56 protein-coding genes and 1 pseudogene (1 of these 57 running past the window's edge) are annotated in these 54,392 nt (G+C 68.8%); 25 read left to right on the forward strand and 32 right to left on the reverse strand.

From position 1 onward, the window contains the following. Positions 1–92 precede the first annotated feature (92 nt). From B0W80_RS02050 to B0W80_RS02070, 5 genes are all read left to right on the forward strand, one after another. Entirely contained in the window at positions 93–1,121 is a 1,029-nt protein-coding gene (locus B0W80_RS02050; protein ID WP_076997440.1) for an amidohydrolase family protein, read from the forward strand. Positions 1,122–1,126: 5 nt separating this feature from the next. Next, positions 1,127–1,825: a 4-carboxy-4-hydroxy-2-oxoadipate aldolase/oxaloacetate decarboxylase gene (gene ligK / locus B0W80_RS02055; protein WP_076997441.1), complete on the forward strand. Its 699-nt coding sequence runs from the start codon at positions 1,127–1,129 to the stop codon at positions 1,823–1,825. A gap of 69 nt (positions 1,826–1,894) precedes the next feature. After that, positions 1,895–3,217 (forward strand): gallate dioxygenase, encoded by a 1,323-nt coding sequence (locus B0W80_RS02060; protein WP_076997442.1) that lies wholly within the window; start codon positions 1,895–1,897, stop codon positions 3,215–3,217. Continuing rightward, on the forward strand, positions 3,214–4,200 hold the full coding sequence (locus tag B0W80_RS02065; RefSeq protein WP_076997443.1) for a tripartite tricarboxylate transporter substrate binding protein: 987 nt from the start codon (positions 3,214–3,216) through the stop codon (positions 4,198–4,200). Before B0W80_RS02060 ends, B0W80_RS02065 begins: the two co-directional genes overlap by 4 nt. Positions 4,201–4,217: 17 nt before the next feature. Next, positions 4,218–4,910, forward strand: a complete 693-nt coding sequence (locus tag B0W80_RS02070) for a substrate-binding domain-containing protein (RefSeq protein ID WP_143684441.1) — start codon at positions 4,218–4,220, stop codon at positions 4,908–4,910. 10 nt (positions 4,911–4,920) lie between these two features. On the opposite strand, the gene B0W80_RS02075 is transcribed toward B0W80_RS02070, so the two are convergent. After that, positions 4,921–5,394: a bacterioferritin gene (locus B0W80_RS02075; RefSeq protein ID WP_076997601.1), complete on the reverse strand. Its 474-nt coding sequence runs from the start codon at positions 5,392–5,394 to the stop codon at positions 4,921–4,923. A gap of 143 nt (positions 5,395–5,537) precedes the next feature. Here B0W80_RS02075 and B0W80_RS02080 point away from each other — a divergent pair, with 143 nt between their 5' ends. Continuing rightward, entirely contained in the window at positions 5,538–5,855 is a 318-nt protein-coding gene (locus tag B0W80_RS02080) for a hypothetical protein (RefSeq protein WP_076997445.1), read from the forward strand. 30 nt (positions 5,856–5,885) lie between these two features. Here B0W80_RS02080 and B0W80_RS02085 read toward each other — a convergent pair whose 3' ends face one another. From B0W80_RS02085 to B0W80_RS02110, 6 genes are all read right to left on the reverse strand, one after another. Then, positions 5,886–7,400, reverse strand: coding sequence for a caspase family protein (locus B0W80_RS02085; RefSeq protein ID WP_076997446.1), 1,515 nt, complete (start codon positions 7,398–7,400; stop codon positions 5,886–5,888). A gap of 93 nt (positions 7,401–7,493) precedes the next feature. Continuing rightward, positions 7,494–8,051 (reverse strand): hypothetical protein, encoded by a 558-nt coding sequence (locus tag B0W80_RS02090; RefSeq protein WP_076997447.1) that lies wholly within the window; start codon positions 8,049–8,051, stop codon positions 7,494–7,496. A gap of 157 nt (positions 8,052–8,208) precedes the next feature. After that, on the reverse strand, positions 8,209–9,429 hold the full coding sequence (locus B0W80_RS02095; RefSeq protein WP_076997448.1) for an ABC transporter substrate-binding protein: 1,221 nt from the start codon (positions 9,427–9,429) through the stop codon (positions 8,209–8,211). A gap of 49 nt (positions 9,430–9,478) precedes the next feature. Continuing rightward, positions 9,479–10,255, reverse strand: a complete 777-nt coding sequence (locus B0W80_RS02100) for an SDR family oxidoreductase (protein ID WP_076997449.1) — start codon at positions 10,253–10,255, stop codon at positions 9,479–9,481. Positions 10,256–10,277: 22 nt separating this feature from the next. Next, positions 10,278–11,105, reverse strand: coding sequence for an enoyl-CoA hydratase/isomerase family protein (locus B0W80_RS02105; RefSeq protein ID WP_076997450.1), 828 nt, complete (start codon positions 11,103–11,105; stop codon positions 10,278–10,280). Positions 11,106–11,139: 34 nt separating this feature from the next. Continuing rightward, on the reverse strand, positions 11,140–12,696 hold the full coding sequence (locus B0W80_RS02110) for an AMP-binding protein (protein WP_076997451.1): 1,557 nt from the start codon (positions 12,694–12,696) through the stop codon (positions 11,140–11,142). A 173-nt stretch (positions 12,697–12,869) separates the two neighbouring features. On the opposite strand from B0W80_RS02110, the gene B0W80_RS02115 reads away from it, so the two are divergent. After that, entirely contained in the window at positions 12,870–13,646 is a 777-nt protein-coding gene (locus B0W80_RS02115) for an IclR family transcriptional regulator (protein ID WP_076997452.1), read from the forward strand. 11 nt (positions 13,647–13,657) lie between these two features. On the opposite strand, the gene B0W80_RS02120 is transcribed toward B0W80_RS02115, so the two are convergent. Then, on the reverse strand, positions 13,658–14,758 hold the full coding sequence (locus B0W80_RS02120) for a response regulator (protein WP_076997453.1): 1,101 nt from the start codon (positions 14,756–14,758) through the stop codon (positions 13,658–13,660). Between the two features lie 192 nt (positions 14,759–14,950). Between B0W80_RS02120 and B0W80_RS02125 the strand changes: the two genes are divergently transcribed. Further along, positions 14,951–15,361, forward strand: coding sequence for a hypothetical protein (locus B0W80_RS02125; protein WP_143684443.1), 411 nt, complete (start codon positions 14,951–14,953; stop codon positions 15,359–15,361). Positions 15,362–15,434: 73 nt separating this feature from the next. Continuing rightward, entirely contained in the window at positions 15,435–16,307 is an 873-nt protein-coding gene (locus tag B0W80_RS02130; protein WP_076997455.1) for a plasmid replication/partition related protein, read from the forward strand. A 27-nt stretch (positions 16,308–16,334) separates the two neighbouring features. Here the strand turns inward: B0W80_RS02130 and B0W80_RS02135 are convergent, their stop codons facing one another. Beyond that, the gene (locus B0W80_RS02135) at positions 16,335–17,339 is read right to left on the reverse strand and encodes a tripartite tricarboxylate transporter substrate binding protein (RefSeq protein WP_076997456.1); all 1,005 of its coding nucleotides are present in this window, start codon (positions 17,337–17,339) and stop codon (positions 16,335–16,337) included. A gap of 55 nt (positions 17,340–17,394) precedes the next feature. Further along, the gene (locus tag B0W80_RS02140) at positions 17,395–18,399 is read right to left on the reverse strand and encodes an isopenicillin N synthase family oxygenase (protein WP_179106811.1); all 1,005 of its coding nucleotides are present in this window, start codon (positions 18,397–18,399) and stop codon (positions 17,395–17,397) included. A gap of 117 nt (positions 18,400–18,516) precedes the next feature. Here B0W80_RS02140 and B0W80_RS34625 point away from each other — a divergent pair, with 117 nt between their 5' ends. Further along, entirely contained in the window at positions 18,517–19,512 is a 996-nt protein-coding gene (locus B0W80_RS34625) for a LysR family transcriptional regulator (RefSeq protein ID WP_076997457.1), read from the forward strand. On the opposite strand, the gene B0W80_RS02150 is transcribed toward B0W80_RS34625, so the two are convergent. Beyond that, positions 19,509–19,847, reverse strand: coding sequence for a hypothetical protein (locus B0W80_RS02150; protein WP_076997458.1), 339 nt, complete (start codon positions 19,845–19,847; stop codon positions 19,509–19,511). The two genes, B0W80_RS34625 and B0W80_RS02150, sit on opposite strands and share 4 nt — an antisense overlap. Positions 19,848–20,058: 211 nt before the next feature. Here B0W80_RS02150 and B0W80_RS02155 point away from each other — a divergent pair, with 211 nt between their 5' ends. Continuing rightward, positions 20,059–21,390 (forward strand): NAD(P)/FAD-dependent oxidoreductase, encoded by a 1,332-nt coding sequence (locus tag B0W80_RS02155; protein ID WP_076997459.1) that lies wholly within the window; start codon positions 20,059–20,061, stop codon positions 21,388–21,390. Positions 21,391–21,436: 46 nt separating this feature from the next. On the opposite strand, the gene B0W80_RS02160 is transcribed toward B0W80_RS02155, so the two are convergent. From B0W80_RS02160 to B0W80_RS02180, 5 genes and pseudogenes are all read right to left on the reverse strand, one after another. Further along, entirely contained in the window at positions 21,437–22,207 is a 771-nt protein-coding gene (locus B0W80_RS02160) for a class I SAM-dependent methyltransferase (protein ID WP_076997460.1), read from the reverse strand. A 39-nt stretch (positions 22,208–22,246) separates the two neighbouring features. After that, positions 22,247–22,846 carry an ATP-dependent Clp protease proteolytic subunit gene (locus tag B0W80_RS02165; protein WP_076997461.1) on the reverse strand — a complete coding sequence of 200 codons (600 nt, stop codon included), beginning with the start codon at positions 22,844–22,846 and terminating at the stop codon, positions 22,247–22,249. Positions 22,847–23,039: 193 nt separating this feature from the next. Next, positions 23,040–23,949 (reverse strand): annotated as a pseudogene (locus B0W80_RS02170) (alpha/beta fold hydrolase). A gap of 5 nt (positions 23,950–23,954) precedes the next feature. Then, entirely contained in the window at positions 23,955–24,386 is a 432-nt protein-coding gene (gene arsC / locus B0W80_RS02175; protein ID WP_076997603.1) for an arsenate reductase (glutaredoxin), read from the reverse strand. Positions 24,387–24,468: 82 nt separating this feature from the next. Further along, positions 24,469–24,975: a hypothetical protein gene (locus B0W80_RS02180; protein WP_076997462.1), complete on the reverse strand. Its 507-nt coding sequence runs from the start codon at positions 24,973–24,975 to the stop codon at positions 24,469–24,471. Positions 24,976–25,175: 200 nt separating this feature from the next. Here B0W80_RS02180 and B0W80_RS02185 point away from each other — a divergent pair, with 200 nt between their 5' ends. Next, entirely contained in the window at positions 25,176–26,576 is a 1,401-nt protein-coding gene (locus B0W80_RS02185; protein WP_076997463.1) for a HEAT repeat domain-containing protein, read from the forward strand. 49 nt (positions 26,577–26,625) lie between these two features. On the opposite strand, the gene B0W80_RS02190 is transcribed toward B0W80_RS02185, so the two are convergent. The 8 genes from B0W80_RS02190 to B0W80_RS02225 all read right to left on the reverse strand — a co-directional run bounded on the left by B0W80_RS02190 (position 26,626) and on the right by B0W80_RS02225 (position 34,599). Further along, positions 26,626–27,603, reverse strand: coding sequence for a tripartite tricarboxylate transporter substrate binding protein (locus B0W80_RS02190; RefSeq protein WP_076997464.1), 978 nt, complete (start codon positions 27,601–27,603; stop codon positions 26,626–26,628). Between the two features lie 89 nt (positions 27,604–27,692). After that, positions 27,693–28,085, reverse strand: a complete 393-nt coding sequence (locus B0W80_RS02195) for a GFA family protein (protein ID WP_076997465.1) — start codon at positions 28,083–28,085, stop codon at positions 27,693–27,695. 37 nt (positions 28,086–28,122) lie between these two features. Beyond that, positions 28,123–28,560, reverse strand: coding sequence for a CBS domain-containing protein (locus B0W80_RS02200; protein ID WP_076997466.1), 438 nt, complete (start codon positions 28,558–28,560; stop codon positions 28,123–28,125). Between the two features lie 44 nt (positions 28,561–28,604). After that, positions 28,605–29,660 (reverse strand): 2-oxoacid:ferredoxin oxidoreductase subunit beta, encoded by a 1,056-nt coding sequence (locus B0W80_RS02205; protein ID WP_076997467.1) that lies wholly within the window; start codon positions 29,658–29,660, stop codon positions 28,605–28,607. Next, positions 29,657–31,534 carry a 2-oxoacid:acceptor oxidoreductase subunit alpha gene (locus B0W80_RS02210; RefSeq protein ID WP_076997468.1) on the reverse strand — a complete coding sequence of 626 codons (1,878 nt, stop codon included), beginning with the start codon at positions 31,532–31,534 and terminating at the stop codon, positions 29,657–29,659. Before B0W80_RS02210 ends, B0W80_RS02205 begins: the two co-directional genes overlap by 4 nt. Then, positions 31,531–33,363 carry an FAD-dependent oxidoreductase gene (locus B0W80_RS02215; protein WP_076997469.1) on the reverse strand — a complete coding sequence of 611 codons (1,833 nt, stop codon included), beginning with the start codon at positions 33,361–33,363 and terminating at the stop codon, positions 31,531–31,533. The genes B0W80_RS02210 and B0W80_RS02215 overlap by 4 nt, the downstream gene beginning before the upstream one ends. Before the next feature lie 157 nt (positions 33,364–33,520). After that, on the reverse strand, positions 33,521–34,216 hold the full coding sequence (locus B0W80_RS02220; protein ID WP_076997470.1) for an RES family NAD+ phosphorylase: 696 nt from the start codon (positions 34,214–34,216) through the stop codon (positions 33,521–33,523). Then, complete coding sequence (locus tag B0W80_RS02225) at positions 34,216–34,599, reverse strand: antitoxin Xre/MbcA/ParS toxin-binding domain-containing protein (protein WP_076997471.1); 384 nt, start codon at positions 34,597–34,599, stop codon at positions 34,216–34,218. Before B0W80_RS02225 ends, B0W80_RS02220 begins: the two co-directional genes overlap by 1 nt. A gap of 113 nt (positions 34,600–34,712) precedes the next feature. On the opposite strand from B0W80_RS02225, the gene trkA reads away from it, so the two are divergent. Both trkA and B0W80_RS02235 read left to right on the forward strand, forming a co-directional pair. After that, positions 34,713–36,185, forward strand: coding sequence for a Trk system potassium transporter TrkA (gene trkA, locus B0W80_RS02230; RefSeq protein WP_076997472.1), 1,473 nt, complete (start codon positions 34,713–34,715; stop codon positions 36,183–36,185). Positions 36,186–36,201: 16 nt separating this feature from the next. Beyond that, complete coding sequence (locus B0W80_RS02235; protein WP_076997473.1) at positions 36,202–37,668, forward strand: TrkH family potassium uptake protein; 1,467 nt, start codon at positions 36,202–36,204, stop codon at positions 37,666–37,668. Positions 37,669–37,698: 30 nt separating this feature from the next. Here the strand turns inward: B0W80_RS02235 and B0W80_RS02240 are convergent, their stop codons facing one another. From B0W80_RS02240 to B0W80_RS02255, 4 genes are all read right to left on the reverse strand, one after another. Continuing rightward, the gene (locus B0W80_RS02240; RefSeq protein WP_076997474.1) at positions 37,699–37,968 is read right to left on the reverse strand and encodes a hypothetical protein; all 270 of its coding nucleotides are present in this window, start codon (positions 37,966–37,968) and stop codon (positions 37,699–37,701) included. Positions 37,969–38,101: 133 nt separating this feature from the next. After that, positions 38,102–38,437, reverse strand: coding sequence for a hypothetical protein (locus tag B0W80_RS02245; protein WP_076997475.1), 336 nt, complete (start codon positions 38,435–38,437; stop codon positions 38,102–38,104). A gap of 44 nt (positions 38,438–38,481) precedes the next feature. Beyond that, on the reverse strand, positions 38,482–38,679 hold the full coding sequence (locus B0W80_RS02250) for a hypothetical protein (RefSeq protein ID WP_076997476.1): 198 nt from the start codon (positions 38,677–38,679) through the stop codon (positions 38,482–38,484). 152 nt (positions 38,680–38,831) lie between these two features. Then, positions 38,832–39,056, reverse strand: a complete 225-nt coding sequence (locus tag B0W80_RS02255) for a hypothetical protein (RefSeq protein ID WP_076997477.1) — start codon at positions 39,054–39,056, stop codon at positions 38,832–38,834. A gap of 163 nt (positions 39,057–39,219) precedes the next feature. Here B0W80_RS02255 and B0W80_RS02260 point away from each other — a divergent pair, with 163 nt between their 5' ends. The 6 genes from B0W80_RS02260 (at position 39,220) to B0W80_RS02285 (ending at position 45,512) form a co-directional block, all read left to right on the forward strand. Then, complete coding sequence (locus tag B0W80_RS02260; RefSeq protein ID WP_076997478.1) at positions 39,220–40,218, forward strand: alpha/beta fold hydrolase; 999 nt, start codon at positions 39,220–39,222, stop codon at positions 40,216–40,218. Positions 40,219–40,342: 124 nt separating this feature from the next. Next, entirely contained in the window at positions 40,343–42,502 is a 2,160-nt protein-coding gene (locus B0W80_RS02265) for a TonB-dependent siderophore receptor (RefSeq protein ID WP_076997479.1), read from the forward strand. Between the two features lie 31 nt (positions 42,503–42,533). Continuing rightward, positions 42,534–43,277 carry a DUF4198 domain-containing protein gene (locus tag B0W80_RS02270; RefSeq protein ID WP_076997480.1) on the forward strand — a complete coding sequence of 248 codons (744 nt, stop codon included), beginning with the start codon at positions 42,534–42,536 and terminating at the stop codon, positions 43,275–43,277. A gap of 5 nt (positions 43,278–43,282) precedes the next feature. Further along, positions 43,283–43,573: a DUF3649 domain-containing protein gene (locus B0W80_RS02275; RefSeq protein ID WP_373038120.1), complete on the forward strand. Its 291-nt coding sequence runs from the start codon at positions 43,283–43,285 to the stop codon at positions 43,571–43,573. Positions 43,574–43,605: 32 nt separating this feature from the next. Beyond that, entirely contained in the window at positions 43,606–45,231 is a 1,626-nt protein-coding gene (locus B0W80_RS02280) for a PepSY domain-containing protein (RefSeq protein WP_083745136.1), read from the forward strand. Beyond that, positions 45,228–45,512, forward strand: a complete 285-nt coding sequence (locus B0W80_RS02285; protein ID WP_076997482.1) for a DUF3325 domain-containing protein — start codon at positions 45,228–45,230, stop codon at positions 45,510–45,512. Before B0W80_RS02280 ends, B0W80_RS02285 begins: the two co-directional genes overlap by 4 nt. Before the next feature lie 40 nt (positions 45,513–45,552). Here the strand turns inward: B0W80_RS02285 and B0W80_RS02290 are convergent, their stop codons facing one another. Then, positions 45,553–46,299: a FadR/GntR family transcriptional regulator gene (locus tag B0W80_RS02290; RefSeq protein ID WP_076997483.1), complete on the reverse strand. Its 747-nt coding sequence runs from the start codon at positions 46,297–46,299 to the stop codon at positions 45,553–45,555. Between the two features lie 134 nt (positions 46,300–46,433). Between B0W80_RS02290 and B0W80_RS02295 the strand changes: the two genes are divergently transcribed. From B0W80_RS02295 to B0W80_RS02305, 3 genes are all read left to right on the forward strand, one after another. After that, positions 46,434–47,630 (forward strand): mandelate racemase/muconate lactonizing enzyme family protein, encoded by a 1,197-nt coding sequence (locus B0W80_RS02295; protein WP_076997484.1) that lies wholly within the window; start codon positions 46,434–46,436, stop codon positions 47,628–47,630. A gap of 37 nt (positions 47,631–47,667) precedes the next feature. Next, a complete protein-coding gene (locus B0W80_RS02300; RefSeq protein WP_076997485.1) occupies positions 47,668–48,627 on the forward strand; it encodes a 2-hydroxyacid dehydrogenase in 960 nt (319 codons plus the stop codon). A gap of 76 nt (positions 48,628–48,703) precedes the next feature. Continuing rightward, positions 48,704–49,720 (forward strand): tripartite tricarboxylate transporter substrate binding protein, encoded by a 1,017-nt coding sequence (locus B0W80_RS02305; RefSeq protein WP_076997486.1) that lies wholly within the window; start codon positions 48,704–48,706, stop codon positions 49,718–49,720. A gap of 18 nt (positions 49,721–49,738) precedes the next feature. On the opposite strand, the gene B0W80_RS02310 is transcribed toward B0W80_RS02305, so the two are convergent. From B0W80_RS02310 to B0W80_RS02320, 3 genes are read right to left on the reverse strand one after another with little or no spacing between them, the layout of a single operon-like run. Further along, on the reverse strand, positions 49,739–51,646 hold the full coding sequence (locus B0W80_RS02310) for an FAD-binding monooxygenase (protein ID WP_076997487.1): 1,908 nt from the start codon (positions 51,644–51,646) through the stop codon (positions 49,739–49,741). 32 nt (positions 51,647–51,678) lie between these two features. Beyond that, the gene (locus tag B0W80_RS02315) at positions 51,679–52,452 is read right to left on the reverse strand and encodes an SDR family oxidoreductase (RefSeq protein ID WP_076997488.1); all 774 of its coding nucleotides are present in this window, start codon (positions 52,450–52,452) and stop codon (positions 51,679–51,681) included. Beyond that, positions 52,449–52,898 (reverse strand): thioesterase family protein, encoded by a 450-nt coding sequence (locus B0W80_RS02320; RefSeq protein WP_076997489.1) that lies wholly within the window; start codon positions 52,896–52,898, stop codon positions 52,449–52,451. Before B0W80_RS02320 ends, B0W80_RS02315 begins: the two co-directional genes overlap by 4 nt. A gap of 121 nt (positions 52,899–53,019) precedes the next feature. On the opposite strand from B0W80_RS02320, the gene B0W80_RS02325 reads away from it, so the two are divergent. Both B0W80_RS02325 and B0W80_RS02330 read left to right on the forward strand, forming a co-directional pair. Further along, positions 53,020–53,724, forward strand: coding sequence for a Crp/Fnr family transcriptional regulator (locus B0W80_RS02325; protein ID WP_076997490.1), 705 nt, complete (start codon positions 53,020–53,022; stop codon positions 53,722–53,724). A 165-nt stretch (positions 53,725–53,889) separates the two neighbouring features. Continuing rightward, positions 53,890–54,392, forward strand: partial view of a 3-keto-5-aminohexanoate cleavage protein gene (locus B0W80_RS02330; protein WP_076997491.1) — the 5' portion only. Its footprint extends 388 nt past the window's final position; only the first 503 of its 891 coding nucleotides appear in the window; it begins with the start codon at positions 53,890–53,892; its stop codon lies beyond the right edge, outside the window.

The raw sequence follows: 54,392 nt of genomic DNA on the forward strand, positions 1-54,392 counted from the left end.
GTGGGTGGGTGGCACCAGCATATAAAAAAGTGTGACGGCAAAGCAAGCCGAACTCACCCCACGCGGCGCCGGCCAGGATCACACTTGGCGCCATGATCATCGACTGCCACGGCCACTACACGACCGCGCCCAAGGCGCTTGAAAGCTGGCGCAGCCAGCAGATCGCGGGCATCGCCGATGCGGCGCTCATGCCCCGCGCCGCCGACCTGAAGATCGGCGACGACGAGCTGCGCGAATCCATCGAGGCCAACCAGTTGCGCCTGATGAAGGCGCGCGGCAGCGACCTGACCATCTTCAGCCCGCGCGCCAGCTTCATGGCGCACCACGTCGGGGACTTCGCGGTGTCGTCCACCTGGGCCGCGATCTGCAACGAGCTGTGCTTTCGCGTGAGCCAGCTGTTCCCCGAGCATTTCATCGGCGCGGCCATGCTGCCGCAATCGCCGGGCGTCGATCCACGCACTTGCATCCCCGAACTGGAGCGCTGCGTCAAGGAGTACGGCTTCGTCGCGATCAACCTCAACCCCGACCCCTCGGGCGGCCACTGGACCAGCCCGCCGTTGTCGGACCGGCACTGGTATCCGCTCTACGAGAAGATGGTCGAGCACGAAATTCCGGCGATGGTGCACGTCAGCACCAGCTGCAACGCCTGCTTCCACACCACCGGCGCGCATTACCTGAACGCCGACACCACGGCCTTCATGCAGTGCCTGACCTCGGACCTGTTCAAGGACTTCCCGACACTGCGCTTCGTCATCCCCCACGGCGGCGGCGCGGTGCCCTACCACTGGGGCCGCTTCCGCGGCCTGGCGCAGGAGCTCAAGAAGCCGCTGCTGCAGGACCACCTGCTCAACAACATCTTCTTCGACACCTGCGTGTACCACCAACCCGGCATCGACCTGCTGACTCAGGTGATCCCGGTCGACAACATCCTGTTCGCCAGCGAGATGATCGGCGCGGTGCGCGGCATCGACCCGGAGACGGGCTTCCACTACGACGACACGCGGCGCTTCGTCGACGCGACGCCGCACCTCGACGCCGACACGCGCCACAAGGTGTTCGAAGGCAACGCACGCCGTGTCTATCCGCGTCTCGACCGCGCACTGAAGAGCAGGGGGCTTTGACCGCCATGAGCAGCAACCACTTTCAGCAACTCGGCGTCGTGCATCGCCGCATCGCGCGGGCCGATGCAGCGGCCGTCGAGCAGCTGTCGCGCTTCGGTGTTTCCACCGTGCACGAGGCCATGGGCCGCCTGGGCCTGATGCAGCCGCGCATCCGGCCCATCTACCCGCAGGCGCACTGCTGCGGCACCGCAGTCACCGTGCTGCTGCAGCCCGGCGACAACTGGATGATGCACGTCGCGGCCGAGCAGATCCGCCCGGGCGACGTGGTGGTGGCCGCCTGCACCAGCGACAGCACCGACGGCTTCTTCGGCGACCTGCTGGCCACCTCCTTCCAGGCGCGCGGCTGCCGCGGCCTGGTCATCGACGGCGGCGTGCGCGACGTGCAGACGCTGACCGAGATGGACTTCCCCGTGTTCAGCCGTGCCGTTCATGCCAAGGGCACCATCAAGGCCACGCTGGGCTCGGTCAACGTGCCGGTGGTCTGCGCCGGTGCGCTGGTGAACCCGGGCGACGTGATCGTGGCCGACGTCGACGGCGTGGTGGTCGTGCCCGCGCAGATGGCGCAACAGGTGGCCGACGCGGCCCGCAGCCGCGAGGCCAACGAAACCGGCAAGCGCGAGCGCTTCAAGGCCGGCGAGCTGGGGCTCGACATGTACGCGATGCGCGAGCCGCTGGCCAAGGCGGGCCTGCGCTACATCGATTGACGTGATGCCGGGCGCACCCGCCGCGCCCCTGCATGAACAGCAAACACAGCAATAAGGAACGGAGACACCATGGCACGCATCATCGGCGCCGTCGCCTGCTCGCACACGCCCACCATCGGCTTCGCCTTCGACAAGAGCAAGCAGCAAGACCCCGTGTGGGCGCCCATCTTCCAGGCCTTCGCGCCGCTCGCGCGCTGGCTCGACGAGCGCCAGCCCGACGTGCTGTTCGTGATCTACAACGACCACGTCAGCTCCTTCTTCTTCGACCACTACTCGGCCTTCTCGCTCGGCGTGGGCGAGCGCCACGAGGTGGCCGACGAGGGTGGTGGCGCGAGAGATTTGCCGGGCCTTGCGGGCCATCCGGCGCTGGCGCGCCACATCGGCCGATCGCTGGTGGCCGACGAGTTCGACATGTCCTTCTTCCAGGACCGCGCGCTCGACCACGGCGTGTTCTCACCGCTGTCGCTGCTGTGCCCCCACGAGCCGCAATGGCCGGTGCCGGTGGTGCCGCTGCAGGTCGGCGTGCTGCAGTCGCCCGTGCCCTCCGCGCGGCGCTGCTGGCGGCTCGGGCAGGCGTTGCGGCGCGCGATCGAGAGCTACCCGGAAGATCTCAAGGTCGCGATCGTCGCCACCGGCGGCCTGTCGCACCAGGTGCACGGCGAGCGCGCCGGCTTCAACAACACGGGCTGGGACGCGCAGTTCCTCGACCTGATCGAGAACGACCCGGTACGGCTCACCGAGATGACGCAGGCCGAGCTGGCCACGCTGGGCGGCATGGAAGGCGCCGAGGTCATCATGTGGCTGGTGATGCGCGGCGCGCTGTCGTCGAACGTGCGCAAGCTGAACCAGGACTATTACCTGCCCTCGATGACCGGCATCGCGACCGCGATCTACGAGAACCTCGCGAGCGCCCCGATCGCCGGCGAAGCGCAGCGCCATCGCCGCCACGTCGACGAACAGCTTGCCGGCATCGAAGCGCTCGAAGGCACCTACCCGTTCACGCTCGAGACCAGCGTGCGCGCCTACCGGCTCAACAAGTTCCTGCACGGCATGACGCGGCCCGAGCATCGCGCCCGCTTCCTGGCCGAGCCGGAGGCGGCGTTCGAGGACGCGGGCCTCACGCCCGAAGAGCGCGCGCTGGTGCGCGAGCGCGACTGGCGCGGCCTGATCCGCTACGGCGTCATCTTCTTCATGCTCGAGAAGCTGGGCGCCGTGGTCGGCGTCTCCAACCTGCACATCTATGCCGCCATGCGCGGCCAGACGCTGGAGGCCTTCCAGCAGACCCGCAACGCGCCCGGCGCGCTCTATTCCGTGGCCGGCAAGGACGCGGCGGCGCAAGCCTGGGACACCTCGGCGCCTTCTTCTTCGACATCTGCTCTTAAGCCTTCATGACCACACCCGTTCGCCGCCACTTCCTTCGTCTCGCCGCGCTGCTCGCACTCGGCAGCGCCATCCACGGCGCGGCCTTCGCCGCCGATGCCTATCCCTCGAAGCCCATCAAGATCGTCGTCGGCTACAGCGCCGGCGGCGCGGTCGACGCCGTCGCGCGCAGCGTCGGCCAGCGCATGGCCGCGATCCTGGGCCAGCCCGTGGTGGTCGAGAACAAGCCGGGCGCCGGCACCAACATCGCCGTCAAGTCGGTGACCGGCAGCGCGCCCGATGGCTACACGCTGCTGCTGGCGGCCAATGCGCTGGCCGTGAACCCCTCGCTCTTCGCGCCCGCGCCCTACGATCTGGAGCGCGACATCACCCCGATCGCGACCGTCGGCCGCGTGCCGGTCGTCTTCACCGTGCGCGAAGGCGCCGCGACCAAGACCCTGCCCGAACTCGTGGCCGCGGCCAAGGCCAAGCCCGGCAGCGTGACGGTGGCGACGCCGGGCAACGGCTCGACCCCGCACCTCGCCACCGAGCTGTTCCAGCACACGGCCAAGTTGTCGCTGCGGCACGTGCCGTACAAGGGCGGCGCACAAGCCATCACCGACGTGCTGGGCGGGCACGTGGACGTGGTCGCGGTTAATGCACTCGAAGTGCTGCCCCTGGTCAAGTCGGGCAAGCTCAAGGTGCTGGCAGTGATGAGCCCCGAGCGTTCTGCCGTGCTGCCCGGTGTGCCTACGGTGGCCGAGCAGGGCTTTCCGGGCTTCGAGGCCAGCGTCTGGTACGGCTTCGTCGGGCCGGCCGGGCTGCCGAAGCCGATCCAGGCGAAGCTGCACGAGGCGGTGCAGAAGGCGATCGAATCGCCCGAGGTGCGTGAACAGCTCGCGGCGGCCGGCGGCGTCGCGCTGCCGGGGCCGACCGCGCAGTTCGAAAAGCTGCTCAAGAGCGATGCGGCGCGCTACGGCCAGCTGATTCGCGAGGCCGGCATCAAGCCCGACTGAGCAGAAGTGAGCAGAGCATGGCCGTGCCCGTCCGCGTTCTTTCTTCCATGGCCACGCGTGGCTTGCTCGAGGAACTCACACAAGTTCATGCCGAGCACCGTGGAGTGCCTGTGGCCTTCGAAGCTGTCGGCGGCGTCGAGGCCGCGCGCCGCGTGTCGGCCGGTGAATCGTTCGACATCGTCGTGCTGGCCGCCGATGCGATCGATCGCCTGGCGCAGGCCGGGCACCTCGATGCGTCGAGCACGCGCGACATCGTGCGCTCGGAGGTGGGCGTCGCGGTGCGTGCCGATGCGCCCCGGCCCGACATCGGCAGCGAGGACGCGCTGCGCCGCGCGGTGCTCGCGGCAGACCGCATCGGCTACTCCACGGGCCCCAGCGGCACCGCGCTGATGGCCTTGTTCGCGCGCTGGGGCATTGCCGGCGAGGTCGAGTCCCGCCTGGTGCAGGCGCCCCCTGGCGTGCCGGTCGCGTCGCTGGTGGCGCGTGGCGACGTGACCCTGGGCTTTCAACAGATGAGCGAGCTTCTGGGCATGCCGCACATCGCGATCGTCGGCCAGATGCCCGCGCCGGTGCGGATCACGACCGTGTTCAGCGCCGCCCTCTGCACCGGCGCGCCCGCTCGCGAAGCCGCGCTCGCGCTGCTGGATTTCCTGGATTCGCCGCAGACGGACGAGGCCAAGCGCCGCCACGGCATGTCGCCCGCGCGGTGAGCGACTGAAGTCAGCCCGTGCGCTCTGCGAAAGCGCGCACCTCGCCGGGCTTGCGCAGCATCTTGTCGACGTCGGCCGCGTGCAGCTCTTCGGCGTGGATCATCTGACGCGCGAACTCCTCCAGCGCCACCGAACGGCCTTCGACCAATGCCAGCAGTTGCCGATACAAATCGAGTGCGCGGCCCTCGGTCGCCAGCGATTCCTGGAGCATGGCCGCCATGTCGTGCTTGTGCGAGTCGAGCAGCGGGCCGATGCCCAGCGACGGATAGGCGCCGAGCGTGGTGATCCACTCGCCCACCTGCTGCGCATGCAGCAGCGATTCGTCGGCCTGCGCGCGCAGCCACGACACGATGGGAATGCGCGAGAAGCCGAACACGAGGAAGGAGTAGTGGGTGTAGCGCACCACCCCCGCGAGTTCGGCCTCCAGCAGGCGGTTGAGAACGTCGACCACCTGGTCCTTATCGAGCTGGGGCTGCTGGGGCATGGCGCGCACCTCCTGGCGTTGGGCGCCGGCGGTGCGGCGCGGGTGCAAGCCTTGCACGATCCGCCCGCTTGCGCAAGCCCGGTGGTTGCGCCGCGGGTCCGTCGGTGCTTCAATGACCGGCTCCCCGTCCGAAGGAGCGTGCCATGGCCTACGAAGCGCGTTATGTCTTCAGCCTGAACCCCGGCGCCGACCTCGCCGCCGTCGTCGAGGCGATGACGCAGGGGGCGGCCTTGTGGCGCAAGCACGGCGCCGGCGAGCCGCGCCTGTGGGCCATCACGGCCGGCGAACTGGGCAACTACGTGCTCAGCGTGCCCTTTGACAGCGCGGCCGCCTTCGCGAAGGTCGTCGACCCCTTGTCGGCCGATCCGGACTTTCTGGCCTGGCAGGCGAGCAATGCGAAGGCGGGGCACATCAAATGGGTGCGGAGCAATCATGCGAGGGAAGTCGGCCTCGGCGGTTGACGACCGCGTCGGCCGGCCCGGATCGCCGCTTCAACGCACGTCGACGATCAAGGCATTGACCGGCGTGGTGGGGTCAGGCGAATTGGTGCGTACCACCTTGCCGGACTCGCTGAAGTAATAGGTGCAGCTCGGATCGTTGGCGCGGGCGGTCGCCCACTGAATGCAGACCGCACCGTTGTCGTTCACCTTCCAGGCGCCATAGCCCACGTTGCCCTTGGTCTGGTTCTTGAAGAAGACGTTGCCGTCTCCGCGGAAGTACCACCTGAAGGTATCGCCTGTACCCAACACGACGAACGTGACGTTCTTGCCCAGGAACATCTGTTCGAGTTCGGCCCTGCGCAGCAGGCTCCTGTCGCGGACGGGCGGTCTCTCGACGCGATTGGCGAGTGCTTCCCGGGCCGCGTCCTGGATCGACGCCGCCGACGGTGCGTTCAGCGTGGCCAGGTCTTGCCGGGTCGATTCCAGCTCGGCCTGCAACTGGCCGATGCGAGCCGCGTCGGTCGGGCGGTTCGTGCCCGGTGCTTCGGCGCGGGGTGCGGCCGGTGGATCGGGGGAAGCAGTCGTCACCGCCACGTTCGCCGGTGGCTGCAACTGCAACGGCGGCTGCAACGGTGGCTGCGCCTGCACAGGCGCCTGTCCGCCCGCGCTCGCGAGCACCTGCCGCTCCTTCGCGAGCTGCGACTCGAGCACGCGCACCCGCTCCTGCAAGGCCAGCTCCGCCGCGCTCGGACCCGCCATCGCGGGGTTGAAACTGAAGTTCGACGTGAGCGAGGTGTTGATCCACGGCGTCTGCCGGTCGCGCGTGTCGCGCAGTACCTTGACGCGGACGTTCTTGAACATCTGCTCCACCTCGAGCCCCGGCGTCATCATCTCGTCGGCCAGGTGCCGCGTGTAGACGCTGTTTCGCCCGCTCGGGCCGTCCTCGGCCGGCGCGCCGGGTGCCGAGGCGAATGCGATCAGCGTGCCGCGAGCCGCCATTTCGGCCAGGCCCCCGGCCGAGCGGATGTTGCGCGTGCGGCCGGCGAAGGGGTTGTCGCGGCAGGCGTCGAGGATCACGATGCGCGCCCCGCCCCGGATGCGGTCGACCCGGCTCAGGAACAGGTCCTCGATGTCGACGGCGTCGTCCTTCACCTCTTCCTGGTCGCGCAGGTTGATGTCCACCGGCAGCAGATAGTTGCGCCCGTCGATCTGCACGCCGTGGCCGGCGTAGTACAGCACCGACACGACATTGGCCTCCTGCAGCTTGCGCGCGAAGTCACGCAGCACGCGGCGCATATCGCGCATGTCGAGGTTGAGCTGTTCGTTCACCTCGAAGCCCAGGCGCTTGAGGTTGCTGGCCATCAAGCGCGCATCGTTCTCCGGGTTGTCGAGCGGGATGGACGGATAGCGGGCATTGCCGATGACGAGCGCGATGCGGCGTTCCTTGGCCGTACCCGGCTGCTGTGCCCACGCGCCGGCGCCGGCCAGCAAGACCAGGAGCCACAGCGCAACCTGCGCGAGCGCGAATGCTCGTATGCGGGGGGAGACGGCTGCGGCGGCGATCACGACGGCGGTGTGGGGGCAACCCTGCCGTGATGGTGCGGTAAGGGTCCTGTGTTTGCAAGCTCGATGCCGCCGCAGCCCCGAAGCGCGCGCCGCTCATTCGCCTGCGCAATGCGGCTCGACCAGCATCGCGGGCCGCAGCCGGATGCAGCGCGCGCCCTGCACGGTTTCGAGCACGAAAAGCGCCGAGCCGTTGTCGGCATTGACGAATTGCACGTCGTGCAGCCAAAGCGGCTGGGACTTCGTGCCTTCCAGGTTGTCGGCCGTGATCCGCAGGTCCGCGGCGGAGAAATGGTGCTGCCCCTGCGCGTGATAGATGCTCACCAACTGGCCGCTGTCGCGGTACCAGCTGCTCGCCTCGGCGAAGTAGAGGCCGTCGTCGGACAGGTCGCCGCCCGGGTGGCCGTTGTAGAGAAAATCACGCTCCCACTGCACGGACTGGTCGCGGGCCGAGATGACCTGGATGCGGTAGCGCCATTGCCAGGGCTGTTCGGCGCCCTGCTTGTCGGCGACGAACACGCGCGCAGTGAACTGCTTGTTGGCCGACTTGACGTCGAATGGGCGGTAGGTGGGTCGGGTGCCGCTGGTGGCCGTGAGGCAGGCGAGCGAAAGGGCGATGGGGAGGAAGAAGCGAGGCAGCAGACGGGAAGCCATGGGTACGCAGCAGGTATGCAGTTGAAGGGCTGCATATCTCAGCGGATCACCCCGCCTTGCAGGGTGCCCCGGCAACATTGGCGAGATTGCCGTGCGAATTGGTTCTCTTCTGCCCCTTCTCCTTCCGCTTCTTCTGCCTGTCTCTCGCCCTCTCGCCCTATCCCTTCTTCACCAATGGGCAGCTCGACTTCTCGAGCGGCTGAAATGCCTCCGCCGCCGGAACGGTCGCGAGCCGCTTGTAGTAGTCCCACGGGTACTTCGACTCGCCCGGGCTCTTGACCTGCATCAGGTACATGTCGTGCACCATGCGGCCGTCGTCGCGGATGCGGCCGTTCTTCGCGAAGAAGTCGTTCACCGGCGTGGCCTTCATCTTGGCCATGACCGGGCCGGTCGCGTCGGTGCCGGCGTCGCGCACCGCGCGCAGGTAGTGCAGCGTCGACGAGTAGTTGGCCGCGTGGATCGCGGTCGGCATCTTCTTCATGCGCTCGAAGAAGCGGCGCGACCACTGGCGCGTCTCTTCATTGGTGTCCCAGTAGAAGGCCTCGGTCAGCATCACGCCTTGCGCCGCGCGCAGGCCCACGCCGTGGATGTCGGTGATGAAGACGGCCAGGCCGGCCAGGTTCTGCTTGGCCGGGTCGATGCCGAATTCCTGCGCCGACTTGATCGCGTTGATGGTGTCGCTGCCGCCGTTGGCCAGCCCGATGATCTTCGCGCCCGAGCTCTTGGCCGCCACCATGAAGGACGAGAAATCGCTGGCGTTGAAGGGATGCCGCGACGTGCCCACCACCTTGGCGCCCGAGCTGGTGACCACCTCGGTCACGTCGCGCTCGATCTGGTGGCCGAAGGCGTAGTCCGCGGTCAGGAAGTACCAGCTGTCGCCGCCCTTCTTGACGATCGCGCGTGCGGTGCCGTTGGCCATGGCGTAGGTGTCCCAGGCGTAGTGGATGCTGGTGGGTGTGCAGCTTTCGTTGGTCAGGCGCAGGGCGCCGGCGCCGTTGACGATCGCGATGCGGTTCTTCTGCTTCGCCATGTCCACCGCGGCGAGCGCCACCGCGGAGTTGGGGAGGTCGGTGATCATGTCCACCTTCTGCACGTCGAACCATTCGCGCGCCTTGTTGGCGGCGATGTCGGCCTTGTTCTGGTGGTCGACCTCCAGCACCTCGATGGGCTTGCCCAGCACCTGGCCGCCGAAGTCCTCCACGGCCATCTTCACCGCCATGGCCGAGCCGCGGCCCGAGAGTTCGGACAGCACGCCGCCCATGTCGGTGATGACGCCGATGCGCACCGCGCCGTCGGAGATGCCTTCCGCACCCTGGCCCTGCGCCAGCGTTGCGATGCCGAGGGCGGCGGCGGCGCCTAGCCATGCGAGTCGGTTCATGTCCTTGTCTCCTTCGTTGTGGGGGCGCCTCGCGCCGCCCGGGGGCTTGTCAGATCACGTTGCGGGTCAGCCCGCCGTCCACGCAGATGTTCTGGCCGGTGATGTAGCCCGCGTGCACGGAGGCCAGGAAGGCGCACAGCCCGCCGAAGTCGTCGGCCGTGCCCAGGCGCTGCATCGGAATGCTGCGGGCCATGTCCTCGCGCACCGCGGCTTCGTCGAGCCTCATGCGCGTCTGGCGGTCGGCGATCACGCGTTGCAATGCGCCCGTGTCCATCAGCCCCGGCAGCAGGCCGTTGACGGTGATGCCGTGCGGCGCGACCTCGCGCGCGAGCGAGCCCATGGCGCCGGTCAGGCCCACGCGCAGGCTGTTGGACAGCGCCATGTTGGGATACAGCTCCTTCACCACAAACGAGGTGATGTTGAGGATGCGGCCGAAGCGCGCCGCACGCATCGCGGGCAGGAAGGCGCGCACCACTTCGAGCGGGCCGATCACGCTGGTTTCGTGGCTGGTGCGCCAGGCGTCCAGTCTGGTTTCCTCGAAGGGCGCGGCCGGCGGGCCACCGGCGTTGGTGACGACGATCGACGGCGAGCCCACGCGCTGCACGGCCTCCACCAGCCTTGCGCGCTCGTCCTCGATGCCGATGTCGCCCGGCACGAACACCGCGAGCGGCGACAGCGCGCGTGCCGCGGCCGCGCCGTGCGCCGCGTCGCGGCCGTTGAGGATCACGCGCACGCCGGCATCGGCCAGCGCGCGTGCGCAGGCGTGGCCCAGGCCGCGCGTGCCGCCGAGCACCAGGGCGGTCTGTCCTGCGATGCCGAGGTCCATGGTGGCGCGTCCTCGGGCGGTGTCAGAAGGGGCAGGACGGATCGAACTTCGGATCGCGCTTCTCGCGCAGCGAGGCGATGCCCTCGTGCACGTCCGGACCCGAGAAGCCGATGAATTCCAGAGCCAGCGAACTGTCGAAGCTCGGGCCGGCCAGGCGCAGCCAGTTGTTGAGGGCGTACTTGGTCCAGCGGATGGCCGTCTGCGAGCCGTTGGCCAGCTTCTTCGCCACCTCGAAGGCCTTGGGCACCAGCTGGTCTTCGGGCACGGCCAGCGACACCAGCCCGATGCGCTCGGCCTCTTCGCCCGACACGGCTTCGCACAGCATCAGGTAGTACTTGGCCTTCGCCATGCCGCACAGGAGCGGCCAGACGATGGCCGCATGGTCGCCTGCGGCCACGCCCAGGCGCGTGTGGCCGTCGATGATGCGCGCGTTGCTGCTCGCGATCGAGATGTCGGCCAGCAGCCCCGCCACGAGGCCCGCGCCCACGGCCGGGCCGTGCATGGCCGACACCACCGGCTTGCTGCAGTTGATCACGTTGTAGACCAGGTCGCGTGCCTCGCGCCACACCCGGGCGCGCACGTTGAAGTCGTTGGCCATGTCTTCCACCAGGCCCAGGTCGCCGCCGGCCGAGAAGCCCTTGCCTTCGCCGCGGATGATGGCCACGCGCGTTTCGGGGTCGCGGTCGATGTCGGTCCAGATGGAGGCCAGCTCGCGGTGCAGGTTGTGATCGGCGGTCGACAGCTTCTTGTTGGCGCTCTGCGATGCACCCATGACGATCTCGAGGATGCCGTCGGGGTGGCGCCGCAGGCTCAGCGCCTGGTAGTGGGCGTAAGGGGCTTCGTTGGCCATGGTGTCGTTCCTTGGGGGCGGTGGTGGCTGGAAGTCAGATCTTCTTTCTTCCAGCCCAGTAGGGTTCCTTCAGCAGGTTCTTCTGGATCTTGCCGATGGGCGTCTTGGGAAAGTCGTCGACGAAGCGCACGAGGCGCGGCCGCTTGTGGCGCGCCAGCTTGTCTTCGCACTGCGCGACGACGCGCGCTTCATCCAGCGTGCAGCCGGGCTTGAGCTGGATGTACGCTGCCGGCAGCTCGCCCCATTTGTCGTCGGGAATGCCGAACACGGCGCACTCCGCCACCTCGGGCAGCTCGTAGAGCACCTGCTCGATCTCCTTGGGGTAGACGTTCTCGCCGCCGGAAATCAGCATGTCCTTGGCGCGGTCGATCAGCGTGACGTAGCCATCTTCGTCCATCACGCCGATGTCGCCCGACAGGCCCCAGCCGTTGCCGTGCCGGAAGAACTCGGCCGTCTGCTGCGGCTCGCCGTAGTAGCCGATCATGAGGTTGTCGCCGCGCGAGGCCACTTCGCCCAGCTCGCGCGGCTCGCATGGGCTGCCGTCGGGGCGCAGCACGGCCACGTCGACGTTGTAGGGCTGGCGGCCCACGCTGCCGAGCTTGTCGCGTGCGCGCTGCCAGGGCAGGGCGGCGATCACGCCCATCTCCGACTGGCCGTAGATCTGCGTCAGCCGCAGCTGCGGCAGGCGGCGCATCAGCTCGACCTGCACCCAGTCGGGCATCGGCGCGCCTGCGAACGAGAGCTTGGTCCAGCTTGCCAGGTCGCGCGCTTGCAGCTCGGGCAGCATGGCCAGCGCATTGGCCTGCGTCGGCACCATGAAGGTGGCGGTGATGCGCTCGGCCTCCACCGCATCGACGAAGGCAGCGGGCGACCAGGGCGTCACGAAGACGGCGGTGGCGCCGACCAGGATGGCCGGCTGGAACATGATGTTGAGCGCCGCCACGTGGAACAGCGGCGTGACGATCGCGACCACGTCGTCGGCCTCCAGGTGCTCTTCGACCGCCACCGTGTGGGCCGTGATGGCACGGGCGCGGTGGTGCATCAGCACGCCCTTGGGGTGGCCGGTGGTGCCGCCCGTGTACGTCATGCAGAAGGCGTCGCGCTCGTCGATGGCGACCTCGGGCGGCGTGGCGGGCTGGCCGGCGACGAAGCGGTCGAAGGTGATCGCGCCGGGCACCGCGCCGGTGCTCGCACCGATCGCGACGAAGTGCCGGATGCCCGGGCAGGCGGCGCGCACCTCGGCCACCTTGTCGGCGAACTGCAGGTCGTAGATCAGCACCTGCGTTTCGGATTTGGCGAGCACGTAGCCCAGCTCCTCCGCGGCGTAGAGCACCGAGATGTTGTTGACCACGCAGCCCGAGCGCGCCACGCCGAAGAACACTGCGCCGTAGGCCGGCAGGTTGCGGCACAGCATCGACACCACGGCGCCCTTGGGCAGGCCCAGTGCCAGCACGGCGTGGGCGACCTGGTCGGCCAGTGCGTCGAGCTCGCGGTAGAGCACGCGCTCGCGGCCCGCCGCACCGCGGAACACGATGGCCGCCTTGTCGGGAAAGCGGTGCGCCGATCGGCGCAGCATGTCTCCTGTCAGCATTCGCGCACCCTTCCGAAGCCTTTCCAAAACTTTCCAAATCGTTTACGAAATGCGAAACTTGTTTTCGATTAGCGTAAATGCGTCCGTGTGCCGGTGTCAATCCGAAGACACCCGCACCGCGCGCCTCGACCCCTGCCCGGTTACCGTGGAGCCCCGATGAACAGGACCGTGCGATGAACAACAAGGCACCCAAGGCCGGCGTGCAGTCGGTCGAGAACGGCCTCGACCTGATGCTGATCGTGGCGCACCACCGGCGCCCGATGAAGATCACCGACATCGCCGAGCAGGCCGGCATCGCGCCGAGCAAGGCGCACCGCTACCTGGTGAGCTTCCTGCGCACCGGCTTCCTCGCGCAAGACCCGGAGACCGGCCTGTACGGCATGGGCCCGGTGGCGCTGGAGTTCAGCCTGTCGTGCCTGGCGACCATCGAGCCGATCTCCCTGGCCACCCGCGCGGCCGAGCAGTTGTGCCATGCGCTGGGCCACACGGTGGCGGTGTCGGTCTGGGGCAGCTTCGGCCCGACGGTGGTGCGCTGGGAGCAGCCCGAGCGGCCGGTGATGGTCAACGTCGGGCTCGGCTCGGTGTTCCCGCTCGATCGCTCGGCCACCGGCCGGGTGTTCGCAGCCTTCCTGCCGGCCGAGCAGCTCAAGGCGCACGTGGCGTCCTCGCGTGCCGCGAACGGGCCGCCGGCCGAAGGCGCCGAAACCGCCGAGCAGGTGCGCGAGCGCGGCATGGCGCGCGCCATGGGCGACTTCATGGACGGCATGAGCGCCTTCGCAGCGCCGGTGTTCGACGATCGCGGCCGCCTGGTGCTCGCGATCACCGTGCTGGGCTACAAGTCGGGCTTCGATCACCGATGGAGCGGCCCCGTGGCGGGCGCCTTGCGCGAGGCGGCGCAGACCCTGTCGCGCACGCTGGGCCACCAGCACGAGCGGCTGGCATTGGCCTGAGCCGGCGAAGATCAGGACGCGGCGTCGTCCCGCGGCGGCACGAGCGCGGCGGCGCCGCGCAGCGCGTCTTCGAGTTGCTCGACGGTGTAGGGCTTGCGCAGCCAGAAGGTGTCGCGCGCGGGCTCGGCCGGCGGCGGCTGGCCGGTCGCGAAGATCACCGGGAAGCCGGCGCGCCGCTGCAGCGTCTGCGCCAGTTCGCGGCCCGACAGCGCAGGCAGGCCGATGTCGGTCATCAGCACGTCGAAGGCGCCTTCGAGAAAGCGGCTCTTCGCGCCCTCCGCGCTCTTGACGCCGGTCGCCCAGTGGCCGAGGGCCTGCAGCAGGTGGAGGGTGGCAGTGAGCGTGTCCGGATCGTCCTCGACGACCAGGATGCGCAGGCGCGGTGGCGGCGCATGCGGCGACGCCGATGCGGCGGCGCGCTCGACCTTCCATGCGGCCTGCCGCTGCCCGAGCCAGTCGAAGAGGATGCGGCGGTAGGCCTCGTACCAATCGGCATGCGAAAGCGCATGGTCCGCGCCGTCGAGCATGCGCAGCTCGAACGAGCGCGCCGCTGCGAAGGCTCCGGCGTAGTTCTCGATCACGGGGCGGGGAATGATGTCGTCGTGCCCCGACCCGATCAGCAGGGCATCGCCGCGGAAGGCCGCGCAGGCGCCGAGCGCGCGGTTTTCCTCAGGCGCCAGGCGCAGGAGCCGGTAGACCGAAAGATCTTCCTTGTCGAGCTTCTCCTTGGGTTGCGACCAGGCCTCGTCGCGGTACAGCGCCGGGGCCCTGAGCGCCAGCCATCGCAGTGGCCGCACGCGGCTGGCCAGCGCGGCCAGGTAGGCGCCGTAGCTCACGCCGACGATGCCGATCGCGTCGCCGGCCACGCCCGGCTCGGCGGCGAGCGCGTCGAAGGCGGCCAGCACATCGCGCAAATTGTCTTCGCGCGTGACCGCTGCTCGCTCCGCAGTGCTCCACTCGGCGTTCGGCACGTCGACCAGCCGACACGCGAAGCCGGCGGCACACAGTGCCTGCTCCAGCGCGCGGTAGCGGTCTCGGTGGTTGTCGTCCCACCCGGGCACCAGCAGCAGCCCGGGCCGGAGCGATGCGTCGGCGGGTATGGACGGAGTCAAGTCTTCGAGGTCTTTTTTGATTGAATCTCTTACCACGGGTGGAGCATCCACCAGCGCAGCGTTCGAGCGCGTCAGCCTTCGCCGTCATCGGCTGCCCGCCGAAAGCCTCCGCGGCCGTCACGCGGCAGGTCGGCGATGGCCGGGTCGCCAGAGCATGCCGGAATTCGGCGGGGCCTGCATCGCATGACGAAGATGGCATTTCGACACCGTGCTTCCGAACGCCGCCACGTCTGGCGGCGAGCCCTGGCCTTGCAGTTGCTGCTCGTCGTCGTGGCGACGCTGCTGGTGCATGTGTCGTGGAGTGGCTGCCGGCAATACGGCTTCAGCCTGCTGTGGATGGCACCCCTGGGCTGGGCGATGTTCGGCGTCGTGCTGGTCGGCGGCTTGCTGACGGCGCTCACGACGGCCGGCCCGAACGCGGCCACCGAACCCGAATGGATGTCGTTGTGGTCCGTGGGATGGGCGTCGGGACTCGTCGGGGCGGTCGGATGGGTCTGGGGCATCACGTCCGCGCGCCGTTGGCTCGTGCGGGCCGGCATGCTGGGCGCCGCCGCGTATGGCGGCCTGGCCTATGGCTTTCTCTGCGTGTCGATGAGCGCGTAGGTGCGGGGAAGAGAGCGCTGTCGCGCTTTTCTACAATGCGGGCCCTTTTCCTCGCTTCCCGCACCGCGCACCCATGGACATCGTCGTCAACGAAGAACTCAAGGCCTACATCGACCCCATGGCGCCCGAGGAATACGAGGCGCTGGAACGCAGCATCCTCGACGAGGGCTGCCGCGATGCGCTGATCCTCTGGGGCGACGTGCTGGTGGACGGGCACAACCGTTACGGCATCTGTAGAAAGCATGGCCTGCCTTTCAAGACCGTGCAGAACCCGCGCTTCCGCTCCATCGAGGACGTGCAGCTGTGGATGATCGACCAGCACCTGGGGCGCCGCAGCCTGTCCGACTACCAGCGCGGCGTGCTGGCGCTGCGCAAGAAGGAGATCGTGGGCGAGCGCAGGAGCCGCGCGGCCGCGGCGCCCGCGCCCGATGCAGCAGATCCATCGGACGGATCGGATGCATCGAATGCATCGGCGTCCGAAGCGCTTGCCGCGATCGGCGCCGATGCAGCCCCGCTCGACAGCCGCGAGGCCGTGGCCCGCGCTGCCCGCCTGAGCAGCAGCCAGGTCGTGATGATCGAGAAGATCCAGAAGCAGGCGGCGCCCGAACTGGTGCAGGCGGTGCGCGACGGCACCATCTCGATCAACGCCGCGGCTGCGGTGTCCAGCCTGCCGGCCGACGAGCAGGTGGCCGCGGTGGCCAAGGGCAAGGACGAACTGAAGCAGGCTGCCAAGCGGGTGCGTGAATCGAAGCGCAAGCCGCGCGACGAAGCCGAAGGCGCGAAGGCCGCCGAGGCAGCGCACGATGACGCGGCACCGGGCGGCGATGAACTGCAGACGCTGCGCCGCCGCGTGGCCGAGCTCACGGCCGAGAACGAGTCGCTGCGGCGTCAGCTCGCCGCGCTGCAGGCCGGCAGCGCCGAGTCCGAGCTTCCCGCGCCGTTCTGAGCGCGCGCGGCGCGGCCGGGCGGCGGCTCACTCCAGCCGCATCTGCAAGGCATCGATCGCGCGCTTCCACACGGCGCGGTCCTCGCGAATCAGCGCACCGAAAGCCGGCGGCGTCATGGCCATCGGCTCGGTGCCGTCCGCGCGCATGAAGCCGGCGACCTCGGGTTGCGCCAGCACCTGGTTGAACGCGCCGTTGAGCCGCTGAATCACCGCTTCCGGCGTGCCCGCCGGCGCGACCAGGCCGTACCAGATCGACAGCCCCAGTTCCGGGAAGCCCGCCTCTTCGACCGTGGGAATGCCCGGCACGGCCGGCACGCGCTGGCGGCTGGTCACCGCCAAGCCGCGCAGTTCGCCGGCATTGACGCGCGCCACCGAGGTGGAGATGCCGTCGAAGTACAAGTGGATGTCGCCGCGCGACAGCGCGAGCATGGCCTGGCCCGAACTTTGGTAGTGGATGGAGACCAGCCCCGGCGCGCGCTTTTCGAGCAGGCCGCCGAGCATGTGGTTGGAGCTGCCCACGCCGAGCGTGCCGTAGTTCACCGCGCCCGGATGCGCCTGCGCATAGGCCGGCAGCTCGCGCAGCGAGCTGATCGGCGACTGCCGGTTGACGCTGAGCATGAAGGGCACGGCCTGCAGCGCGGCGACCGGCACCAGCTTGTCGGGCGCATAGCTCAGGCTGCGCTGCAGGTTCGGGTTGACCGCCAGCGTGGTGCTGGTGGCGAGCAGCAGCGTGTGGCCGTCGGGCGGTGCGTTCTGCACGGCCAGCGCGCCGATGGCGGTGGCGGCGCCGGCCTTGTTCTCGACCACGATCGGCTGACCCAGGATCTCCTTGGCGCGCTCCGCGAGGCGGCGCGTCACGATGTCGGCGCCGCCGCCGGCCGGGTAGGGCACGACGATGCGGATCGGCGTGGCCGAGCCGCCCTGGGCCCACGCGGCAACGCCGGCGCCAGCCAGCGCGACGGCCAGCAGCGCGCGGCACCAGCTTCTGCGGTGCGCCGTGATGTGAAGGCTCGGCGAATTCGGTTTCGTCATGGCGGCACTCCTCGAATGGGTGGAAGCGGTTCGATGCGAACGGGCGCGGCGCGGGCTACTTGTCCTTGGCGTAGGTCGCGGCGTAGCGGTCGACCAGCAGCCGGCCCGACGCGATCGGGCTATAGCGCGCGCCGTCGCCCACGCAGCTCGGGATGCACTCGATCAACGCGTCGTAGTTGGGCATGCAGAAATACGGGATCGACAACCGGCGAGCGCGCGCGCCCAGGCCTTCGGGCGGGTTCACCACGCGGTGCATCGTCGAGACGAAGCGGTCGTTGGTCCAGCGCATCATGATGTCGCCGATGTTGATGACGAAGGCGCCCGCGATCTTCGGCACGTCGAGCCAGCCGCCTTCGGGCAACTGCACCTGCAGCCCGCCGGGCGCGTCGTCGACCTTCAGGATCGTGATGGCCGTGGTGTCGGAATGCGCGCCCGAGCGTTCCTCGCCCTTCTCCGGCGGCCGTTCGAGCCCGGGGTAGTGGATGGTGCGCAGGATGCTGTTGTGGCGGTCGATGCGCGATGCGAAGTAGGCCGGGTCGAGGTCCAGCACCTCCGCGAAGATGCGCAGGATGTCGGCGGACAGCCGCTCCATCTCGCGGTAGTACGCCGTCATCGCGGGCCGCAGCGCGGCCGGGCGCTCGGGCCACAGGTTGGGCGTGAAGTTGTCGCCGGCCTCCGGGCAGGTGAAGTACGGGCCCTCGCCCACGTCCAGCGGGCCGATGGCGAAGCTTTCGTGCAGCGAGGGCTTGAGCGTCGGGTCGATGTGCTTGCCGATGGTCTTCACGCCCATCGCGCCATAGCCCTTGTAGGCGGTGCCCACGGGTTTGCGGATGCGGTTCTTTTCTGCCAGCGGCAGGTCGAAGAAGGCGAGCGCCTCGCGGTACAGGTCGTCGATCGCTGCCTCTGGCACGCCGTGGCCGGTCACGACCAGGAAGCCGAGGCCTTCACAGGCCTGCTGCACGGCATCCGCCACCTCGCGGCGGCCGGTCGGCGAACCGTCGAAGAAGGGGTGGATGTCGATCACCGGGATGGCGTGGACGCGGTCCATGACGAAGCTCATGCGGGGTCTCCTTGGATGGAATCGAGATTGACGGCGCGATGCCGCCTGCGCACGATCGATGCTAGGGGCGCGCCCCGCAGCCGGATGCGACCGGCATGAATATGGATGAAACCCGGTATGAAACCCATCGATGGCGCATCGGCCGCCCAGCTGCAGTCGCTGCGCGGCCGTCCCTTCGGCGTCGAGATCCAGCACCTGCTCGCCTTCCTCGCCATCTACGAGGAGCGCCAGGTCACGCTGGCGGCGCGGCGACTGGGTCGCACGCAGTCGGCGCTGAGTCATTCGCTGTCACGCCTGCGCGAATTGCTGCGCGACGAACTGTTCGTGTTGCGTGGCGGCGAGATGTGGCCGACGCAGGTTGCGCAGCAGCTGCATCCCACCATCCACGAGGCCGTGGCGCTGATCGATTCGCTGCACGAGGAGCGGCGCGTGTTCGACCCCTTGCGCGACAGCTTCGAGCTGCGCATCGGCATGACCGACTATGCCGAGAAGGTGTATTCGCCGCGGCTGTGGATGGCGCTGGAGCGACGCGCGCCCGGCGTGCGCCTGACGGTGCGCGCCATCGATCGCTATGCCGCCGAGGGCATGCTGCTCGGTGATGCCGTCGACATGGCGATCGTCGGCAACCCGGTGCTGGCCGATGCCGCGATCCAGTGCGACGAACTGCTGGCCGACCCCTACGTCGTGGCCTGCGCGCGCCGAACCCACGGCGGCGCGATGGACCTGGCCGCCTATCTGGCCGCGCCGCATCTGCGGGTGGCGGTGGGGCAGGGCGAGTACAGCGCGGTCGATGCGGTGCTGAAGGCGGCCGGGCATCGGCGCGACATCCGCTGCATCGTGCCGAGCTTCCTGCGCGTGCCGGCCATGCTGGAGGGCTCCACGCTGGTGGCCACGCTCGCACAGGGCGTGTTTTCCGACCTGGAGGGCGCCGCGCGTTCAGTCATCGAGCTGCAGCCGCCGCCCTTCGACATCGACCCTGTGCGCATCGTGCTGCTGTCGCCGGGACGCGCGCGGGCGTCGAGCGCGCAGCGCTGGGTGCGTGAGCTGATCCTCGGGCTGGGCTCGCCCGGTGCTGGTGCTGGTGCTGGGGCTGGGGCTGGTGTTGGCCGCTAGTAGCGGATCGTCACGCCGGCCTTGACGCCCTTGTTGTCCTTGCCGTCGGAGTGCGCGCCGGCCGAGAACGAAACGTCGCCGCCCGTGCTCGCGCCCAGCGAATAGCTGGGGCGTCCGGCAGAGGTATCGACGCCGCCGTAGGCGCCGCTGCCGTCCTTGTTCTGGACGCCGAGCGTCGCGCCGTTGGCGGTCGCCGACTTCTCGGTCGGGGCCACGTTGGGGCTGACGTAGATGGAACCTTCGTCGTTGCTTTCGAGCGGCACCTTCGGGGCTTCTGCATGGGCCGCCATGCAGGCGGCGACGAGGATGAGGAATGTTGCAATGGGCTTGTTCATGGCCATGTTTCAACCTTAGCCGAAGCCGCGCGCCGATCCGGCGTGCACCGGCCTCGACGCTCTCGCCGGCTTCTGGATGCGTTGCATTCGAGCATCGAAACCGTGTGCAAGTGTGTCGGTCATGAGGCCGTGTTGCCGTCGCCTCCTCCCGGAGCGACTAGTATCCCGCCCGTATCGTCCCGGAAAGTCCGGTGGGCAGGAGACATCATCGATGCAGGAATCAGCAGTTCAGCCATGCGATGTGCTCGTCGTCGGCGGTGGGCCGGCCGGTTCGACCATCGCCGCGCTGTTGGCCCGCGAGGGACGCAGCGTCGTGCTGCTCGAGAAAGAGCACCACCCGCGCTTCCACATCGGTGAATCGCTGTTGCCGGGCAACGTTGAGCTGTTCGACAAGCTCGGCGTGCGTGAAGAAGTCGAGAAGATCGGCATGCCGAAATTCGGCATCGAGTTCGTGCCGCCGGACCTGGACTACTGCAGCTACGTCGACTTCTCCGAAGGCTGGGACCCGAGCAAGGCTTCAGCCTGGCAGGTGCGCCGTTCGGAGCTCGACGAGCTGCTGTTCCGCCATGCCGCCAAGTCGGGGGCGCAGGCCATCGAAGGCGCGAAGGTGGGCCAGATCGACATCGACACGACCGGTGCCACGGTGCAGGCCACGCTCGACGACGGCGCCCTGCGCAGCTGGCGCGCCCGCTTCATCGTCGACGCCAGCGGACGCGACACGGTGCTGGCCAACAAGCTGAAGTGCAAGAACAAGAACACCGACCACAACAGCACCGCGCTCTTCGGCCATTTCCGCGGCGCCCGGCGGCTCGAGGGCAAGCGCGAGGGCAACATCAGCATCTGCTGGTTCGAGCACGGCTGGTTCTGGTTCATTCCGCTGGCCGACGGCACCACAAGCGTCGGCGCGGTGTGCTGGGCCTACTACCTGAAGGCGCGCGACAAGCCGCTGAAAGACTACTTCTTCGACACCATCGCGCTGTGTCCCGAACTGCACGACCGGCTCAAGCACGCGACGCTGGTCGACGACAAGGTCCACGCCACCGGCAACTTCTCGTACGCGAGCACGCATGCCACCGGCGAGCGCTACCTGATGGTGGGCGACGCCTTTACCTTCATCGACCCGATGTTCTCGTCGGGCGTGTTCCTGGCGATGCAGAGTGCCTTCGACGGGGCACGGCTGGTGCAGACCGCGCTCGACCGGCCGTCGGCGCTGCCGGCGGCGCGAGCGGCGCTGGAAGCCCGCATGCGCCAGGGCCCGCGCGACTACTCGTGGTTCATCTACCGCGTGACCAACCCGACGATCCGCGACATGTTCATGCACCCGCAGAACCGCTTCAAGATCAAGCAGGGGTTGATGTCGCTGCTGGCCGCCGACCTCGACCACGGCCCGGCCTACCGGCGCTCGCTGTGGATGTTCAAGGTGGTCTATTACGTCGTCTCGGTGCTCAACTGGCGCCGCACCTATGCCGGCTGGAAGCGCCACCGCTTCAACATCCGCGACATGGGCGCGCTGCGCGGCGAAACCATCATGAAGGCCGACTGAATTCCGACCGACGCCGGCCCACGCAGGCCTGCGCCGGCGGCAGGCTTCAGCCGGGCCTGACCGCGGTGTACTCCGAAAAGATGCCGACTTCGGTGTGCCGCCGCACCGCCTGGAAGCCGGCGGCCTCGAGCGCCGCGACGATCTGCGCCGGCGGGATGCAGGCTTCGATCGTGTCCCAGTAGTAGCGCCACAGCTCGGAGGTGCCGCGCTCGCGCGCCACCACGCGCGCGATCACGGGAACGAGCAGTCGCATGTAGGCCTTGAGCAGCGCGTTGCCGAAGGCGCCCTTCGGCCGGCTGATCTCGAGGATCAGCAGCTTGCCCCCGGGCCGCAGCACGCGGTGGAATTCCGCCAGCGCCCGATTCACGTCCGACACGTGGCGGAAGGCATGGCCCATGGTGAGGAAGTCGGCCTGGCCGTCGGCGCACGGCAGTTCTTCGGCTCGCCCGACCCGCAGCTCCACGCCCGGCAAGGCGGCGTGCTTCATCATCCCGACGCTCGGATCGACGCCGACCAAGCTGCCCGCCGGGCCGATGCGTGCACAGGCCTCGCGGGCCAGCAGGCCGGTGCCGACGCCCACGTCCACCACTCGGTCACCGGGCGCCAGGCCGGCGCGCTGCAGCGCCATGCGCCGGTAGCGGGGGCCGGTGCCCAGCGCCATGACGCGCTCGATGCGGTCGTAGTCGCTGGCCGTCTCGTCGAAGATGCGGCGCAGGAAGCGCTGGTGCTCGGCCTCGTCCCGGTAGTAGTCCGGCAGCGGCGTGTGGGGCATTTGCACGCGCGCTGCGGCGGCGTCGGGTTCGGGTGTGGCGCTCATGGGGCGCCATCATAGGCAGGGCCTCGATCGGCCCCGAATTCAACCCTTCAGTTCGGTCTTGCGCTGGATGACGCGCGAGACCAGGCCGTACTCCACCGCCTCCTCGGCCGAGAGCCACCGGTCGCGTTCGATGTCGTTCATCACGGCGTCGAAGGACTTGCCGGTCTCGCGCGCGATGGTGCGCGCGATGCGCTCGCGGGCCTTGATGATTTCCTGCGCATGGATCGCGATGTCGCTGGCCGGGCCGCCGGCGCCGCCGCTGGGCTGGTGGATCAGGAAGCGCGTGTTCGGCAGGCAGAAGCGGCGCTCGCGCGGCACCGCCAGGTAGAGGTGCGTGGCCGCGCTGCCCACCCAGCCGGTGCCGATCATGCGCACCGGCGCCGCGATGAAGCGCACCACGTCGTGGATCGTGTCGCCCGACTCCAGGTGGCCACCGGGCGAGCTGACCAGGATGTCGATGGGTGCGTCGCTGTCGGCGTCGAGCGCGATCAGCCGCCGCGTCACGTCGCGCGCAGCGGCGTCGGTGATCTGGCCGAAGATCAGCAGCGTGCGCGACTTGAAGGCCTTCTCTTCCAGGTAGGAGCTCGCGCGGGCTTCGGCCAGCGGTGCGCCAGGTTCGTCTTCGTCAGGGGATTGCATGGTGTTCCTCGGTTCGCGGTGCGATGCGTAACGGCCGGAATGGGCTGGCTGGCATCGCCTGCACGGAACAGCTTAACCCCGTGCCGCTTGTGCTGCAGCGCGGCCGGCGACATCGCGTGAAGGCGGGATCGTCAAACGCAGCGTCGCCGCCTACGATGGGGCCACGCTGTCACACCGCCACTCGCATTCGCTGTCACGCCGTGTCGTCCGTCCCTCGAGGCGCCAGGAAGAAGCGCCGCAGGGACTCGGCCGTCTCCACCGGCGCTTCTTCGGCGAAGAAGTGTCCTGCCTCGACGGCATGACCCTGCACGTCCTCAGCCCATTCGCGCCACAGTGCCAACGGGCCGCCCGCGTCGGCATACCAGGTGTCGAGCGCGCCACCGGCGCCCCACAGCGCCAGCAATGGGCAGGTGATGCGGCGGCCGGCCGCGATGTCGGCCTGGTCGTGCGCGCGGTCGATCGTGGCCGCGGCGCGGTACTCCTCGCAGATGGCATGCACGTGCGCGGGATCGCGAAGCGCATCGACGTACGCGGCGCGCGCGTCGTGCCCGAAGGCACTCGCGGGCGTGCCCCAGCCGCCAAGCGCGGCGTCGACGAAGGCCTCGGGTGCGGCAGCCAGCAATTGCTCCGGCAACGGCTCCGGCTGCGCCAGCAGCGACCAGGGCCAGTAACCCATCGCCATGCGCGCATCGGCGCGCGCCCAGACCGTTTCGGTGGGCAGGATGTCGAGCACCGCGAGGCGTTGCACATGGCCCGGATGGTCCAGCGCGAGCCGGTACGCGACACGCCCGCCACGATCATGGCCGGCAAGCGAAAAGCGTTCGAAGCCGAGGGCCCGCATCACGTCGACCATCCTGCGCCATCGCACGCTTGGCATAGGGCGCATGGTCCGTCGTCGAGGGCGGGCAGCCGCTCGCGCCGTAGCCCCGCAGGTCGGCGCAGATCACGGTGAAGTCGTCCGCGAGCGTGGCGGCCACGTCGTGCCACATGCGATGCGTTTGCGGGAAGCCGTGCAGCAGCAGCAGCGGCGGGCCCTCGCCGCCGCGGCGCACGAAGATGCGCGCTTCGCCGGCATCGACCTGGAGCGTGTCGAAGCCGGCCATGGCGTTCAGGCCTTGCGGCGCTTGCCGCTGTCGCGCACCACCTCGCCATCGGATTTGGTGAAGGGCGGCAGCGGACCATCGACCGGCAGGATCTCCAGCACTTCTTCGGACGGACGGCAGAGCTTCGTGCCCAGCGGCGTGACGACGATGGGCCGGTTCAACAGGATCGGGTGCTGGCCGATGAAATCGAGCAGTTGCTCGTCGGTCCACTTCGGATTGCCCAAGTCCAGCTCGGCATAGGGAGTGCCCTTCTCGCGCAGCAGCGCGCGCAGGGGCTGGCCGGTGGACTCGGCCATCGCGAGCAGCGTCTCGCGGCTCGGCGGCGTCTTCAGATACTCCACGACGGTGGGCTCGATGCCCGCGTGGCGAATCAGCGCGAGCGTGTTGCGCGATGTGCCGCACGAGGGGTTGTGATAGATGGTGACTTGATCGGGCATGACCGGGATTGTGAAACAACGCAAAGGGCGCGGCGTGCCTTCGACAGGCAGCGCCGCGCCCATGGGGCGAAAGCTCGCGCGCTTACTTCTTCACGCCGACCGAGCCCGACCCCTGTGCCGATCCGCCTGCGCCGACGCCGCCGCCGATGGGCTGCAGCACGCCGCCCAGCGAGCCGGCCGTGCCCGTCACGCCGTTGACCGCTCCGCCCACGGCGTTGGTCGCACCGCCCACCGCATTGGTGGCGCCACCTACCGCGCCGGTCGCGCCCTGCACGCCCCCGTTGACCGTGGAGCCCACGCCGCCCAGCGAGCCACCGCTCGCGCTGCCGGAGGTGCTTGCGCCGGTGTTCGCACCCGCACGCGTCTGCGCGCCTGCGCCGGCGTTCGCGCCCCGCTGCTGGCGTTGCGGCTGCGAAGGCTGCGCGTTGCCACCGCCCGAGGCGTTCACGTCGGCCTGCACGCCGACGCCCACGCCGACGTTCGGCGTCTGCACGGTCTGTGCGTTGGCGATGCCGCCCGCGGCCAGCAGGCCGGCGAGCAAGGCGCCGAGGACGATGTGCTTCGGATGGTGTTGTGCTTGGTTCTTCATGTGTGACTTTCCCTTTCTTTCAATGAATGGTCACTGTCATGGAGCCGGCCGAAGGGGCCAGTCCGGGTTGGACCATAGGGCGCCGTGGTTTCCGCGCCATGTGCGGCGCCGCCGGGCGTGGATGTGGGAACCGGCCGTCGGCGAAATCGCGGCGTGATGCGTTGGGCCTCCAGGGTTTACGAAGCGTTTACAACGGGGCCATGAACTGGTTATCGAAGCTTCTGAAGGGCATGGGGCATGAGCCGCAGGGCCGTTCCCAAGGCGAGTACCGCAGCGCGTCAGCGCGGAGGTTGCCTGATGTGCCTTCCGCCCGTCCCTGGGACGAACTCGTCGCCGATGCGAGCTCGCGCGATGGCTTCGTCCGCGAGCGTGCGGTCATCGCCATTTCCAGGTCGGGGAATGACGCTGCCATTCCTCTGTTGCTCGAGAGGGCGAACGATTGGGTGGTCGAGGTTCGCCGGGCCGCGTATGCCGCCATCGGCCTGTACCTGAGCGGTGAGCACGTCCCCGCCTGGGCCATGGCGCTCGACGCCCTTGCCGCTTTGGGCCGTGCCGGACGCGCGGACCATTCGCGGCTGCTAGGGAGCATCACCTCCTTCCTGGCGACCCCGGACCACCTCCGCGTGTTGAAGGAACTGAACCCGGCTCCGTCGCGCGACGTCGCGCGCCTGCTCTTCACGCTCGAGCTGGCGACGCCCCGTTCCGACGAAGAGCGATTCCGTCAGCTGCGCGACGCGGTCGTGGGCAGTGACATCGTCGCTGCCTCTGCCGCGATGTCCGCCATCGCCGTGCTTGCGCCCGGCCACCAGGCATCTGTGGCGAGCGCGGCCTGTGCGTCGGCTTTCGGTTCCGTTCGAGCGGCCGCATTGCGTGCCGCGCTCGAGGGCAACCCGCCGGCCCGGCCGAGCCTGATCCGGGCCATGTGCCGGGACGCGAGCCCGACGGTTCGCGCGCTGGCCATCGCGGGATTGAAGGAAGAGCGGCAGATGCTCTCCGAAGAGATGCGGACGATCTATTTGAATGCCGGCGGAGCAAAGCAACGCGCGGTGGCACTCGACGTGCTGTGCGCGCTAGGCGTCGACGATGCGGACGCGCTATGCCGTGAGGCCGGTGACGACCCGGCGAGCATCGTCCGGTCCGTGGCGGTTGCGCGCGGACTCGCTGCTGCGAGCGGTGCGGAGCGCGACCAACTCGTCGTCGACGTGCTGAAGGACAGTTCGTCCCGCGTGCGACGCATCGCGTTGGCGCACATACGAAAGGGCGCGCAGCCTCCGGACACGCAGGCATTGCGACAACTCGTGCAGGCCAATCCCACCGCTTTCGGATTGCTCGCGCGAGTGGCGGCGCACGCGTCGCCATGGGACCGAATCGAGTTTCTGCTGGCGTCGACTGTGCGTCTTGCGGAACACCGGACGCTCTTCGACGCAGCCGTGGGAGAACTCGGCGTCTGGTGCGCCGACATGTCGCGTTGCTTCGTTCGGCCATCGCTCCAGCAATCGGCCCGCATCGCGCCCTTGTGGGCTGCCTTGCGCGACGGCCTGCCGTCGGACCTGCAAAGAAGCCTCGCCTACCATCTCCGCGCCTTCGGCGTGCTTGCTTAAGTGGCGCGCCATGAGGCCGTGGCCGACCCGAAGCTGAAGTCGGCTGCCGTCATTGCGGGGTCAAGCCGGCGGCCTTGACCAGGTCCGCGTGCAGCTTGATGTCCGCGGCGATCATGCGCTGCAGTTCTTCGGGCGAGCTGGGGGCGACTTCCATGCCGTTGCCGCCGAGCTTGGCCTGGAGTTCCGCATCCATGGCGGTGCGCACGGCGCGATTGAGCTGGTCGATGACGGGACGCGGCGTCTTCGCCGGGGCCAGCAGGCCGATCCATGCGGACAGCGAAAGATCGGCGATGCCGCTCTCGGCCATGGTGGGCGTCTGCGGCAGCGTCGCCGTGCGCTGCGGGTTCATGAGGCCCAGCGCATGGAGCTTGCCGGCCTGAATGTGTGGAAGCGCCTCCGGCAGCACCGCGAACATCGCATCGACCGTGCCGGCCAAGGTGTCGTTGACGGCCAGTGCGCCGCCCTTGTAGGGCACGTGAAGCAGCCTGGCTTTCGTCCGCGTCTCGAACATCAGGCCGCCCAGGTGCTGCGGGCTGCCGTCACCCGATGACGCATAGGTGATCTGTCCGGGCGCGGCCTTGGCGGCAGCCAGGAACGCGGCGAGGGTGGGGTACTTCTGCTTGTCCTTGACCACGAGCACCATGGGCTGGTTCACGAGCCGTGCCACGGGCGTGAAGTCTGCCTCGGGGTCGTAGGGCAGGGTCTTGAAGATGCTCTTGTTGGTGGTCAGGAACGACGCCGGCGACACCGTGAGGGTGTAGCCGTCCGGGGCCGCCTTCGCGACGGCCGGCAAGCCGATCTGCCCGGACGCGCCGGCACGGTTGTCGATGATGAAAGGCTGGTTCAGCGCGGTGCTGAGTTTCTGGCCGAGCGAGCGGGCGATCATGTCCACGCTGCCGCCGGCGGGCAGTCCGACGATGATCCTGACGGGCCGGTCGGGATAGGTGGCTTGCGCCAGCGCAGGCGCGCTGAAGCTCAGGGCGCCGACGATGCAGGTCAGGGCAGTGGCAAGTTGGAGAGTGTTCATCGAGGCGGGCTCCGTGCGCGGTCAGTGCCATGGGGAAAAGGACGGCTTTGCGAGCGCAAGTTCCATGCCGACGGCAGCCGGGCGGCCGCCTACCCGGACGATTTCGCGCGAAGGGCCTCGGCGGCCTGTTCCCAGTTCTCGCCGTCGAATTGTTGAATCTTCAGCGACGACAGATCCAGCCCGTCGATGCACCGTAGATTGACCGCCCATCGCGTCGGGTCCAGCCGTGGACGCGTGAATGTCGAGATGCCGCAGTGCCGGCAGGCGTAGTGCTTGGCGGTCAGCGTTCCGAACTGGTAGAGGGTCAGGTCCTCTTCGCCCGACACGATGCGCAGCGTTCGGTCCGAGGCGCCGTGCCACAGCGCACCCTTGCGGCGGCAAAGGGAGCAGTTGCATTCCATGGCAGACACGACCGTGGCTTGCAGTTCGAACCGGACCTTTCCGCAATGGCAACTGCCCAGGTGCGTCGGGTGATCCGCCATGCCTGCGTTTCGATCTTGGGCGCGGTGGTCGGCGCGCTCAGCCGAGCACGTCGTTGACCTGCTCGTTGAACTCGGTCTGGCTCAACGCCGTGCCCAGCTCGCGCGGCAGCGCGTCGCGCACGGAGAACACGCCCAGGATCTTCGATCCCTTGACCAGCGGCAGGTGACGAAAGCCGCGTTCCAGCATGAGCACCACAGCGTCGGACACCAGCGTCTCGGGCGGCACGCAGATCGGGTTGGAGGTCATCACCTCCGACACGGGCGTGCGCTCGGGGTCGACGCCGCGGGCCAGCACGCGCGTCATCAGGTCGCGCTCGGTCAGGATGCCGAGCAGGATGTCGGGCGGCTCCATGATGAGCACGCTGCCGCAGTTGGCCCGCGTCATCACGCCCGCGGCCTCGCGCACGGTCGCCTGTGGGCCCAGGCAGAGCACGTGCTTGCGCGAGATCGATTGGAAAACCGTTCGTTCGGCCATGGCTGTCCCTCCGGCGAATCCGCTATGGTGCGGCGGCGCTCCGCTCAGCGCAAGCTATTGTTGAGCTTCTCCAGGGCCTCTGCGCCCGGGCACAGCTCCGTGGGGCCCAGCGTGTTGAGTGCCTGCGCGCTGGTGTTGAGCGCGGTGTGCAGGTCGGTGGCCAGCGGGTCGACGTAGAGCAGGCCGGTGACGACTTCGCCGAGGTCCTGGTGGCGCTGCATGTAGGCCATCGCGGCATTGCGGTCGCCGGGGTTGTAGCCGGCGTGCAGGCTGCGCAGGCGCAGCAGGGTGCCGTCGTGCTGGCGCACGTCCATCACCTCGCCGGGCGCCATGTCGACCGAGATCTCTTCCCGGCCGGTGATGAAGTCGATGCGGCTCACCGCTTCGTTGTGCTCGCGCACGTAGTCGTAGCTCTTGGTGCTGCCGGGGTGGTTGTTGAAGGCAACGCAGGGGCTGATCACGTCGATGAGCGCGGCTCCGCCATGGCTGATGGCGCCTTTGATCAGCGGCACCAGCTGCGCCTTGTTGCCCGAGAAGCCGCGCCCCACGTAGGTGGCGCCGAGCTGCAAGGCCATCGCCACCAGGTCGACCGGGCTGTCGGTGTTGACCACGCCCTTCTTGCTCTTCGAGCCCTCGTCGGCCGTGGCCGAGAACTGGCCCTTGGTGAGGCCGTAGACGCCGTTGTTCTCCACGATGTAGGCCATGCGCACGCCGCGCCGCATCGCATGCGCGAACTGGCCCAGGCCGATGGAGGCCGAATCGCCATCGCCCGATACACCCAGGTACAGCAGGTCGCGGTTGGCGAGGTTGGCGCCGGTGAGCACGCTGGGCATGCGGCCGTGCACGGTGTTGAAGCCGTGCGAGGCGCCGAGGAAGTAGTCGGGCGTCTTCGAGCTGCAGCCGATGCCCGAGAGCTTGGCCACGCGGTGCGGCTCGATGTCGAGCTCCCAGCAGGCCTGGATGATGGCGGCCGAGATCGAGTCGTGCCCGCAGCCGGCGCACAGCGTGGAGATCTTGCCCTCGTAGTCGCGCCGGGTGTAGCCCACCTTGTTGGTGGCCAGCGTCGGGTGGTGCAGCTTGGGCTTGGCGATGTAGGTCATGCCTTCTCCTGGATGCCTGTGGCAGCAGCGGGAGCGGCGGCGGCGGCAGCCGGGCTCGCCGCAACGCCGAGGTGCGCGGCGATCGCCCCGGTGACGAAGCGCGCGGTGATGGGCGTGCCGTCGAAGTGCAGCACGCGCACCAGCCGGGCCGGCTCGGCTTCCAGCTCGTTGATCAGCAGGCTGCGCATCTGCGCATCGCGGTTCTGCTCCACCACGAACACCGTGCGGTGCTCCGCGAGGAAGCGCACCACGCTCTCGGGAAAGGGGAAGGCCCGCAGCCGCATCGCGTCGAGGTGGATGCCGCGCTCTTCCAACGCTTCCAGCGCCTCGTGCATGGCCGGCGTGGTGGAGCCGAAGTAGATGACGCCCAGCTCGGTCTTCTGCGCGGCGGGCTGCACCACGGGCTGCGGCACCAGCGTCGCGGCCGTGGCGAACTTCTTGAGCAGGCGCTCCATGTTGTAGATGTAGTCGGGCCCGCGCTCGGAATAGCGGGCATAGGCATCGCGCGTGGTGCCGCGCGTGAAGAAGCTGCCCTTGGTCGGATGCGTGCCTGGCAGCGTGCGCCAGGGAATGCCGTCGCCGTCCACGTCCTTGTAGCGGCCGAAGTCGCGGCCCGCTTCCAGCTCCTCGGCGCTCATCACCTTGCCGCGGTCGTAGGCCTTGGCGTCGTCCCATTCGAAAGGCGCGCACAGGCGCTGGTTCATGCCGATGTCCAGGTCGGTCATCAGGAACACGGGCGTCTGCAGCCGGTCGGCCAGGTCGAGCGCGGCCGCCGCCTGCTCGAAGCATTCGTGCGGGTCTTCGGGGAACAGCAGCACGTGCTTGGTGTCGCCGTGCGACGCATAGGCGCAGGCCAGGATGTCGGCCTGCTGCGTGCGCGTGGGCATGCCGGTGGAGGGGCCGCCGCGCTGAACGTTGATGAGCGTGACTGGGATCTCGGCGAAGTACGCCAGCCCGATGAACTCGGCCATCAGCGAGATGCCCGGCCCGGAGGTCGCGGTGAAGGCGCGCGCGCCGTTCCAGCCTGCGCCCACCACCATGCCGATGGAGGCCAGCTCGTCCTCGGCCTGCACGATGGCGAAGCGGTTCTCGCCGGTGGCGCGGTCGACCCGGAACTTCGCGCAGTAGCGCTGGAAGGCCTCGGCCACCGAGGACGACGGCGTGATCGGGTACCAGGCCGCCACGGTCGCCCCGCCGTACACGCAGCCCAGCGCCGCGGCACTGTTGCCGTCGACGAAGATGCGGTTGCCCACGCGGTCGGCGCGCTTCACCTGCAGGCCCACCGGCTCGCGCAAGTGCTCGCGCGCGAAGTCGCAGCCCAGGTTGAGCGCCTGCACGTTGGAGGCGAGCAGCTTTTCCTTGCCCTTGTACTGCTCGCCGAACAGCTTCTCGATCACCTGCGGTTCGATGCCGAGCATCACAGCCAGCGCGCCGACGTACACGATGTTCTTGAACAGCTGGCGCTGCCGCGGGTCTTGGTAGACCGCGTTGCAGATCTCGGTGAGCGGCATCCCGATCACCTGGATGTCGTCGCGAAACTTCGAGGGCGGCAGCGCGCGCGTGTTGTCGTAGAACAGGTAGCCGCCCGGTGCAAGCTCGGCCACGTCGGCGTCCCAGGTCTGCGGGTTCATCGCCACCATCATGTCGGTGCCGCCGCGCCGGCCCATGTGGCCCTGCTCGGTCACGCGCACCTCGTACCAGGTCGGCAGGCCCTGGATGTTGCTCGGGAAGATGTTGCGCGGGCTCACCGGCACGCCCATGCGCAGGATCGACTTGGCGAACAGCTCGTTGGCGGAGGCCGAGCCGGAGCCGTTGACGTTGGCGAACTTGATGACGAAGTCGTTGACCGCCTGGATGCGTGTGGGAGTGGTCATGCCGGCACGCCCTCCTTGGCCGCGATGCGCGCGTCGCGTGACTGCGGGCCGGCCGGTGTGGTCTTCAGCAGGAACTTCTGCATGTCCCATGCGCCGGTGGGGCAGCGCTCGGCGCACAGGCCGCAGTGCAGGCAGACGTCTTCGTCCTTCACCATGACGCGGCCGGTCTTCAGGCGGGCAGACACGTACAGGTCCTGATCCTCGTTCAGGGCCGGCGCCTTGAGCCGGGCCCGCAGCTGCGCTTCATCGCCGTTGTCGGTGAAGCTGATGCAATCCATCGGGCAGATGTCCACGCAGGCATCGCACTCGATGCACGTCGATTCGGTGAACACCGTCTGCACGTCGCAGTTGAGGCAGCGCTGCGCTTCCTTGAAGGCGGTGGCGGCGTCGAAGCCCAGCTCCACCTCCACGCGGATGCTGGCCAGCGCCTTCTCGGCTTCGGCCCAGGGTACGCGAAAGCGCAGGTCGTTCGAGGTGTCGTTGTCGTAGCTCCACTCGTGGATGCCCATCTTCTGCGACACCAGGTTGGTCATCGGCGGTGGGCGCACCGTCACCGATTCGCCGTTCAACAGGCGATCGATCGACACCGCCGCCTCGTGCCCGTGGGCCACCGCGGTGATGATGTTCTTGGGGCCCAGCGCCGCATCGCCACCGAAGAACACGTTGGGCACGCTGGACTGAAAGCTCTTGGCATCGAGCACCGGCAGGCCCCACTTGTCGAAGTCGATGCCGCAGTCGCGCTCGATCCATGGGAACGAGTTTTCCTGGCCCACGGCCACCAGCACCTCGTCGCATTCGACCAGGACTTCCGGCTCGCCGGTGGGCACCAGCGAGCGCCGGCCCTCGGCGTCGTACTCGGCGCGAACGACTTCGAAGCGCATGCCGACCAGCTTGCCGTCTTCGTGCACGAAGGCCTTCGGCACGTGGAAGTTGATGATCGGGATGCCTTCGTGCTGCGCGTCTTCCTTCTCCCACGGCGATGCCTTCATCTCGTCGAAGCCGCTGCGCACGATCACCTTCACGTCCTCGCCGCCCAGGCGCCGCGCCGAGCGGCAGCAGTCCATGGCGGTGTTGCCGCCGCCCAGCACGATCACGCGCCGGCCGATGGTCGTAACGTGGCCGAAGGACACCGAGGCCAGCCAGTCGATCCCGATGTGGATGGAGGCCGCCGCTTCCTGCCGGCCCGGCAGGTCGAGGTCGCGCCCGCGCGGCGCACCGCAGCCAACGAAGATCGCGTCCCAGTCTTCGGCCATCAGCGCCTTCATGGAGCCGACGCGTTGTTCGGACCGGAAGGCGACGCCCATGTCCAGGATGTAGCCCGTCTCTTCGTCGATCACGGATTCGGGCAGGCGGAAGTGCGGGATCTGCGTGCGCATGAAGCCGCCGGCCTTGGCGCCTTCGTCGAACACCGTGACCTCGTAGCCCAGCGGCGCCAGGTCGCGCGCCACCGTCAGCGAGGCCGGCCCCGCGCCCACGCAGGCGATGCGCTTGCCATTGCGCGGCGCGATGGCGGGCATGCGTGCGCGCACATCCTCCTTCATGTCGGCCGCCACGCGCTTGAGCCGGCAGATCGCCACGGGCTCCGGCGCCTGGGCGTTGGTTTCCTCGACACGGCCCCTGCGGCAGGCCGGCTCGCAGGGCCGGTCGCAGGTGCGGCCCAGGATGCCCGGGAACACGTTCGACACCCAGTTGACCATGTACGCATCGCCATAACGGCGCTGCGCGATCAGTCGGATGTACTCGGGAACGGGGGTGTGCGCCGGGCAGGCGTACTGGCAATCGACGACCTTGTGGAAGTAGGCCGGATTCGCGATATCGGTTCGCTGCAAAGTTGTCTCCTTGCGCCGCCCGGGTTCGTGTGGGATGGGTGTCCGGGTTCTGGCCCCAGTATGCGCCCCGCTTGCCAGGCTGGACCACCAGTGAAACCCCTCGGCCTGCGATGACGCTCTAACGCCGGCTTCCGCATTTCGGGAAGCGCTGGGGGCCTCAGCTCATGTCGAACTGAAAGCGCTCCCCGTCGTGCGACAGCAGCACCAGCTCGCGCGTCGTCTTGCAGCTCCAGGTCTGCTGCAGCCCGGGATTGGGGATGGCAAGGGCCTGCACGTCGAACACCGCTTCGCACAGCCCGCCTTCGCGGCGCGCCGACTCGTAGCGGATCGACTGGACGGGCGGCATCAGCCCACGTGCCTGTGTGGCGAGCGCGTGGCATGGGGCGTAGTCGTCCGGGTCGCGCCATACGCTTCGCTTTGACGACCAAGGGGGCACGGAGATGTCGAGTTCCAGGCCCGAAAACTGGGCCTGGAAAAAGGTCAACTCGGTCAGGACCTGGTCATCGCGCAAGCCGTCCGAGTCCATGAAGAAGCGCCAGCGCCAGTGGGCAATTTCGGCGGCGACCGTGACGGCCTCGTCGGCGCCGTACCAGGCGCCTGGTTCATGGGGCCGGCGAAAGCGCGACGGCCATGCGGACACGTAGCGAAACGGCGTGAACAAAAGGTAGTGCGCCCCGGCTGCGTCTGGGGGTAACGGCGGCTTGCTGTCTTCGAGCAGCTGCTCCAGCAGCATCTGCTCCTCCAGGTCGTCGACGAGCCGCATGGTCGCCACGCGATGCTGCGCCTCGATCCCACGCCAAAGGAAGCGTTGCCGGGGCTGGGCGCGAGCCAGCCAGTCCTTCTGCCAGCGCATCAGACCAGTGCGCGCGCGCCGTCCAGGTAGTTGACCACGCGCACCAAGCCGTCCACTTTCTGGACCGCGTCTTTGGGGGTTTCGTTGAAAGCCCGGTTGAAGCTCGTCATCCAGGCCTTGCGATGCCCATCGTCGTTGCCGACCAAGGCATCCAGCGAGCGGTAGACGCGCACGAGCAGCGTGGCGAGTTCGGCGGACTTGGTGCCGACGTCCAGCGACTTTTCGCCGCGGGCGATGCGGGATATCTGCGATTCGCTCAAGCCGACGATGCGGGCGAGCGCCGCGTTGTTCAAGCCGAGGAACTCGGCAGCACGCAGGGTCGCCTTGGTGAGCACGGCGGAGACGGAAGCGGGCTGCCGTGCGACGGGTTGCGGTCGGGCCATAGCGGTTCTTCGATTCGTTGCTGTAGGCATTCTAGTCACGATTTATTGCAATGGCAATCGCAGGGTTGCGGCGATTCGCGAGGCGTATAAAGCGTTCCGGGAGCAAACACCACTTGAAGATCATCATCCTCGGCGCCGGCCGCATCGGCGAAAGCGTGGCCGGCACGCTCGTGTCGGAGCGCAACGACATCACCGTCATCGACACCGACGCGGCGCGCCTGCGCGACCTCGAGGAGCGCATCGAGCTGCGCGGCGTCGTGGGCAGCGGCATCGAGCCCGACGTGCTGGCCGAGGCCGGCGCGCGCGACGCCGACATGCTCATCGCCTGCGCGGCGCAGGACGAGACCAACCTGGTCTGCTGCAAGGTCGCCCACCAGGTCTTCGGCATCCCGACGCGCATCGCGCGTGTGCGCTCGAACGCGTTCAAGGACGACAGCCCCCTGCTCGGCAAGGACGGCTTCGCCGTCGACCGCGTCATCTGCCCCGAAGAATCGCTGACGCGCTACATCGGCAAATTGGTCGAGTACCCCGAGGCGCTCCAGGTGCGTGAGTTCGCCGACGGGCTGGCCTGCCTGGTCGCGGTGCGCGCGGTGGCCGGCGCGCCGCTGGTGCGGCACAGCATTGCCGAGCTGCGCGAATGCGTGCCCGGCGCCGACATGCGCATCGTGGGCATCTACCGCCGGCTCGAGAACGAGCCCGACCGCTTCATCTCCTGCGAAGGCAAGACGCTGATCGAGCCCGGCGACGAGGTGTTCGTGCTGTCGGCGCGCGAGCACCTGAAGGCGGTGCTTTCGGCGCTGCACTTCGACGAACGGGCCGGCCGCCGCGACGTCGAGCGCATCATGATCGCGGGCGGTGGCCGCGTGGGCTTGCGGCTGGCGCGCCAGCTGGTCGAGACCGGCCGCAACTACCAGATCAAGGTGCTGGAGCGCGACCACGCGCGCTGCGTGCAGCTCGCCGCCGAGCTGCCGGGCAACGTGCTGGTGCTCAACGGCGACGGCACCGACGAAGACCTGCTCGAGGACGAAGGCATCGAGAACATCGACCTCTTCCTCGCGCTTACCAGCGACGACGAAGACAACATCATGGCCAGCCTGCTGGCCAAGCGCCTGGGCGCGCGGCGCGTGCTGGCGCTGATCAACCGGCGCAGCTACGCCGACCTGATGCACGGCACGCAGATCGACATCGCGCTGTCGCCGGCGCAGACCATGCTCGGCGAACTGCTGGCCTACGTGCGGCGCGGCGACGTTCAGGCGGTGCACAGCCTGCGGCGCGGCGTGGCCGAGGCGCTCGAGATCGTGGCGCGCGGCGACCGCAAGACCTCGCGCGTGGTCGGGCGCCGCATCTCCGAGCTGCAGCTGCCCAAGGGCGCGCAGGTCGGCCTGATCATGCGCGGCCTGCCCGACCTCGACGAAGGTGCGACGCCGGCGGGGGAGGCGGCTCTGGTGCCCGCGCCGGCCAAGGTCATCATCGCGCGCGGCGACACCGTGATCGAGAGCAACGACCACGTCGTGATCTTCGTGCCGCGCAAGCGCCAGCTGCGCGATGTGGAGAAGCTGTTCCGCGTGAGCGCCACCTTCTTCTGACGCCGCGGAACCGACCATGAGGGACTTCTTTCCGGTGCTGCGCGTGCTCGGTGCGCTGCTCACCTTCTTCTCGCTCGGCATGTTCGTGCCGTGGGTGATGTCGTTCATCCACGACGACGGCCTGCGCCACGTGTGGGCCATATCCGCCGCCGTCTCCTTCGCCTGCGGTGCGGCGCTGTGGGGCGGCCTGCGACGCCACAAGCACGAGCTGCAGGCGCGGCACGGGATCTTCCTGGTGTCCTTCACCTGGGTGCTGTTGCCGCTGTTCGCCACGCTGCCGCTGATGTGGGCGCTCGACGACATCGGCCGGCCGCTCAACTTCACGCATGCGTATTTCGAGGCGGTGTCGGGGCTCACGACCACGGGGGCGACGGTGCTCACGCAACTCGACACGCTGCCGGTGTCGATCAACGTCTGGCGCACCTTCTTGCAGTGGCTGGGCGGCATGGGCATCCTGGTGCTGGCGGTCGCCATCCTGCCGCTGCTGGGCGTGGGCGGCAGCCAGCTCTTCAAGGCGGAAGTGGCCGGCCCCATCAAGGACAGCAAGCTCACGCCGCGCGTGAAGGAAACCGCCAAGGGCCTGTGGGGCATCTACGCCACCTTCTCGGTGGCCTGCTTCCTGGCCTACTGGGCCGGCGGCATGACGGCCATCGATGCGCTGATGCACATGTTCGCCACCGTCAGCCTGGGCGGACTGTCGTCGCACGACACGAGCTTCGCGTACTTCGCGTCGCCGCTGCTCGAAGGCGTGTGCGTGCTCTTCATGCTGGCGGCCAGCTGCAACTTCGCGCTGTACTTCGTCGCGATGCGCAAGGGCCACTGGCGCGGCTTCTGGCGCGATCCGGAAATGCGCGCCACCCTCGTCGCATTGGTCGGCGGCGGGCTGCTCGTGGCGGTGGTGTTGTGGTTCAAGGGTGTCTACGGGCCCGTGGAGGCGCTGCGGCACGGACTCTTCCATGCGATCTCGGTCGGCAGCACCACGGGCTTCATGACGGTCGACTACCTGCACTGGCCGGTGTTCGCGCCGCTCTTCATGCTGCTGCTGTCGAGCGTGGCCACCAGCGCAGGCTCGGCCGGCTGCGGCATCAAGATGGTTCGCGTGCTCATCCTCGTGAAGCAGGCGCGGCGCGAGATGACGCGGCTCGTGCATCCGCGCGCGGTCCAGCCGGTGACGCTGGGCAGCGTGGTGGTCGACCACCGTGTGATCTTCTCCGTGCTCGCGTTCATGCTGGTCTACGGCGTCACGGTGATCTCGTTGAGCATGCTGCTGGTGCTGACCGACGTCGATCCGGTGACGGCCTTCAGCGCCGTGCTGGCCAGCGTCAACTGCACCGGGCCCGGCCTCGGCTCGGTCGGGCCGGCGGGCAACTTCAGCGGGCTGACCTCGTTTCAGGTGTGGGTGTGCACCTTTGCGATGGTGCTGGGGCGGCTCGAGATGCTGAGCTTTATCGCGCTGCTGACGCCTTCGTTCTGGCGCAAGTGAAGATGGGCGCGGAAAAGGCTGGCGCTCGACTCAGGCCAGGGACGGCGATCGACGGATCGTCGCGGTGTCGCAGGTTTCGGCTTCGATCACGTCCTGCTCCGACACCCAGGCCATGCATTCCTCTTCGAGCACGTCCTGAACGGCGGCCCGGGGGCCTTTGCCTGCCAGGTTGATGGCGAAGCGCACTTCGCCGTCACGAAGCACCTCGGCTTTGCCGAGCGTCACGCCCTCGAAGTCGCGTTGTCCGATGAACAGGTGAAACGACCATTCCTGGAAGGGGAGGACGACGGTGGGTGCCATGAACTCATTGTGAGGCGCGCTCCCCGAGTCGGGCAACGCTCAGCGCGTAGGAGCGCCGAGGCACATGCTGTAGGCGAACGATGCACAGAACAAAGTGTTACAGCCGCCCCCGCGGGCGCTGAAAAGCAAAGTACTAGAGCTTGGCGGCGCCTGCCGACGAGGTGTGCCGATGCGTGCCGAATGCGCTCACCAAGTTGGCGATCCTCGCGCTCAGCCAGGGCTTCGATGCTTCGCTGGTCACTGTGGGGTAACTGAAGTCGGCCAGGTCTTCCAGGCCTTTCTGCGTCACGGCCAAGACCTGCGCCGCCGGCGCCTTGCCCGAGAGCAATAACGGGTCGGAGGCCGCGGGGACGATCGCGATCACCATGCCGGCCGAGCACAACACCCGCACTTCGTCGACGTCGTCGGGGCGATAGAACGTGATGGGCAGGCGCGATGCGGCGATTTGCCTGAGCAGCTTCATGGACATGTCGAACTCCTTCTTGATTCTTGTGGGGGCCGACAGGGCCGCGGCTAGGGACTCGTTCGACCGCCCGGCTGCGGCGCGGCAGTGGTGGATTGCACGCCGTCGTTCGGCGAAATGGTGGTGCCGGGTGGCTCCTTCACCCAGACGAAGATGGCTGCGACGCCGCCGATGGCCAGCACGGCGAGCAGCGAGGCCATGCGCCTGAAGGCGCGGCCTGCGGCCGGATCGGCTTCTCTTTGCTTCATGCGGTGCTCCCGAGTTGTCGCATGAAAGTAGCCTCGGCCGGGCGCGTCCGATGTCGGCGGACGTGACGACCGCTCGCCAAAGGTTGCCTACAACCTGTCGCGAGCGGTCATGGTGACGCGGTGGGTGCGGTGGGTGCAGTGGTCGTCGTGGGTCAGAGCTGCTGTTCTTCGAGCGGGCAGATCAAGCCCCATGGCGTCTGGAAGCAATGCAGTTCGACCGGGCGGCCGTCCTTGGGCTGCGGCTTGTCGCCTGTGCCCACGTCGGCGAGGGCGAAGCGCGCTGCCGCCTCGGGATGCTTCTTCATCAGTGCTTGAAACTCGGCGAGAAAGCCTTCGTGCTCCGCAGGAAAGGCATAGGAAATCGCGGCTGTGGCCATGGTGGCGCTCCCTGATATTGATGGAAACCCCACCCTAATGCGAGGCCGCCGGGGCGGCATCCTCCGCGCGGATGAGGCAGCGCGGCAAGCCAGGTGCGACGCGCACCTTGCCAGCGCCTGCCACGGCCGGCATCATCGCGCTCCCCGAGGAAGGAGCCCGCCGATGACACCGTGGATTCGCCATGCCGCCGCTCTCGCCGCCTTCGTGACCGCACTTGCCGCGCATGCCGCCGGCACCGTGGGGACCACGCTGCCGGCCGGATTCCCATCGATCGAGGACACCTCGCTCGGCCGCCCGCTGATCGGCTTCGGCGCCGCCGGCGCAGTGCGCCGAACGCCGGTGATCTTCATCCACGGCAACAACGACTCGCCCTTCGCCACCGCCTGCAACCCCTACGGCCGCGTGCAGGCGATGGCGCAGCACTTCGCCGACAACGGCTACGACACCAGCGAGCTGTGGGGTGTCGGCTACCAGGGCGACCAGTGCGACCTGGCCGGTGACCAGACCCGGCGCTCGAGCATCGCCCACACCAACGCCGCCAACGTGCCCGACCTGCGCCGCTTCGTCCGCGCGGTGCTGGAGTTCACCGGCGCGAAGCGGGTGGACATCGTCGGCCACAGCCTGGGCGTGACGCTCGCGCGCGAATGGATGCGGCAGGACGAGGCGCAGCACCTGGTGCGCCGCTTCGTCGCGATCGACGGGCCCAACCACGGCATCATCAATTGCTCGCCCGACCCGGGCAACTACTACCAGGCGCCGGCGGCCGGCGGCTTCACGCCGCAGAGCGAGGTGTGCGTGGAGCTGGGCTCGCCGAACACGCCGTTCCTGCGCCTGCTCAACGGCCGCAACGGGCGCGACGAAACCGACGGGCCCACGCGCGTGCTGGTGATCCGCAACGGCGATGCCAGCTTCGTCTACTTCCCGGTGCAGGACGGCGTCGTCGCGCCGGTGCCGGCGGTCGATTCGTTCGGCAAGCCCACCGACTTTTCTCGCAGCGCCAGCCTGCGCGGCGCGCGCGAAATCGTGCTGACGGGGCAGGGCGCCTACGACCCGATCCTGCGAAGCGGGCACCTGGGCATCCTGAATTCACCGCAGACCTGGCGCGCGGCCTTCGAGTTTCTGGACGAGCGGCGAGGGCGCGGCAAGGGCGACGAAGACTGAGAACGCCGGCGGCCCGCGCGGGCCCATTCCCTTCGCCCGATCGGACAATTGTCAAATCCGTTCACAAATATAACGTTGGGCCACGATAATAGGAATAGTTCTTATTATCGCTATCTGGCCCTTCATGATCGAGTTTTCTTCCGCCCGCCGCGCCCGCGTCACCCCCATCGCTGCCATCGCGCGCCGCGTCGTCCATGCCGGCCTCGTGTTCGCCGCTGCGGGTGCTGCCGCCCAGGCGACCGACCCGTCCACCACCCTGCGCGAGGTCACCGTCACGGGCGATTCCGACAACACTCCCGCCCCTTACGCCGGTGGCCAGATGTCGCGCGGCAGCGGCCTGGGCATGCTGGGCAACACCAGCGTCATGAATTCGCCGTTCAGCAGCACCGGCTTCACCTCGGAGCTGATCCAGAACCAGCAGGCCCGCACCATCGGCGAAGTGCTGGCCAACGACCCCTCGGTGCGGCTGGCCACGGCCGCCGGCGGCTTCAGCGAAGACATCACGGTGCGCGGCTTCAACATCGCGGGCGGTGACGTCGGGCTCAACGGGCTGTACGGCCTGACCTCGTCCAGCCGCGTGCCGACCGAGATCGTCGAGCGCATCGACCTGCTCAAGGGTCCGGGCACGCTGATCAACGGCATCCCGCCGGGCGGCAGCATCGGCGGCAGCATCAACGTGCTGACCAAGCGCGCCACCGACGAGCCGCTCACGCGCGTTGGCATCGGCTACATCGGCAAGTCGCAGTACGGCGCGAGCGTCGACCTGGGCCGCCGCTTCGGCGAGGCCAAGGAATGGGGCATCCGCGTCAACGGCGCCTTCCGCGACGGCGAGGCCAGCGTCGACAACGGCAAGCAGCAGGTGGGCGTCGGCGCGATCGGGCTCGACTACCGCGGCAGCCGCCTGCGCTGGTCGCTCGACGCCTACACGCAGCGCGAGGACATCGAAGGCTTCCGGCCGCAGATCGGCTTTCAGCCGACGCTGCGCGCACTGCCCGCGCCGCCCGACTCGCGCGCCAACTGGTATCCCGGCACCACGCTCAAGCTGAAGGACGACGTCGTCACCTCGCGCATCGAGTACGACATCACCGACCGCATCACCGCCTACGCCGGCATTGGTTATCGCGAGGGCACCGCGGAGCAGATGTTCCCGTCGACCACCACCGCCATGGACGGCCTGGGCAACTTCTCGCTGCGCAACGGCTACTACGACTCCTACAGCAAGACCACCAGCGCCGACATCGGCGTGCGCGGGCACTTCGCCACCGGCAGCGTGGCGCACACGGTGGTCGTCAGCGCCTCCGACCTCGAGCAGGAACTCGGCAACTTCTACGTGGCCTCGACCGGCACCGTGCGCTCGAGCATCTACAACCCGTCGGCGCTGCCGATCGTCACCGGAGCGCGGCTCGATCCGCAGCTCGCGTCGAAGGCGCACAACTACAGCATCGCCATCGCCGACACGATGTCCTTCGCCAACGACCGCGTGCTGCTCACGCTGGGCCTGCGCGACCAGACGGTGGACCTTAAGAACTTCAGCACCACCACCGGCCTGCGCACCGCGAGCTACGAGCAGAGCGCCACCTCGCCGCTGGCCGGCATCGTGTTCAAGGCCACGGACAAGGTCTCGATCTACGGCAACTACACCAAGGGCCTGACCCGCGGCGGCGTGGCACCCACCACCGCGCGCAATGCCGGCGAAGTGTTCCCGCCCTACCAGTCGGAGCAATACGAAGCCGGCGTCAAGGTGGACTGGGGCACCATCATGACCACCGCCAGCGTCTTCCAGATCTCGCGGCCCAACAGCCTCACCGACCCGACCACCAACGTCTACAGCTTCGACGGCGAACAGCGCAACCGTGGCGTGGAACTGGCGGCCTACGGCGAGCCGGTTCGCGGCCTGCGCCTGATGGGCGGCATCACCTTCAACGACGCCAAGGTCACCCGCGCCGCCCAGTACGTGGGCAACGATGCCTACGGCGTGCCCGATCGCACCTTCAACCTCGGCGTGGACTGGGACGTGCCGGGCGTGCCGGGCCTGAGCCTCAACGGCCGCGTGATCTACACCGATTCCGTCTGGGCCAGCAACGCCAACACCGTGTCGATCCCGAGCTGGACGCGCTTCGACGTCGGCGCGCGCTACAGCACCAGGCTCGCCGGCAAGGGCCTGGTGCTGCGTGCCGGCATCGAGAACCTGGCCGACAAGAACGTCTGGCTGGTCAGCAGCAACAACTACCTGACGATGAGCGCGCCGCGCACCTTCGTGCTTTCCGCCGCCATGGATTTCTGACGAACCGACCGAGACTGAACGAGACACGGACATGCATCCGACAACGAAGACCCATTGGCTCCTGGCCGCTTCCCTGCTCGGCATCGGCGCCGGCGCACACGCGCACCAGGTCTGGCTCGAACAGGCCGCCGCCGGCGAGGCCCCCGTGCTGCGCTTCGGCGAATTCGGCGAGAACCTGCGCGAGGCCTCGCCGGGCCTGCTCGACAAGTTCGTGCAGCCGACCGCGCGGCTGGTGTCGACCGGCGGCAGCAAGCAGGCCGACGCCCGCAAGACCGCCGGCGGCTTCGCGCAGCCTTTCACGCCCGCGCCGGGCGAGAGCGTGGTCGCCGAAGACGCCCGCTACCCGCTCTACACCTCGCGCCAGGGCGACAAGTCGACATCGAACTGGTACCACCCCGCGGCGCGCCTCGTCACTTCGCTCGCGCCGCAGGCGCCGCTGCTGACGCTCGACCTGGTGCCCGCGGCCGAGGCCGGCAGCTTCAAGCTCACCTTCAAGGGCCAGCCGCTGGCCAAGACCAAGGTCACGCTGGTCACGCAGTCGGGCTGGAGCAAGGAAGAGCGCACCGATGCCGAAGGCCTGGTGCGCTTCGACATGCCATGGCAAGGCCCCTACGTGGCCGAGGTCAGCCACAACGACCGCACCCCCGGCGAGCGCCCGGGCGCGCAGGGCGCAGAAAAGTACGACGCAGTCAGCTACGTGACCACGCTGAGCTACCGCAAGCCCGAGGGCATCGCGCCGATTCCGGCGGGCCCTGCCGCGACGCCCAACAAGTGACCGCGCTGGGCGTCCGGGCCCGGCATGTGGCTCCCCTTGTCTCCCGCATCGTCGCCGCGATCGTGGGCGGCTACGCGCTGGCCGCGCTCGCCAGCGTGGCGGCGCTCGCGCTGCCCATGTCGACGCCCCAGGCCGTGCTGACCGGCATGCTCTCGAGCTTCGCCATCTATGCAGGCGCCGTGGTCTGGGTGTTCGCGGTGCGCAGCGCCACGCGCGCCTGGGTCGGGCTGCTGGTCGCGGCCGCCGTGCTGCTGCCGGCCGCCTGGTCGGTGTGGAATGCCGGAGGCACGATGTGAGCGCCCCAAAGCCGCGTGGCATTCGCCAGACCATGTCGGAGCTGCACACCTGGGCCGGGCTGCTGCTCGGCTGGGTGCTGTATGCGATGTTCCTTACGGGAACGGTGAGCTACTTCAAGGACGAGCTTTCGCAGTGGTCGCGGCCCGAGTTGCCGCACCAAGCGCAGGTGCTCGACCCGGCCGAGGTCGCGCAGCGCGTGGCCGGCCAGCTCGCCGTGCTGGCGCCGGGCAGCACGCAGTGGAGCTTCGGCCTGCCCAATGCCCGCAACAACACGGCCGACGCCTTCTGGCGCTTGCCGCCGTCGGCGACGCAGCCCGGGCCCCGGCGCTTCGGCTCGGGCAACTTCGACCCCGCCACCGGCCAGAAGGTGGCGGCGCGCGACACGCAGGGCGGCGAGTTCTTCTACCGCTTCCACTTCCAGTTCCACTACATGCCGGTGATCTGGGGCCGCTGGCTGGCCGGCATCGCGGCCATGTTCATGCTGGTGGCCATCGTCAGCGGCGTGATCACGCACAAGAAGATCTTCACCGACTTCTTCACCTTCCGGTGGGCCAAGGGCCAGCGCTCGTGGCTCGACGCGCACAACGCGCTGTCGGTGTTCGGGCTGCCCTTCCATTTGATGATCACCTACACCGGGCTCGTCACGCTGATGGCGTTGTACATGCCCTGGGGCGAAAAGGCCGCGTTCAAGACGCCGCAGGAGCGGCAGCAGCTCACCACCCAGCTCAGCGCCTTCATCCAGCCCGGCAAGCCCAGCGGCAAGGAGGCGGCGCTCGCGCCCATCGACGACATCGTGCGCCAGGCGCAGGCGCGCTGGGGCCGCGACAACATCGCGCGCGTCACCATCACGCTGCCCGGCGACGCCGCCTCGCGCGTGGCCGTGTCGCGCGGCGAGCCGGGCCGCACCTCGATGAGCCCGCAGTACATGATGTTCGAGGGCACCACCGGCAAGCTGCTCGAAACGCGCGACAGCGTCGGCCCCGCCGCCGAAACCCGTGGCGTGATGTACGCGCTGCATCTGGGCCGCTTCGGCGACACCGTTGCGCGCTGGCTCTACTTCATCGTCAGCCTCGCCGGCACCGCGATGGTCGGCACCGGACTCGTGATGTGGACCGTGAAGCGCCGCCAGCGCATGCCCGATCCCACCCGGCCGCACTTCGGCTTCCGGCTCGTCGAGAAGCTCAACATCGCGGCCATCGCCGGCCTGACGATCGCGATGGCGGCCTTCCTCTGGAGCAACCGCCTGCTGCCCACCGGCATGGCGCAGCGCGCCGATTGGGAGATCCACGTGTTCTTCATCGCCTGGGGCGCGGCCTTGCTGCATGCCGTGCTGCGGCCGGCGCGCAAGGCCTGGGTCGAGCAGCTGTGGGCCGGCGCCGCCGTGCTCGCGCTGCTGCCCGTGCTCAACATGGTGACCACCGACCGTCCGCTGTGGCGCAGCCTGGCCGAGGGCGACTGGATATTCGCCGGCATCGACCTGATGCTGTGGGCGCTGGCCGCGGTGCATGTGAAGCTGGCGCTGCGCACCTCGCAGCACCGCGTGCCGGTGGCGCGCGGCAAGCGCACCCGGCAGCCGACGGAAGCCCCGCCGCCGCCGGCGAAGCCCGCGGCTGTGCACGGCGGAAGCAACACCGCCGCACACGAGGGCGCACGATGAGCCACCTGGCCGTCTTCATCCCCAGCCTGCTGGGCTTCGCGGCCCTGTCGCTCGCCATGGACCGGCACCAGGAAGACCTGTTCGGCCGTGTCCTCGCGCCGCAGGCCACGCGCATGCTGCGCGCGGGCGGCTGGCTGCTGTTGCTGGTCGCACTGGCCTTGGCGGTGCGCAGCGCGGGCTGGTCGCTGGGGCTGGTGCATTACAGCGGGCATACGAGCGTGGCGGCGGGTCTGGTGTTCGGCGCATTGCTCGTGCTGCACCGGCGCAAGACCGCGCGCTAGTCGCCGTCTTCAGGCTTGGGCGGCGCTGCCGCAGCCCGCGTCAGCCGTCCTGCCCGAACAGGCGCGCGATCCCCCCGCGCAAGTGCGCCTCCATCGCCTCACGCGCGGCCGCTGAATCCTGCCGCTCGATGGCTTCCTCCACGGCGGTGTGCTCGCGGTACACGCCGGCGCGCCGCTCGCCTTGCGGACGCCCTGCCAGGCTGCGCGACAGGCCGATGCTGAAGCGCGTCTGCGGCGCCAGCGCGGTCATCGTCATGCCGAAGAAGCGGTTGCCACAGGCCTCGGCCACCGCGTCGTGGAAGGCCACGTCTTCCTCGATCGCGTCGCTGCCCTCGGCCAGGGCCTGCTCGAATCGCTCGCGGCAGCGGCGGATGTGGTGCATCTGGTCGGCCGTGCGCATGAGCGCCGCGCGTGCGGCGGCCTCGCCTTCGACGAAGCAGCGGAATTCGAGGAACGCGCGGATGTCGCCGATGTTCTTGAGCGTGCTCAGCGACATCGGCCGGGCCTGCGGCAGTGCATCGGTGACGAAGTTGCCCGAACCCTTGCGAACGGTGATGCGGCCCTCTTCGCGCAGCCGCGCCAGTGCCTGGCGCAACACTGGGCGCGACACGCCGAGCCGCTGCGCCAGCGCGGTTTCGCCGGGCAGGCGCGCGCGGGGTTCGAAGCCGGGCGTGCCCAGCAGCTGCATCAGGTCTTCGTAGACCTTGTCGTGGAGCAGGCGCTCCGCCTTGGGGCTGGCGCCTTCGGAGCCCGCGTCGTTCGCGGCATCGGCGGTGGATGAATGCATGACAGCTAATTACAGGGTAAGCGTGGAAATGAGGCTGGACGGCCGCGAGGACAATCCGTCCAAGCGCTTCGAGGCACGATCGAAACGCCATCGAAACGCCGGTTTGCCCCGAAAGATATAAAAAGCTGTAAATCATGTCAATCATCCGCAGCCTCCGCACCTACCGCCTGCCGGATCGCCCCAGCCTGATCTGGCTCGAGCTGGAAACCAGCGACGGCCTGGTCGGCTTGGGCGAAACCTTTCGCGGCGCAGTCTCGGTCGAGACCTGCCTGCACGAAGAGCTGGCGCCCTGGCTGCTGGGCCGCGACGCGCGCCACATCGAAGGCATCTCGCGCCACCTGCTCACGCCCTACGTCGGCTACAACGGCTCGGGCGTCGAAGTGCGCTCGGCCAGCGCCGTCGACATCGCGCTGTGGGACCTGGCCGGCCAGCGGCAGGGCGTGCCCATCCACGAGGCACTCGGCGGCGCGGCGCGGCCGGCGGTGCCGGTCTACAACACCTGCGCGGGCTACAGCTTCAACACCACCGGCAAGCGCCGCGACATCGGCGCCGACGACGAAGCGCAGGGCCCGTACGACGACCAGGTCGCCTTCATGCGCGATGCCGGCGCGCTCGCGCGCAGCCTGCTCGACGAGGGCTACAAGGCCATGAAGATCTGGCCCTTCGACATCTACGCGCCAGCGAGCGGCGGCCATCTCATCAGCCTGCCCGACCTCGAGAAAGGCCTGGCCCCGTTCCGCCAGATCCGCGAGGCCGTCGGCAACCGCATCGAGGTGATGTGCGAACTGCACAGCCTGTTCGGCGGCCACTCGGCCCTGCGCATCTGCCAGGCGCTCGAGGAGTACGACGTGTTCTGGGTCGAAGACCCGCTGTGCAAGATGGACGACGCCGCGGGCCTGGCCGACCTCCGCCGCCGCACGCGCGTGCCGATCTGCGGCAGCGAAACCTTCGGTGGCCTGCGCCCCTTCCGCGACCTGCTGGCCGCCGACGCGCTCGACGTGGTGATGCTCGACCTGGCCTGGTGCGGTGGCTTCACCGAGGGCCGCAAGATCGCCGCGCTGGCCCAGGCCTACAACCGGCCGCTGGCGCCGCACGACTGCACCGGCCCCGTCACGTTGATGGCCGGCCTGCAGATGGCGCTGCATGCGCCCACCGCCATCTACCAGGAGGTGGTGCGCGCCACGCTCGCCACCTGGTACCGCGACATCGTGACCGAGTTGCCCGACATCCGCGAAGGCATGGCCCAGCCGACCGTGGCGGCCGGCCTCGGCACCAAGTTGCGCGACAGCTTCAAGCAGCGAACGGATCTCGTCGTTCGCGAGAGCCGCTGAAGCGTCGACACGCTGCGGCAGCACAAAGGACCACTTCATGCACATCCAGATCGTCGGGCTCCATGCGCCCCACGCACCGCGCCTGCGCGCACTGCTCGGCCCCGGCCACGAGGTCGAGGCGATGCAGGCCTTTCCCGCCACCGGCGACATCCGTGCCGACGTCGTCATCGGCAACAGCATCACGGCCGATGAAGCGAAGCGCCTGCAGTGCCGACTGGTGCACGTGCCCGGCGCCGGCTGGGAGCAGATCGCTTGCGATGCACTGCCCACCGGCACCACGGTGTGCAACGTGCACGGCCACGAGGTGCCGATCGCCGAGTTCACGCTGCACGCGATCCTCGAGCATCACCTGCAACTGTGGAAGTATCCGGCGCGGCTGGATGCCGAGGCCTGGGCCGAGGCCTATGCCGCACGCACACAGCACGACGAGGCCTGCGGCAAGACCCTCGCCATCGTCGGCTTCGGCCACATCGGGCAGGAGATCGCGCGCCGCGCGCGGGCCTTCGGCATGCACGTCGTCGCCGTCACGCGCAGCGGCAAGGCCGGGTCGCCGGAGCTGGCCGACGAATTCGTGCCCGTGTCGAAGTTGAACGAGGTGCTCGGCCGCACGCAGGCGCTCGTCCTCTGCTGCCCGCTCGACGACGGCACCCGCGGCCTGATCGGCGCAGAGCAACTCGCTCGCCTGCCCGAGCGCTTCCTGCTGGTCAACGTGGCGCGCGCCGAAGTCGTGCAGGAGCAGGCGCTCTACGAAGCTTTGCGCGATCGTCCCGACACACGGGCCGTGCTCGACGTCTGGTACCAGTACCCCAAGAAAGGCCAGCCGCCGGTCGACCCGTCGCGCTGGCCGCTGCACACGCTGCCCAACGTGCGGGCCACGCCGCACATCTCGGCCATCACGCCGGCGCTGCTCGACCGGCGCTACCGCTTCATGGCCGACAACATCGTGCGGCTGCAGCTTGGTGAACCGCTGCTCAACGTGATTCGTCCGGCGGCCTGAACGCCGCCCTCGGCCTGCCTTCCCTTTTCTCGCTCGCGTCCGCGCGATCCCCTGTCCACACATCCTCGGAGATGCCATGAAAGCCGCGACCCTCATCCCCCCGTTCGTCCCCACCCTGGCCCGGCGCGCATGGCTCGGCGCCGCCGCCGTCGCGCTGCTGGCCGGCGCGGCCCTGCCGGCCCGCGCCCAGGACGCTGCGGCGAGCTACCCCAACAAGATGATCCGCATCGTCGTGCCCAACCCGGCGGGCGGCACCTCCGACGTGCTGGGCCGCATGCTGGCCAAGGAACTGGGCGAGATGTTCAAGCAGCCCGTCATCGTCGAGAACAAGGCCGGCGGCAACGGCCACATCGGCGCCTCCTTCGTCGCCAAGGCCGCACCCGACGGCTACAACCTGCTGCTGCTCGACATGAGCGTGCTGACCATCGGCCCGAGCGTGGTGCCGCAGCTCAGCTACAACCCGAAAGAACTCACGCCCATCGCGATCCCGGCCTATTCGCCGCACCTGCTGGTGGTGCGCAACGACCTGCCCGTGAAGAACATCGACGAGCTGGCCGCCTATGCCAAGAAGAGCGGCAAGCCGCCGAGCTTCGGCACGCCGCTGGCCTCCATCAGCCAGCTCGCGGGCATCCTGCTCGCGCAGAACCGCGGCTTCGAGTTCAACGTCATCGGCTACAAGGGCGGCGCGCAGGCGCTGGCCGATCTGGCCGGGGGCCAGATCGACAGCGCCATGGCCAGTGTGGTCGCGACCAATGCGCTGGTGCAGGGCGGCAAGGTCAAGGCCATCGCCGTCACCAGCGCCAAGCCCTTCGCCGCAACGCCGGGCGTGCCGACCGTGGCCGCGCAGATTCCCGACTTCGTCACCGGCTCGTGGCAGGGCCTGCTGGCACCGGCCAACACGCCGCCGGCCGTGCTCGACAAGCTGCAGGACGCGATCAAGCGCATCGTGGCCAAGCCCGAGGTCGCCAAGCACCTGCAGGAGCTGGGCTCCGAGCCCTCGCCGATGAACCGTCAGCAGCTCGCCGAATGGATGCGCACCGAGACCCAGCGCTGGGGCAAGGTGGTGAAGGACAACAACATCAAGGCCGAATAGGGACAGCGCGCCGAGGCTTCATCGCCGGTCCAGCAGGAAGCCGGCGAAATACGCGCTCAGGTCCTCGTGCGCATCGAGCGGCAACACGTTCGCCACGTACTGGTCGGGCCGCACCACCACCATCGCGCCGCGCGCCCGGTCGATGCCGCGCTGCACGAAGATGTCCGGTCCGTTCTTGAAGTCGGGGCAGAAGGCCTTTTCGTAGTCGATCAAGCCGAAGCGCCCCTTGCGCGGCAGCAGCAGCGACGGCAGCCGGTCGGCATTCAGGTCGCGGTGCTGTTGCTGGTAGACCGCGCGGAAGTCGATCACCGAATCGATGTCGGCATCCTGCGGCGTGAATCGGCGAATCGGCGACGTGCTCGATTGCGCCAGGAAGTCCGCCAGCGCGCGCAGCCGCTCGCCGCCCGCGTCTGCAAAGGCATAGATGCGCCACGCCGCATCGGCGCGTGCCGCGTGGCCCAGCTGCATCGGCTTGGCATCGGCCAGCCGCACGACCGGCGCCGAATGAAAGCGCATGCCGATGGTGAAGCCGCGGGCCAGGTCCTGGTGCGTCGCAGGCGCGGTCAGCGCCGTGCCGGCCGGGTAGTGCGTCGCGACGCCGGCCGTGTAGCGGCCCGATCGGATGAAGTAGGCCTGCAGCTCGGCCGGATCAACGCCGCCCAGTTCCGGATGCGCCGGGTCCTTGGGCGGCGAGGCCATGATGCGCGACCACTGCTTGTCGAAATCGATCAGGCCCTGCGCGATCGCGTGGCGCTCGGTGCTGTAGGTGCGCAGCAGTTCTGGCCCGGCCCGGCCTTCGAGCACCGACACCAGCTTCCAGCCCAGGTTGAAGGCGTCCTGCATCGACACGTTCATGCCTTGGCCCGCCTTGGCGCTGTGCGTGTGGCAGGCATCGCCGGCGATGAAGACGCGCGGCATGCGTGTTGCAGCGGCGTCTGGCGGCACGTCGTCGAAGCGGTCCGTCACGCGCTGGCCCACCTCGTAGACCGAGAACCACGCCACGTCGCGCACGTCGAGCGTGTAGGGGTGCAGCACGCGCTGCGCGATCTCGATGACCTTGTCCTGCGTGTAGCGCTCGCGCACCGAGCCGCGGTCGTTCGGGTCCACCTCGCCCAGGTCGACGTACAGGCGCACCAGGTGGCCGCCCTCGCGCGGAATCAGCAGGATGTTGCCCTTGTCCGCGGACTGGATCGCAGCCTTGAGCCGGATGTCGGGAAAGTCGGTGACGGCCAGCATGTCGACCACGCCCCAGGCATGGTTGGCGAAGTCGCCGCGCGGCTCGGCGCCGATGGCCTGCCGAACGCCGCTGCGCGCGCCGTCGCAGCCGACCACGTACTTCGCGTTCACCGTGACCTGCGAGCCATCGGCGGCGCGGCGCAGCGTGGCCCGCACCGGGTGGTCGCCCTCGGACGCCACCTCGAGCCCGACGAACTCGAGCCCGTAGTCGGGCACCAGCCGCGTGGGCGACTTGCGCGCGAAGTCCAGCAGGTACTGCTGCATGCGCGCCTGGTTGACGATGACGTGCGGAAACTCGGACAGGCCGTCTTCGGTGTCCTGCACGCGGCCGGTGCGCACGATGCGCGAGCGGTCGTCCGGCGAGGGCCGCCAGAACGCGGTCTCGTTGACCCAGTAGGCCTCGCGCAGCAGCGGCGCGCTGAGCCCGAAGGCCTCGAACATCTCCACTGTGCGGCAGGCCACGCCATCGGCCTGGCCGATCTGCAGCGGGCCGTCGCGACGCTCCACGAGCCGCGTGCGAATGCCGGCGAAGCGCGAGAGCTGCGCGGCCAGCAGCGTGCCCGCGGGGCCGCTGCCGACGATGAGCACGTCGACCGTGTCGGGCAGCGGCGTCGCCTGCTCCGAGGCACCCGGCGCGGCGGCCAGGATGTCGGGGTCGCCGGGCGCATAGCCATTCAGATAGAACTGCATGTCGTCTCCTTCGATGTGTGGGTGGCTGCGCCTCAGGAGGCGCTTTGCGAGTCCCCGTCGATGGGGACGATCTGGCCCGAGATCGAGCGCGCAGCATTGGAGGCCAGGAACACCGCCACTGCGGCGATGTCGTCGGGGTCGACGAAGCGCTGGATCGACTGGTTGGCCAATGCGGCCGCCTCCTCCTGCGCCAACGTGCGTCCCGACGTCGAGGCGCGGCCTTCCAGCACCTTCTGGAAGCGCGGGCCATCCACGGCGCCGGGCAGGATCGCGTTCACGCGGATGCCCGACGCGCCGAGTTCGCGCGACAGCGTCTTGGTGAAGCCGATCAGCCCCCATTTGGTCGTCGAATACGCGCTGCGGTTGGGGTAGCCGAAGCGCCCGGCGAGCGAAGACATCACGATGATCGAGCCGGCCGCCGAGTGCTTCAGGTGCGGGATGGCAGCTTGCGTCACCGTGAAGGTGCCGGTGAGGTTGACGCGCAGCACCGCGTCCCACGCCTCCGGGTCGAAGGTCTCGACGCTGGCCGACGGCCCGGCGATGCCGGCGTTGTTCACCAGCACGTCGAGCCCGCCCAGCGCGGCCGCGGCCTCCTGCACCATCGCGCGCACCGCATCGCGGTCCGCGATGTCGCACACGCTGGTGGTGATGCCGGGCGCCTCGGCACGCAGTGCATCCAGCGCAGCGCCGTCGATGTCGCAGGCATGCACGCGCGCACCGGCCGCGGCGAACGCGAGTCCGATGGCGCGGCCGATGCCGCCTGCGCCGGCGGTGATCAGCACTTTATGTGGGCTGGGTGTCGTCATGGAAGCTCCTTGTCGGTCGATGCGTCTGCGCGCTGGGTACAGGCCGCGATGACGAAGTCGGGCACCGGCACGGCCTTGATCCTGCCGTCGCTGCCGCGCAGGCACAGCGCCCGTGTCTCGCGGCCCTCGCAGATCAGCGTGTCGCCACGCGTCACGCGGTGCTGCTGGATGAAGACCTTGCCGCGCCATTCCTCGACGCGGGTGTGGATCTCGATGCGCTCGCCGTAGGTCACCGAGGTGTGGAAGCGGGTGTGGATTTCCAGCAGCGGCGCGCCCACGCAGCCGGGCAGCGACTCGATCGCACGCCACGGCGGCAGGCCGCACGATACGAAGAAGTGGTGCGAGGCCGCGTCCATCCAGCGTGAATAGTTGGGGAAGAACACGATGCCCGCGGGATCGCAGTCGCCGAACTGGACGTCGATGGGAAGGATGGCGGTCTTGCTCATGGCGTGGAGGACATACTGGGTCTGTGCGTGGAAACGCATTCTTCGCGCAATGGCGTTCGGGCACAGTCGACGCACCGACACTTGAGACCAGGGTTTCCACTTAGCCCCACAGGAGACATGCATGACGCGCCCCCAGCGGACCACCGCCGCCTCGCTCACGCTCGACGAGCTGCTGGACCAGTCCGAATGGTTCATCCGGCTCGACGAGGACGCGCGCCGCCAGGTCAGGGCCGACATCTCCGAGCGCGCCGTCGCGCAGGGTGCCTCGCTGGGCAGCTTCGGCGAGCACCAGCGCGCCTGGTTCGGCGTGCTCGAAGGGCTGGTCAAGTGGGCCATCACCGCGCGCGACGGCCGCGCCGTCACGCTGGGCGGCCAGTCGGTGGGCAGCTGGTTCGGCGAGGGCACGCTCATTCGCGCCACGCCGCGCCAGTCCGACCTGGTCGCGCTGCGCCATTCGCGCGTGGCGATGCTTCCGCTCGACACCTTCGACTGGCTGCGCCGCAACCGGCCCGCCTTCAACGACTTCCTGCTGCAGCAGGTGAACGAGCGCCTGCACTGGTTCATGGGCAACTTCGCGGCGCAGGGCCTGCTCGACATCGATGCCCAGGTGGCGCGTGCGCTCGTCGGCATGGTCAACCCCTTGCTCAATCCGCGCGGCGAGCGGCACCTGCAGCTGTCGCAGGAAGAGCTCGCCAACCTGGCGGCCGTGTCGCGCCAGAGCTGCAACGCCGCGCTCAAGCGGCTCAAGGATGCGGGCGTGGTCCGCGGCGAGTACGGCGGCATCGAGGTCATCGACCTGGCCGCGCTGCAGCGGCTGGCGGAGTAACGCCGGCGCCGCCGGGCGCGACAGGCCCGCGTTAACCCTGAGCCGAACTGTCGGCGCATCGACTGTGGCGAAAGCCACCCTCCGGAATCATGCGTGCCATGACGAAGCCCGGCGCCCCGGCGCGCGGCCTTCGCTTCCACAGCAACCGCATCCAAGGAGAGCCGCATGCCCAAGCCCAAGGTCATCGTGACCATCGCCCCCACTGGCGGAATGGCCACGAAGAAGATGAACCCGCACCTGCCGACCCAGCCGGAGGAGATCGCGGAAGACACCTACCGCTGCTACAACGCCGGCGCCAGCCTGGTGGCGGTGCACGCACGCCGCGCCGACGACCAGGCCACCTGCGAGCCCGCGGTCTACACCCGCATCAACCGCCTGATCCGCGACAGGTGCGACATCGTGCTGAACAACTCCACCGGCGGCGGCATCGACGGCGACATGGTGCGCCCGCTGCCCAATGGGCTGTGGGAAATCCAGTGGGAAGAGCGCCTGAAAGGCATGGAAGGCGAAGGCGTCGAGATGTGCACGCTCGACGCGCAGACCGTGATCGCGAGCTTCGACCGCAAGGAGATCCTCGTCGCCACGCCGCCGTCGCGCATCCGCGAGATCGCGCAGAGGATGCAGGCCCGCGGCATCAAGCCCGAATGGGAGGTCTTCGGCCTGGCCGA

Source organism: Variovorax sp. KK3, assembly GCF_001984055.1.
Classification (GTDB): Bacteria; Pseudomonadota; Gammaproteobacteria; order Burkholderiales; family Burkholderiaceae_C; genus Variovorax.

Coding starts and splice junctions, on each gene's coding strand:
- B0W80_RS02255 (WP_076997477.1), bottom strand. CDS start 39,056: ATGGCCACAGCCGCGATTTCCTATGCCTTTCCTGCGGAGCACGAAGGC.
- B0W80_RS02125 (WP_143684443.1), top strand. CDS start 14,951: ATGGCATTTCGACACCGTGCTTCCGAACGCCGCCACGTCTGGCGGCGA.
- B0W80_RS02065 (WP_076997443.1), top strand. CDS start 3,214: ATGACCACACCCGTTCGCCGCCACTTCCTTCGTCTCGCCGCGCTGCTC.
- B0W80_RS02185 (WP_076997463.1), top strand. CDS start 25,176: ATGAACTGGTTATCGAAGCTTCTGAAGGGCATGGGGCATGAGCCGCAG.
- B0W80_RS02235 (WP_076997473.1), top strand. CDS start 36,202: ATGAGGGACTTCTTTCCGGTGCTGCGCGTGCTCGGTGCGCTGCTCACC.
- B0W80_RS02225 (WP_076997471.1), bottom strand. CDS start 34,599: ATGGCCCGACCGCAACCCGTCGCACGGCAGCCCGCTTCCGTCTCCGCC.
- B0W80_RS02245 (WP_076997475.1), bottom strand. CDS start 38,437: ATGTCCATGAAGCTGCTCAGGCAAATCGCCGCATCGCGCCTGCCCATC.
- B0W80_RS02060 (WP_076997442.1), top strand. CDS start 1,895: ATGGCACGCATCATCGGCGCCGTCGCCTGCTCGCACACGCCCACCATC.
- B0W80_RS02195 (WP_076997465.1), bottom strand. CDS start 28,085: ATGGCGGATCACCCGACGCACCTGGGCAGTTGCCATTGCGGAAAGGTC.
- B0W80_RS02305 (WP_076997486.1), top strand. CDS start 48,704: ATGAAAGCCGCGACCCTCATCCCCCCGTTCGTCCCCACCCTGGCCCGG.
- B0W80_RS02070 (WP_143684441.1), top strand. CDS start 4,218: ATGGCCGTGCCCGTCCGCGTTCTTTCTTCCATGGCCACGCGTGGCTTG.
- B0W80_RS02095 (WP_076997448.1), bottom strand. CDS start 9,429: ATGAACCGACTCGCATGGCTAGGCGCCGCCGCCGCCCTCGGCATCGCA.
- B0W80_RS02220 (WP_076997470.1), bottom strand. CDS start 34,216: ATGCGCTGGCAGAAGGACTGGCTGGCTCGCGCCCAGCCCCGGCAACGC.
- B0W80_RS02165 (WP_076997461.1), bottom strand. CDS start 22,846: ATGCAATCCCCTGACGAAGACGAACCTGGCGCACCGCTGGCCGAAGCC.
- B0W80_RS02150 (WP_076997458.1), bottom strand. CDS start 19,847: ATGAACAAGCCCATTGCAACATTCCTCATCCTCGTCGCCGCCTGCATG.
- B0W80_RS02280 (WP_083745136.1), top strand. CDS start 43,606: ATGTCGGAGCTGCACACCTGGGCCGGGCTGCTGCTCGGCTGGGTGCTG.
- B0W80_RS02310 (WP_076997487.1), bottom strand. CDS start 51,646: ATGCAGTTCTATCTGAATGGCTATGCGCCCGGCGACCCCGACATCCTG.
- B0W80_RS02105 (WP_076997450.1), bottom strand. CDS start 11,105: ATGGCCAACGAAGCCCCTTACGCCCACTACCAGGCGCTGAGCCTGCGG.
- B0W80_RS02130 (WP_076997455.1), top strand. CDS start 15,435: ATGGACATCGTCGTCAACGAAGAACTCAAGGCCTACATCGACCCCATG.
- B0W80_RS02190 (WP_076997464.1), bottom strand. CDS start 27,603: ATGAACACTCTCCAACTTGCCACTGCCCTGACCTGCATCGTCGGCGCC.
- B0W80_RS02135 (WP_076997456.1), bottom strand. CDS start 17,339: ATGACGAAACCGAATTCGCCGAGCCTTCACATCACGGCGCACCGCAGA.
- B0W80_RS02260 (WP_076997478.1), top strand. CDS start 39,220: ATGACACCGTGGATTCGCCATGCCGCCGCTCTCGCCGCCTTCGTGACC.
- B0W80_RS02160 (WP_076997460.1), bottom strand. CDS start 22,207: ATGAGCGCCACACCCGAACCCGACGCCGCCGCAGCGCGCGTGCAAATG.
- B0W80_RS02295 (WP_076997484.1), top strand. CDS start 46,434: ATGTCAATCATCCGCAGCCTCCGCACCTACCGCCTGCCGGATCGCCCC.
- B0W80_RS02075 (WP_076997601.1), bottom strand. CDS start 5,394: ATGCCCCAGCAGCCCCAGCTCGATAAGGACCAGGTGGTCGACGTTCTC.
- B0W80_RS02115 (WP_076997452.1), top strand. CDS start 12,870: ATGAACAACAAGGCACCCAAGGCCGGCGTGCAGTCGGTCGAGAACGGC.
- B0W80_RS02050 (WP_076997440.1), top strand. CDS start 93: ATGATCATCGACTGCCACGGCCACTACACGACCGCGCCCAAGGCGCTT.
- B0W80_RS02100 (WP_076997449.1), bottom strand. CDS start 10,255: ATGGACCTCGGCATCGCAGGACAGACCGCCCTGGTGCTCGGCGGCACG.
- B0W80_RS34625 (WP_076997457.1), top strand. CDS start 18,517: ATGAAACCCATCGATGGCGCATCGGCCGCCCAGCTGCAGTCGCTGCGC.
- B0W80_RS02250 (WP_076997476.1), bottom strand. CDS start 38,679: ATGAAGCAAAGAGAAGCCGATCCGGCCGCAGGCCGCGCCTTCAGGCGC.
- B0W80_RS02285 (WP_076997482.1), top strand. CDS start 45,228: ATGAGCCACCTGGCCGTCTTCATCCCCAGCCTGCTGGGCTTCGCGGCC.
- B0W80_RS02180 (WP_076997462.1), bottom strand. CDS start 24,975: ATGAAGAACCAAGCACAACACCATCCGAAGCACATCGTCCTCGGCGCC.
- B0W80_RS02300 (WP_076997485.1), top strand. CDS start 47,668: ATGCACATCCAGATCGTCGGGCTCCATGCGCCCCACGCACCGCGCCTG.
- B0W80_RS02155 (WP_076997459.1), top strand. CDS start 20,059: ATGCAGGAATCAGCAGTTCAGCCATGCGATGTGCTCGTCGTCGGCGGT.
- B0W80_RS02315 (WP_076997488.1), bottom strand. CDS start 52,452: ATGACGACACCCAGCCCACATAAAGTGCTGATCACCGCCGGCGCAGGC.
- B0W80_RS02320 (WP_076997489.1), bottom strand. CDS start 52,898: ATGAGCAAGACCGCCATCCTTCCCATCGACGTCCAGTTCGGCGACTGC.
- B0W80_RS02080 (WP_076997445.1), top strand. CDS start 5,538: ATGGCCTACGAAGCGCGTTATGTCTTCAGCCTGAACCCCGGCGCCGAC.
- B0W80_RS02090 (WP_076997447.1), bottom strand. CDS start 8,051: ATGGCTTCCCGTCTGCTGCCTCGCTTCTTCCTCCCCATCGCCCTTTCG.
- B0W80_RS02290 (WP_076997483.1), bottom strand. CDS start 46,299: ATGCATTCATCCACCGCCGATGCCGCGAACGACGCGGGCTCCGAAGGC.
- B0W80_RS02265 (WP_076997479.1), top strand. CDS start 40,343: ATGATCGAGTTTTCTTCCGCCCGCCGCGCCCGCGTCACCCCCATCGCT.
- B0W80_RS02110 (WP_076997451.1), bottom strand. CDS start 12,696: ATGCTGACAGGAGACATGCTGCGCCGATCGGCGCACCGCTTTCCCGAC.
- arsC (WP_076997603.1), bottom strand. CDS start 24,386: ATGCCCGATCAAGTCACCATCTATCACAACCCCTCGTGCGGCACATCG.
- B0W80_RS02200 (WP_076997466.1), bottom strand. CDS start 28,560: ATGGCCGAACGAACGGTTTTCCAATCGATCTCGCGCAAGCACGTGCTC.
- B0W80_RS02140 (WP_179106811.1), bottom strand. CDS start 18,399: ATGAGCTTCGTCATGGACCGCGTCCACGCCATCCCGGTGATCGACATC.
- B0W80_RS02210 (WP_076997468.1), bottom strand. CDS start 31,534: ATGACCACTCCCACACGCATCCAGGCGGTCAACGACTTCGTCATCAAG.
- B0W80_RS02325 (WP_076997490.1), top strand. CDS start 53,020: ATGACGCGCCCCCAGCGGACCACCGCCGCCTCGCTCACGCTCGACGAG.
- B0W80_RS02240 (WP_076997474.1), bottom strand. CDS start 37,968: ATGGCACCCACCGTCGTCCTCCCCTTCCAGGAATGGTCGTTTCACCTG.
- B0W80_RS02270 (WP_076997480.1), top strand. CDS start 42,534: ATGCATCCGACAACGAAGACCCATTGGCTCCTGGCCGCTTCCCTGCTC.
- ligK (WP_076997441.1), top strand. CDS start 1,127: ATGAGCAGCAACCACTTTCAGCAACTCGGCGTCGTGCATCGCCGCATC.
- B0W80_RS02205 (WP_076997467.1), bottom strand. CDS start 29,660: ATGACCTACATCGCCAAGCCCAAGCTGCACCACCCGACGCTGGCCACC.